Raw genomic sequence first — 57099 nt, 5'->3', positions numbered from 1 at the left:
AACACCGGCGGCCCCGTCCACAGCTCACTGGCCCGGCTCATCGCGTCGGGCCTCGCCGACAACCGTGCCGACCTGGTCAAGGCCACCGGCCTGGCCCGGTCCACGGTGACCCGACACCTCGACACCATGATCGACGCCGGGGTGGTCGTCGAGGGCGGAACGGTCACCCGGCCCGGCCGCGGCCGCCCGCCGCTCCGGCTGGCGCTCAACCCCCGGGCCGGGGTGGTCGCGGTGGCCGACGTCGGCGCCCACAGCGCCCGGCTGGCCCTCGCCGACCTGTCACAGCGCCTCGTCGCGCAGGAGGAGGTCACGCTGGACGTGGCGCGGGGCCCCGAGGCGACGCTCGACCTGCTGACCGAACGGCTGCGCGGCATGCTGGCCGAGTCGGCGGGGGCCGCTTCCCTGGGGTCTGCCTCCGCGGGGTCTGCCTCCGTGGGGGCCGACCGGCTCTCCGCCTGCGTCGTCGGCCTCCCCGGGCCCGTCGACGCGCGCGCCGGAACGCCGGTACGGCCGCCCATCATGCCCGGCTGGGACGGCTTCCCGGTCGGCCGGACGCTGACCGAGCGGTTCGGCTGCCGGACCTTCGTCGACAACGATGTGAACCTCATGGCCCTCGGCGAGGCCCGCGCCCTGCCGGAGGACGAGGCGCCGCTGCTCTTCATCAAGATCGGCACCGGTATCGGCGGCGGCCTCATCTCGGCCTCCGGGGAACTCCACCGGGGCGCGGAGGGCGCCGCGGGCGACATCGGGCATCTGCGGGTGCCCGGCGCCGACGACACCGTGTGCGGCTGCGGGAACATCGGCTGCGTGGAGGCCGTGGCGTCGGCCGCCGCGATGGCGGCCCGGCTCGCCCGGGAGGACTCGGGCCTCGCCGAGCGGGACAGGCCGCGCGGCGCCGCGGACCTGGCGCGGCTCGTCCGCGACGGCCACCCCGGGGCCGTCCGCGTCGTCCGCGAGGGCGCGGTGACGATCGGCGAGGTGGTGGCGCTGCTCGTGCACGTCTACAACCCGGCGCGGATCGTCATCGGCGGGGCGATCGCCGCCGCCAGCGACGATGTGCTGGCCAGGATTCGCGGTGTCGTCTACCGGCGGGCGCTGCCCCTGGCCACCCGTCGGCTGTCGCTGACCCAGAGCGTGCTGGGGATGTCCGCCGGAGTCGTCGGCGGGACCGTGGTCGGGGTGGAACACGTCCTCTCCCCCGAGGGAATCGGCGAGGTACTGGCACGTTCCACCTGACCGCGACCGCTGTTCCGTTACGGCGTCATCCGGTACGGCGTCATCCGGCGCACGCCGCTGGCCGCCACGCGGTCAGCGTGACGGACAGGGTGACGGGGCACGGGTCCGGCAGCTTGCGGACCCGCTCCCGGACATCCCCGGCGTCGTGGTGCCAGGCGTTGGGGCCCATGGCGACCAGCTGGGCCAGCGCCCGGTGGTCGAGCGTCATCGTCCGGGTCAGCCGCTCGGTCCCGGCCAGCGTGAAGTACGGGGCGAGCTGTTCGGTCAGCCTCGACTCCTTGCGGTCGTCCACGCGCAGCAGGCCGAGCGCGTCGACCAGCTCCTGAAGGTGGCCGGGGCTGGCGGTGACGACCAGCAGGGCCCCGCCGGGCGCCAGAATCCGCCGCAGCTCCGGGCCGTTGCGCGGGGCGAACGTGTTCAGCACCAGGGAAGCGGCGCCGTCCTGGAGGGGCAGCGCCTGCCAGGCGTCGGCCACCGCGGCGCTGATCCGCGGATGCGCCTTGGCCGCGCGCCGGGCAGCGAACTTCGAGATGTCGAGCAGGACTCCCGCGGCGTCCGGCAGCGCGTCCATGACCCGCGCGTGGTAATACCCCGTACCACCGCCGATATCGACGACACAGCCGGACACCGCCGGATCGGCCGTACGGCGCGCCAGCTCCACCAGCGCGCCGGAAAGGGGGGCGTAGTGTCCGGCCGCCAGGAATTCGGCACGCGCCTCCACCATTTCCCGGGTGTCCGCACTGTGCTTCGTCGCGCCCGGCAGCAGGTTCACATACCCCTGTTTCGCGATGTCGAAGGTGTGACCCGCGGTGCACAGCAGAGCACGTTCGCGCTGGGTGAGCGCGGCACCGCAATGGGGACAGGCGAGTGCGTGCACGACCCTGTTCAGCATGGATCAAGCCTATCCCCGGGCGGTCAGCCGTTCACCGCGGGAATGACGTCCCTCCCGTAGGCGTCGATCGTCGCCTCCTTCGCGTCGTGCATCGCGTACACCGCGAACTGGTCCACGCCCAGTCCCCGTAGCGTGCGCAGCTTCTCCACATGGGCCTCCGGCGGGCCCAGGAGGCAGAAGCGGTCGACGATGTCGTCCGGGACGAAGGCCGTGTCCGGGTTTCCGGCGCGGCCGTGGTGGCTGTAGTCGTAGCCCTGGCGCCGGGCGATGTACTCGGTGAGGGAGTCGGGGATGGCGCCGGAGTGCTCGCCGTAGCGGGAGACCAGGTCGGCGACGTGGTTGCCGACCATGCCGCCGAACCAGCGGCACTGCTCCCGGGCGTGGGCCAGGTCGTCCCCGATGTACGCGGGCGCGGCGACGCAGATGGTGATCGCGTCCGGGTCGCGGCCCGCGTCGGCCGCGGCGGAGCGGACCGCGTGGACCATCCACTCCGTCAGGAACGGGTCGGCGAGCTGGAGGATGAAGCCGTCGGCCTTCTGACCGGCGAGGGCGAGGGCCTTGGGCCCGTACGCGGCCATCCACACCGGCAGCCGGCCGTCCTTGATCCAGGGGATGCGCATCGGGCTGCCGTCCACCACGGCCTCCCGGCCCTCCGCCAGGTCGCGGATGGCGTCGATGGCATCGCCGACCCGGGCAAGGGTGTTCGGGGAGCGGCCCGCGACCCGCAGGGCGGAGTCGCCGCGGCCGATGCCGCATACGGTGCGGTTGCCGTACATGTCGTTGAGGGTGGCGAAGGTGGAGGCGGTCACCTCCCAGGTGCGGGTGGAGGGGTTGGTGACCATGGGGCCGACGGTCAGCCGCTCGGTGTGTTCCAGGATGCGGCTGTAGATGACGAACGGCTCCTGCCAGAGCACGGCGGAGTCGAACGTCCAGCCGTAGCCGAAGCCGTTGCGCTCGGCGCGGCACATCAGCTCGACGACGTCCGACGCGGGCGGATCGGTCTGCAGTACGAGTCCGAAGTCCATGGGCCGGGCCTCCTAGGTGAGGTACTGACAGGTCGAGCGGCGGACGAACCGGCCGTGCCCGGCGCGACCGGTGTAGGCGCGGCCGTCGATGACCGGGAGGCCGCGCGAGAGCACGGTCTCGACCTGCCCGGTGATCTGCTTGCCCTCGTAGGCCGAGTAGTCGACGTTCATGTGGTGGGTCTCGGCGGAGATGGTCTGCTGGGCGGCCGGGTCGTAGACGACGATGTCGGCGTCCGAGCCGGGCGCGATGGTGCCCTTCTTCGGGTAGAGGCCGAACATCCGGGCCGGGGTGGCGCAGGCGATCTCGATCCAGCGGCGGCGGGTGATGTGGCCGTCCACGACGCCCTGGTGGAGCAGGTCCATGCGGTTCTCGACGCCCGGCATCCCGTTGGGGATCTTGGAGAAGTCGCCGCGGCCCATCTCCTTCTGGCCGGTGAAGCAGAAGGGGCAGTGGTCGGTGGAGACGACCTGGAGGTCGTTGGTCCGCAGCCCCCGCCACAGCGCCGCCTGGTGTTCGCGGGGCCGCAGCGGTGTCGAGCAGACGTACTTGGCGCCCTCGAAGTCCGGTTCGGCGAGGTTGTCGGTGGACAGGAACAGATACTGCGGGCAGGTCTCGCCGAAGACGGGCAGCCCCTTGTCGCGCGCCTGCGTCAGCTCCGCGACGGCCTCCTCGGCCGACACATGGACGACGTACAGCGGCGCCCCGGCGACCCTCGCCAGCTGGATGGCGCGGTGGGTGGCCTCGGACTCCAGCAGCGCCTTGCGGACCTCGCCGTGGTAGCGGGGGTCGGTCCTGCCCTCGGCGAGGGCCTGTTCGACCAGGACGTCGATGGCGATGCCGTTCTCGGCGTGCATCATGATGAGCCCGCCGTTGGCGGCGCCGCGCTGCATGGCGCGCAGGATCTGCCCGTCGTCGCTGTAGAACACGCCCGGGTAGGCCATGAACAGCTTGAACGAGGTCACGCCCTCGTCCACGAGGAGGTCCATCTCCTTCAGGGAGCCCCCGTCGACATCGGAGAGGATCATGTGGAAGCCGTAGTCGATCGCGCAGTTGCCGCCCGCCTTCAGATGCCAGGCGTCCAGGCCCTCCCGCAGGGCGTGCCCCTTGGTCTGGATGGCGAAGTCCACGAGGGTGGTCGTGCCGCCCCAGGCCGCGGCCCGGGTGCCGGTCTCGAAGGTGTCGGCGGCGAAGGTGCCGCCGAACGGCATCTCCATGTGGGTGTGCGGATCGACACCGCCCGGGATGACGTACTTGCCGGTCGCGTCGATCGTACGGTCGGCGGTCCAGCCGCGCGCGACATCGCTGTCGGACGTGGCCAGCGCCACCACCCGCTCGTCCTCGACCAGGACGTCTGCGTGGGTTTCCTCGGCGGCGGTGATGACGAGCCCGCCGCGGATCACGGTACGAGACATCAGCCCGCACTCCTTCCCGACTGGGTAGTTTTCAGGGCGGCTTCGAGGATGTCCGCGCCCTCCTCCGCCTCCGCCACGGTCAGGCTCAGCGGCGGGGCGATACGCAGGACGCTGCTGTTGTGGGCGCCGCCCTTGCCGATGAGCAGCCCGCCCTCGCGGGCGGCCTCCAGCACGGCCGAGGCGGCCTCGGGTGACGGGTCGTCGGTGCCGGGCTCGACCAGTTCGATGCCGATCATCAGTCCGCGGCCGCGTACTTCGGCGACGGCGTCGAGCCCGGCGCAGGCCGCGCGCAGCCGCTCGATGAGCAGTCCGCCGACCCGGCGGGCGTTGCCCTGGAGGTCGTGCTCGACGAGGTGGTTGAGGTTGGCGAGACCGGCGGCCATGGTGACCGGGCTGCCGCCGAAGGTGGAGATGGAGTTGGCGCCCAGGCAGTTCATGACCTCCGCGCGGGCCACGACTCCGCCGATCGACATGCCGTTGCCGATGCCCTTGGCGAAGGTGAGGAGGTCCGGCGGGCCCGCGGCGTCGTGTGCCTGCCAGCCCCAGAAGTGGTCGCCGGTGCGGCCCCAGCCGGTCTGCACCTCGTCGGTGATCCACAGGATGCCGTGCCGGTCCAGCACCTCGCGGAAGGCGGCGAACAGCCCGTCGGGCGGGGAAGTGAAGCCGCCCACGCCCTGGATGGGCTCGGCGATCAGCGCGGCGACGTTGCCGTGCGCCTGGCCGAGGATGTCCTCGAGGTCGGCCACGCACGCCGCGGTGAACGCCTCGTCCGACAGCCCGGCGAACGGCCCCCGGCTCCGCACCCCGCCGTGCACGTACAGCGTCTGCAGCGGGGAGATGCTGGTCGGCGACCAGGAGCGGTTGCCGGTGATGCCGACCGCCGAGAACGACCGGCCGTGGTAGCTGTTGCGCAGCGCCAGGACCTGGTTGGAGCGGCGGTGGGTGGTGGCGAGCAGCAGCGCCGTGTCGTTGGCCTCGGTGCCGGAGGTGGTGAAGAAGACCCGGGCGTCGGGGATGCCGGACAGATGGGCGACGCGCTCGGCGAGGTCGACCATCGGGCGGTCGAGGTAGAGCGTCGAGCTGTGCAGGATGCGGCCCGCCTGCTCGCTGATCGCCTTGGTGACCTCGGGGAGCGCGTGGGCGGTCATGGTGGTGAGGATGCCGCCGAAGAAGTCGAGGTAGCGGTTGCCGTCCGCGTCCCAGACGTGGCGTCCCTCGCCGTGGGTGATCTCGATGGGCCGCTGGTAGTAGAGCGCCAGCCAGTCCGGGAGGACGGCCCGGTGGCGTTCGTAGAGCCGCCCGCCGGTCGTCTGGCCGGACCTCTCGCCGGGCCTCGCGCCGGTGGTCCCGGTCATGGGGTCACCAGCTCGTCGTAGGCGTCGGGGCGGCGGTCCCGGTAGAAGGCCCACTGCTGCCGCACCTCGTCGATGAGGCCGAGGTCGAGGTCGCGGACGAGCAGCTCCTCGTCCTTGTCGCTGGCCACGTCCCCGACGAACTGGCCGCGCGGGTCGACGAAGTAGCTGGTGCCGTAGAAGTCGTTGTCGCCGTACTCCTCGGTGCCGACGCGGTTGATGGCCGCGATGTAGTACGCGTTCGCGACCGCCGACGCGGGCTGCTCCAGCTGCCACAGGTGCGACGACAGGCCGCGGGAGGTGGCGGACGGGTTGTAGACGAGCTGTGCGCCGGCCAGCCCCAGGGCGCGCCAGCCCTCCGGGAAGTGGCGGTCGTAGCAGATGTAGACGCCGACCTTGCCGACGGCGGTGTCGAACACCGGCCAGCCGAGGTTGCCGGGCTTGAAGTAGTACTTCTCCCAGAACCCCTTGAGCTGGGGGATGTGGTGCTTGCGGTACTTGCCGAGGTAGGTGCCGTCGGCGTCGATCACGGCGGCGGTGTTGTAGTAGAAGCCGGACTGCTCGACCTCGTAGACCGGCACGACCATCACCATCCCGGTCTCCCGGGCCAGCTCCGCCATCCGCCGTACCGTCGGCCCGTCCGGGACCGGCTCCGCCCAGCGGTAGTGCTCGGGCTCCTGGACCTGGCAGAAGTACGGGGCGTTGAACACCTCCTGGAAGCCGATCACCTTGGCCCCCTGGGCGGCCGCCCGGCGGGCGTACTCCTCATGCTTCGCGATCATTGATTCGGTGTCGCCGGTCCAGGTGCACTGGACGAGCGCGGCACGTACGACGTTGGCCATGATCAGCTCCTTCACAGCAGTACTCCGGGGGCTCGCCCCCGTCGTCAGCCGGTGTCTACGCACGTAGAATCTCGCTGTGGTGAAGAACGTAGAAGCGCACTCACCACTCTGGCAATACCGCAGCCGTTACTCAACGAAGACGAGTACTTTTCGTGCTATGTCGGACCTGACAAGGATCAGGTGGCGCCGTGTATGCCCGCCACGCGAAGGGCGTGCGCGAGGTCGTGCTGACTGCCCGGGGACACCGCGCCCGCCGCGTCCATGAGCGGGGGCACCAGCGCCCCCGGGTCCTCGGCCGCCGCCTCGGCCACCTCGGCGGGCGTACGGGCCCGCAGGAACGCCGTCAGCATGAGCGCCACCTCCTGGTGCGCGCCGTTCCCGAGCAGCGCAAGCGCCGTCTGCGCCACCTCGGCGACGGGCCGCGCGACGCTCTGCCGCAGCAGCCGCTCCCCGTCCGACTCACGGCCCCCCGCGATCAGCGCCTCCGCGGCGGCGGCGAGCCGCTCGGGCGGCAGGCAGGCCATCTCCCACAGCAGCGTGCCCACGTCGGCGCCGAGCCCCGCCCGTTCCAGCTCGCCCGCCAGCACCGGCAGCCGCCCGGCGGGCCAGACGGCCGTCTCGCACAGCACGGCGTGCGCCTCCCCGCTGCGCCCCTCGGCCCGCAGCCGCCCCAGCCGTGCGACGGCCCCGGCGGCCACCCGCCGGGCTTCGGCCAGCTCCTGCTGCTCACTGACCCGGGCCCGCTCCTCGGCCTCCCGCTCCCGCTTGCGCGCCCCGCCCCGCACCCCGGGGAACCGCGCCCCGCGCGAGGCGGACGGCTGCTGCCCCGCCCCCGCGAACCGCGCCCCGCGCGGCCGAGGCTGCCCGCCCGGGGCACCGTCGCCCGGCGGACCGTCCGGCTGGGAACGCCCGGCCAGCCCCGCGATAGAGGGGTCCTGCAATCCACCCGCCATCCAAGACGCCCGCCCCGAGCCGGACCCCGCCCCGGACGAAGCGCCAGCCCCTACGGAGGCCTCGCCCTCCGTAGCCGACCGCTGCCCCGCCCCGGCCACCGCCTCGGACGAAGCACCCCCGACCCCTACGACAGAGTCCGCGCCCGGCCACCGCGCCGGGTCGGGTACCGAACCGGACTCCGGGCCGGACCACGGGCCGGGTCCCGCCCCGGGCGGGGCACCCACGCGGCCTGCGGCCGAAGCCGCGTCCGCCACCGGCCGCTGCCCGGGCCCGGTTGCCGGTCCCGGCCCCGGGCCGGACCACGGGCCGGGCGGGGTGCCACCGGGCCCCGCACCCGCCACCGGTCGCCGAGGCGCACCGGGCGGGACAGCCACGGGTCCCGTGCTCATCACCGGCCACCGCATCGGCCCGGGTCCCGGGCCGGGCGGGGTGTTCGCGGGCGCCCCGGCGGGTTCCTGGCCCTCCGCCGAGGGGAGGGCTTCCAGGCGAGCCGTGAGTTCTTCGCAACGGGCCGTCGCGCGGTAGTGGTCGTCCTGGGCCCAGGCCAGGGCCGCGTCGAGGGGGTCTCCGTCGGGGGTGGTTTCGGCCCCGGCGCGCTGGGCCGCGTGGACCTCGCGTTCGCGGTCGGCCGCGGCGAGCCGTTCGCGGTGCATCGCGGCCAGGCGGGCGCGGAGCGCCTCGCGGGTGCCGGGGGCCGCGTCGTGGACGGTGATCGAGGCGCGGTACAGGGTGGCCGCGCGGGCCGCGGCCACGTTGGCCGTCTGGGCGCCACGCTGGGCGGAGAGGTCCTGGAGGAGGGCCTGGACTACGTCCCAGGGCGGGACCTCCTGGCCGTCGAGACAGGCCCGGAGCCCGTCGGGGTCGCGTTGCGCGAAGACGGCGTACCAGCCCGCTTCCGGGTCGATCCGCCGCGTCAGCGCACGCAGGTAGCTCGCGAACTCCTCGATCGCCACCGGGAGCTGTCTGCCCGCCATCGCCACCCCCGCATTCGACACCCCCGCATGCTACGGACCTGGTCACCGAAGTGCTACCGGTACATTTCCGGATTCACACACAAGAGGCAACTTTGTGAAGTTCCTGTGAGGAAGTGTCGATCGGGCGATCGGCGGCCCACGCCCCGCGCGGGCCGCCGGTGATCCCGGGGCGGCTCAGCCCGCCGGTCTGACCACCATCGCCGAGCCGCCACCGCGCCGCTCCGTCTCGGCCGCGGCCAGCCACCGGCCGTCGCCGAGCCGCTGGACGCCGGTCGCGGCGCCGATCTCGGGGTTCTGCTTGAAGGCGTGGCCCAGCGCCTCCAGCCGGGCCCGCTCCGGGCTGTTCCACAGCCCGGGCTCCAGCTCCGTCTGGGCGGCGTTGCGCTGGCTGGCGCGCGGTGCGGCGATCGCGTCCACGAGCGGCATGCCCCGGTCGACGTGGTTCAGCAGGGTCTGCAGCACGGTGGTGATGATCGTGGCGCCGCCGGGCGAGCCGAGTGCCAGCACCGGCTTGTGGCCGTCGAGCACGATGGTCGGCGACATGGACGAACGCGGCCGCTTCCCCGGCCCCGGCAGGTTCGGGTCGTGGACGGCGGGGTCGGCGGGCGCGAAGGAGAAGTCGGTCAGCTCGTTGTTGAGCAGGAAACCCCGGCCGGGGACGGTGATGCCGCTGCCGCCGGTCTGCTCGATGGTGAGGGTGTAGGCGACGACGTTGCCCCACTTGTCGGCGACCGTCAGATGCGTGGTGTTCTCGCCCTCGTACGTGGTCGGGGCGGCGTGTCCGCGCGTGTCACAGGAGCCGGGGGCGCCCGGGTTCGCCGGGTCGCCGGGGGCGAGGGGGCTCTTGAGTACCTTGTCGGGCTTGATGAGGCAGGCCCGGGAGTCGGCATACCGCTGCGAGGTGAGCGCCTTGGTCGGTACGTCCTCGGAGGCCGGGTCGCCGACCCAGCGGCCGCGGTCGGCGAAGGCTATCCGGGAGGCCTCGATGTAGCGGTGCAGATAGTCGCGTTCGCTGAGCTTGGAGAGGTCGGTGCGCTCCAGGATGTTGAGCGCCTCGGCGACGCTGGTGCCGCCGGAGGACGAGGGCGCCATCCCGTACACGTCCAGGCCCCGGTAGGAGGTGCGGGTGGGGGCCTGCCGTTTCGCCTCGTAACTCCGCAGGTCCTCGGCCCGCAGATCGCCGGGGCGTACGACGCGCTCCGCCTTCGGGTCGACGGGGGGCTTGCGCACCGTAGAGACGATGTCGCGGCCCAGCTCACCCTTGTAGATCGCGCCGACGCCCTTCTTCGCGAGCAGGGCGTAGGTGCGGGCGAGGTCGGGGTTGCGCAGGGTCGAGCCGACGGCCGGGGGCATTCCGCCGGGCAGGAACAGCTTGGCGGTGGCCGGGAAGTCCTTGAAGCGGGCCTCGTTGTCGGCGGTCTGCTGACGGAAGGTCTTGTCGACGGTGAAGCCGTCGCGGGCCAGCCGTTCGGCGGGCTTCAGCACCCGGGCGAGCGATTCGGTGCCCCAGGCGTGGAGCGCGTCCTGCCAGGTGGCCGGGGTGCCGGGGGTGCCGATGCTGAGGCCGCTGGTGACGGCGTCGTCGAACGGCAGCGGTTTGCCGTCCTTGCCCAGGAAGAGGTTCTTGTCCGCGCTGAGCGGGGCGGTCTCACGGCCGTCGAGCGTGGAGACGGAGTGCCGCTTGGCGTTGTAGTAGACGAAGTATCCGCCGCCGCCGACGCCCGCCGAGTACGGCTCGGTGACCCCGAGCGCGGCCGCCGTCGCCACCGCCGCGTCCACCGCGTTGCCGCCGCGCCGCAGCACGTCGATCCCGGCCGCCGAGGCGTCGGCGTCGACGCTGGAGACCGCGCCGCCGTAACCGGTGGCCACCGGCGTCTTGGCGGGCGTACCGGCGCTGCCCTCCGGTGCGGCGGCGTGCGCACCCGCCGGGGCGACGCCGAGCACGGCGACCATCCCGGCCGCGGCGGCGAGCGCGGGCAGCCGGTGCCGTACGGCTGCCCGGGCCGTGGCTCTCGTTGCTGCGGCTGGTCGTGCGGCGTGCCCCATCCGGACCTCCAAGCGAACGGCAGAGAGCGGAGCCTACCGGCGATGCTCATGCTCACGACAGAGGGCGAGTACCCCTGGAGCGGCCCTGGAGCGGCCCTGGACGGGCCCCCTGACCGATCCCTCGCATACCCCCTGGACTCGCCCCTTGAGTGCCCTTGGGCATTCACTCGAACACCCACCCGTATGGCAGCTACGATGCGCGGCCATGACTGACACCGTGCAGGACCTGATCGCTTCCGGAGCGGCCCTGATCGTGGGGCTGGCGCTCGGCTGGGCCGTGCACTCAGCGAGTACGCGCCGGGGGCGCACCCGCGAGCAGCGCTTCTTCGGTCTCCCCGACGGCTCGGAATGCGTCCTGGTCACCCACCGGGACAGCAGCTCGACCCACTGGTCCATCCCGCGCCATGACGCCCTCGCGCTGCTCGGACTCGCCTCCGTCGTGGAGAACTGCGGGGCGCACGCCGAGGTGGCCCCGCACGACACCGGGCTGCAGGGCTTCGGCGCGCGCACCGAGTTCTGCGTCGGCGACCCGACCGCGCACCGCCGGCTGGCCGCGCACATGGCGAACCTGCTGCCGGGCGTGACCGTGCACCAGGGGGACGAGTCCGGCGCGGACCGGGGCACCCTCACCATCGGCGGCACCGAGTACCGCCCGGAGCCCGGCGCGCTGGAGCACGTACTGGTGGCCCGGCTGACGGCGGGCGACGGCGGCCGTCCCGTCTTCCTGGCCGCCGGGCAGCGCCCGGTCACCCACCGCGCCGCCGTACGCCACCTGGTGCGCAACCGCGCCAAGCTGGCCCGCAAGTACGGGGCGCAGGGCTCGTTCTGTCTGCTGCTGAAGGTGGTCAACTCGCAGGCGTACGGCCCGGATGTGGTCGAACTGGTCGCCGACGTCACCAAGCAGGCCACCACGGCGGGCGGCCGGGCGGCGGCGAAGGTGACGCTCAAGGAGGGGTGAGCCAGGGGCGGTTACCGCGTCGCGCGGCGCACAGGTCCACTCCGCCCGCATCGTTACCCAGGCGTAACTTGCCACCCTATTACCAGTGGTAACCAGCCGAGTTACCGTCAGGTCACTTAGGCCCGCCCCACGGGCCCGCACCGGTGCTCCCCTCCCCCACGGCATCCACCTCTGGAGCGACAGTGACCCCTGCCCGCCGAGCGCTGCGTACCAGCACCGCCGTCGCCCTTTCGGCGACCGTCCTGGCCGGTGCGACCTTCGTCCTCGCCCCCGCCGCCACGGCCGCCCCCGCCACATCCGCGTCCGCGACCGCCGCCGACACCTCCGTACGGTTCGTCGACATCCCCGGCGACGGCGGCGTCACCCTTGCCGCCAACGTCGTCGCCCCGGCGGACACCTCGCGCCGCCACCCCCTCGTCGTGCTGCCCACCAGCTGGTCCCTGCCGCAGGTGGAATACCTCGCGCAGGCCAAGAAGCTCGCCGACTCCGGCTATGTCGTGGTCAGTTACAACACCCGAGGCTTCTGGCAGTCCGGCGGCCGGATCGAGACGGCCGGGCCGCCCGACGTCGCCGACGCGTCCAAAGTCATCGACTGGGCGCTGGCCAACACCGCCGCCGACCCCGGCCACATCGGCATGGCGGGGGTGTCGTACGGCGCCGGGATCAGCCTGCTCGCCGCCGGAGCCGACCCGCGCATAAAGGCGGTCGTCTCGATGAGCGGCTGGGCGGATCTGATCGGGTCCATCTACAGCGGCCGCACCCAGCACGCCCAGGCCGCCGGACTGCTCGGCGGCGCCGGGGCGCTCACCGGCCGCCCCAGCGACGAATTCCAGCAGATCCTGAAGGACTTCCTCGGTTCCCACCTGGACAAGGAAGCGGACATGATCGAGTGGGGCCGCAAGCGCTCGGCGGCCACCTACCTCGACAAGATCAACGCCAATGGCGCGGCCATCATGCTGGGCAACGCCTGGGGCGACTCCATCTTCCCGCCCAACAGCTACGCCGACTTCTACGACAAGCTGACCGGCCCCAAGCGGCTGGAGTTCCGGCCCGGCGATCACGCGACCGCCGAGTTCGGCGGGCTCCTCGGGCTGCCCAACGACACCTGGGAGCACAGCAAACGCTGGCTCGACCGCTACCTCAAGGGCGAGCGCAACGGCATCGACAGCGAGCGGCCGGTGCAGCTGATGTCCCGTACCGGCGGCGGCTACGAGGGCTACTCCAGCTGGTCCACCGTCCCCTCGGAGCGGCGCCGGATCGCGCTCGACAAGGCCGAGACGGTCACCGCGAACCACGACTCGGGCGCCAACGCCGGAACCGTCCTGCTGAGCGGCGCGCTCGACCAGTTCCTCAAGCTCCCGCCGCTCGCCTCGATCCCGCTGCTGCCGCGCACGTACGCCGCCGTCTGGCAGACCGGGGCGTACGCGGCCGAGCAGCGCGTCCGCGGCACGGTGTCCCTGCACACCACCCTCACCAGCGACAAGGCCGACGGCACCGCGGTCGCCTACCTCTACGACGTGGGCCCGCTCGGCGTCGGCAAGCTCGTCAGCAACGCCCCCGTCACCTTCCACGACCGCACCCCGGGCAAGCCGTTCCCCGTCGACCTGGACCTGTTCTCGACGGCGTACGACGTCCCGGCCGGGCACCGGCTCGCGCTGGTGGTGGACACCGTCGACCCGCTCTACATCGAACACAACCCGGCCGGCGCCCACCTGACGTTCTCCTCACCGGACGCCGACCCCTCGTATCTGTCGGTCCCGGTGCGCGACTAGGCACCAGCGCTAGGAACCGCGGGTGTCACCCGGCATCGGCGCGGCCGGGCCGGCCGGGGCCACTCGCACCTTTTCCGTCTTCACGCTGCGCCGCTGCCGCTTCGCCACCCAGTTCGCACACCACGACAGCAGCATGCACATCCCGATGTAGACGGGCGAGATGACCATCACGACGGGGATGAACGGCAGGTCGTAGTCGAGGTTGGACGCGATGAGCTTGCCCGCGTGCAGGAACTCCTCGTAGGTGATGAGGAAGCCGAGCGAGGTGTCCTTCAGGGCCACCACCAGCTGGCTGATGATCGCGGGCAGCATGGCCCGTACTCCCTGGGGCACCAGGACGTACGTCATGACCTGCGTCTTGCGCAGGCCCAGCGAGTACGCGGCCTCCCGCTGCCCGCGGTCCACCGACGCCACGCCCGCGCGGAACACCTCGGCGAGCACTGAGCCGTTGTAGAGGGTCAGCCCGGTGACCAGGGCGGGCAGCGGCTGCACCTTCAGGGCCACGAAGACGAAGAAGATCATCACCAGCACGGGCATCGCGCGGAAGAACTCCACCACCAGCGTGGCCAGCCAGCGCACCGGGCGGTGGTCGGACAGCCGCCCGGCGGCCAGCACCCCGCCCAGCGCCAGCGAGAAGACGGCGGCGAGCCCGAACGCCTTGAGGGTGTTGGCGAGCCCGCGCAGCAGCAGCGTCTGGATGCCCTTGTACTCGAAGGGCATCCACTTCCGGTACGCGAACTGACCCGTGTCGACAAGGAGATAGATCACCCAGGCGAGCACGGCCAGCAGCACCAGCGTGGCGATCAGCCCGTAGAGGCGGTGGCGGCGGACCGTGCGGGGCCCGGGGACGTCGTACAGGACGGTGGTGGCGGTCAACGCGGCACTCCCCAGCGCTTCTCCAGCACGGTGAAGATCGCGCTGATGGTCAGGGTCACGAGCAGATAGCCGACGGCGATCCAGACGAAGGACCAGACGATGCTGTAGCCCATCTCGTTGAGCGGCTTGTAGGTGCCGAGCAGTTCGGTGACGCTGAACGACCCGGCGATGGCGGAGTTCTTGGCGAGCGCGATCAGCGTCGAGCCGACCGGCGGGATGACGGCGCGGAACGCCTGCGGCAGCACCACCGCCCCGAGCGTCTGCTCGAAGGTCATGCCCAGGCTGCGGGCGGCCTCGCCCTGCCCGACCGGCACCGTGTTGATGCCCGAGCGCACCGCCTCGCAGATGAACGCCGAGGTGTAGCAGCCGAGCGCGAGCACCGCGAAGGCCGTGAACGGCAGGATCAGCCCGAAGCGCGGCAGCCCCAGCATCACCGCGAAGAACAGCAGCGTCAGCGGGGTGTTGCGCAGCACCGCCACCCAGGCGGTGCCGAAGGCGCGCAGGCTCGCGACCGGCGCGACCCGGAAGGCGGCCATCAGCACGCCGAGCGCGAGGGCGAGCAGCGAGGCGTAGACGGTCAGCTCGACGGTGCCGAGCAGACCGCGGCCGTAGAGCGAGAAGTTCTGGGTGAGCACGTCCATGGTTTTAGGGCCTCGGCGGTATGAGGGGGTCAGTGGTAGCGGTCGACGGCGGGCGGTTTCGGGGCGGGCACACCGGACAGGCCGAGGGTCGCGTTGTACGCCCGCCGCCAGTCGCCGTCGCGCTCATGGGCCTCGATGGCGTCGTCCAGCGCGAAGCGCAGCGCGTTGTCCCGCTTGGGTACCCCGATGCCGTAGGGCTCCTTGGAGAAGGGCTTGCCGACGACCTTCAGCTCCTTGGGGGCCTTGGCCGCGTAGCCGAGCAGGATCACGTTGTCGGTGGTGACCGCGTCGACCTGGTAGCTGAGCAGGTTGTCGACGCACACCGAGTAGTTGTCGTACGCGACCGCGTGGGCCTTGGGGTAGTCGTGCTGGATGCGCTGGAGCGGGGTGGAACCGGCCGCCGAACAGACCGTCTTGCCCGCCAGGTCGGCCGGGCCATGGATGTCGTGCGTACCGGTGCGCACCAGCAGCGACTGACCGGCCATGTAGTACGGACCGGCGAAGCCGACCAGCCGTTTGCGCAGCGGATTGATGGTGTAGGTGCCGACGTAGTAGTCGATCTGGCCGTTCTGGAGCGCGGTTTCCCGGTTGGCGGAGGCGACGGCCCGGAAGCGGATCGTCCGGGGCGGGAAGCCGAGGGAGGCTGCCATCATCTTCGCGATCTCGATGTCGAAACCGGAGTAGCGGCCGGTGGCCGGGTCCTTCTCGCCCAGATAGGGCTGATCCTCCTTGACCCCGACGGTGAGGTAACCGCGCCGCTTCGCCTTCCGCCAGGTGGGCGAGGAGGGCAGCCGGAAGTTGGTGGCCACCGTGTAGTGCGGCAGCTGCTCGGCCTTGGGGCCCTTGGCGGGCGGGCTGCCCGCCTTGCCGCAGCCGGAGCCGGTGAGGGCCAGGAGCAGCGCGAGGACGGCGGTCAGGGTGCGCCTCATGTGCGCCATGTGCCTCATGCGTGTCATGCGCGTCATGTGTGCGTCCTCGCCCGGCTCAGTGCTTGAGGATCTTGGAGAGGAAGTCCCTGGCCCGGGCGGTCTCCGGTGCCTTGAAGAACTCCTCCGGGCTGCGGTCCTCCACGATGCGGCCGTCGGCCATGAAGACCACGCGGTTCGCGGCGTAGCGGGCGAAGCCCATCTCATGGGTGACGACGGTCATCGTCATGCCGTCCCGGGCGAGCTGCCGCATGACCTCCAGCACCTCGTTGATCATCTCCGGGTCGAGGGCCGAGGTCGGCTCGTCGAAGAGCATCACCTTCGGGTCCATCGCCAGCGCGCGGGCGATCGCCACCCGCTGCTGCTGGCCGCCGGAGAGCTGCGCGGGGTACTTGTCCGCCTGGTCCGCGAGCCCCACCCGGTCCAGCAGTTCCCGGGCCCGCCGCGCGGCCTCCGCCTTGCCGCGTCTGCGGACCTTCATCTGGGCGAGCATCAGGTTGTCCAGCACGGTGCGGTGGGCGAAGAGATTGAACGACTGGAAGACCATCCCCACTTCGGCCCGCAGCCGCGCCAGTTCCTTCCCCTCCTCCGGCAGCGGCCGCCCGTCCACCACGATCGAACCGGACTGGATGGTCTCCAGCCTGTTGATCGTCCGGCACAGCGTCGACTTGCCGGACCCGGACGGCCCGATGACCACCACCACCTCGCCGCGGCCGACGGTGAGGTCGATGTCCTGGAGGACGTGCAGCTCGCCGAAGTACTTGTTGACGTCGCGCAGCTCGATCAGCGGTTCACCCACGGCCATACCGCGCAAACTATCCACACAAAAGCGGCACTTCGGTCAGGACACGCACCGGTGGGCGGATAACGCCCGGAAGGGGCGCCCTGTCCCGCTAGACCTCCGAGACCTCCGCGTACAGCTGGGACAGCTCGGGGGCGCCGTCGGCGGCCCATTGCTGGCCCGCCTCGACCACGTCGACCTCCCGGCCGGAGCCGAGCCGGACCACGGGGCGGCCGTTGGGCCACACCTGCCAGACGGCGCCGGGCACGGTGCGGACGATGACCGTGCCCAGATAGAGCCCGGCGTCGTTACCGAGCCAGGGCAGCTCCTCCGGGTCGTCGCGCCAGCGCGGCACCAGCTGGTCCAGTTCCTCCAGGGACCCGGCCGAGTCGTCGAGCCCGATGCCCGCCTGCTCGGCCCGGGCGCGCAGCAGTTCGCACTCGGAGAGGAGTTGCGCCACGCCCTGGGGGTCCGCCTCCTGGGAGCTCATCAGAGCCGTACCGGAGGCCGCACCGTGCCGCTTGCGCCAGTTGTCCAGGAAGGGGATGTTCATACTGCTCAGCGTCGCACCAAGCGCACGGGCGCACCACAGGGCGCGCGGTGGGCTCCGTGACCCGTTGCTTGTCTTGACGACACCCCGCCGTCTTTCTAAGTTCGCCATGCACCTGTCGAATCGCCGGTCGGGTCGGTTACGAGAGGGGACACATATGCGCGTCGGCAGACCATGGTCGGTGGCCGGGATCGTCGCGGGAGGCGCCGCCCTCGCACTCCTCGCACCGGCCGCACCCTCGGTGGCCGCCCAGGCCTCCACCCCCACGAAGCCGCTCCCTCTGGAGCGGCTTTTCGACAACCGGGCGGTCGGCGACGACACCGCGCCGGGCACGGCCGACTTCGACGGAGCGGGCAACTCCCTCTCCGCGCAGGACCTGCGGGCCGCGGGCTGGACCCCCGGGCGCACCATCGCCCTCGACGCGGCGCGGCTCACCTGGCCGCGGAGCGCGGGGTCCCCGTCCGCCCGGCCTGACAATGTGATCACCGACGGGCAGTCGGTGCGGCTGCGGGGGCGCGGCGACGCGCTCACCTTCCTGGTCGCGAGCAGCTCCCCGGACGGCCCCGGCACCGGGGCGAGCGGCACCGGCCGGGTCCGCTACCGGGACGGGTCCTACGGGACGTACACCCTCGGTGCCCCCGACTGGCGCGCGGGCCCCGCCGCCACCAAGGCGGTCGGCCTCCCCCACCTCAACACCGCCGACGGGCAGCGGCAGGAGGCGGCCCGGCTGTACGCGGTGACGGTGCCGCTGCGCGGCGACCGGCAGGTCGCGTCGGTGACCCTGCCGAAGGACCCGGGCCCGGCGGCCGACCTCCACGTCTTCGCCGCCTCGCTGCGGCAGCCCGCGCGGGGCTGGACCGGCAGCTGGGCGGCGAGCACCGCCGGATACACCAAGGTCGGGCCGTGGACCGACCAGACGCTGCGGCTCGTCGTGCACACCAGCGCGGGCGGGCCGGGCGCCAGGGTGCGGCTGGAGAACACCTTCGCCGCCGCCCCCGTCGGCATCGGCCACGCCACGGTCGCGCTCCAGGCGAACGGCGCGGCGGCGAGCGGCACTCCGGTGCCGCTGACCTTCCGGGGCCGGGCCGGTACGTCGATCCCGGCGGGCGCGCAGGTCTTCAGCGACCCGGTGAAGTTCCCCGTACCGGCCGACGCGAACCTTTTGGTCAGCATTCACCTGCCCGGGCCGGTCGCGGCGGTGCCGGTGCACACCCAGGCCACCCAGCGCTCGTACTTGAGCGCGCCGGGGAGTGGTGACCGTACGGGCGAGGCGGGCTCGGGCGCGTACACCGGCACCCTCACCACGTGGCCGTTCCTCACCGGTGTCGACGTCCGGGGCGGGCCCGGTTCGGTGGTGACCCTCGGGGACTCCATCACCGACGGCACCAAGTCCACGATGGACGCCAACCGGCGCTGGCCCGATGTCCTCGCCCGGCGGCTGCGCGCGCCGTCGGCCGGGTCCGGGGTGCCCGCGTACGGCGTCGTCAACAGCGGCATCTCCGCCAACCGCGTGGTCACGGACGTCTACCCGGGCGACGGGGTCAGCACCGTCACCAGCGGGGTGAGCGCGGGCAGCCGTCTGGAGCGGGACGCCCTGGCCCAGACCTCCGCCCGTACGGTCGTCATCTTCCAGGGCATCAACGACCTGCGCTGGGGCACCTCGGCCGAGTCCGTCGTCGCGGGCCTGAAGGGCCTCGCCGCGCGGGCGCACGCGCGGGGGCTGCGGGTGGTGGGCGGCACGATCACGCCCTGCGAGGGCGAGGCGCTGTGCACCGCGGACGCGGATGCGCGGCGTTCCGTGGTGAACGCCTTCATCCGCGACAGCGGCGGGGTGTTCGACGCGGTCCTGGACTTCGACGCGGTGGTCCGCGACCCGGCGCACCCGGCGCGCATCCTCCCGGCGTACGACAGCGGCGACCACCTGCACCCGGGGGACGCGGGCCTGAAGGCGATGGCAGACGCGATCCCCCTGCGGTCGCTGGCAGCACGCTGACTGTCCCCCACCCCACCCCGAACCCGAGGGCAAGCCCCCGGCCCCCCTGGGGGCTTGCACCCAACCCCCCACCGGGGCTCCGCCCCTGGGCCCCGTGGGGGCAAAGCCCCAATCCCACCGAGGCTCCGCCCCGAACCCGGCTAGCGCCCGCGCCCCAGCCCGGGGGCTCCGCCCCTGGGCCCGGGTCCGGCACGCGCCGAAACCCGGGTGGGGCCCGCGGGCTTCGCGCCCAACGTTCCGCTGGTGGGCTGAGAGGGCATTCCCCCACCCCGCCCCTTCCCGAAACCGGGGGCAAGCCCCCGGGCCCCCTGGGGGCTTCGCCCCCAAACCCCCACCGGGGCTTCGCCCCCAAACCCCCACCGGGGCTCCGCCCCTGGACCCCGACGCGAGCCTCGCGGCCCCGAGTCCCGCACCCAGGGCTCCGTCCCTGGGGCCCGGCGCGGGGGCCCGCCCCTGGGGCCCGGCCACCACCGGGAGGCGCACCCGGCCGCACCGGGGCTGCGCCCCTGGCCCCCGGCACCGCCGGGAGACGCACCCGGTTGTGGGCAATCGTTCCGCAGAGGGGGCACCTCCCAGCGGTAGCTGGGGGAGGAACGGGTGGGCACAACCCGGCCACCGGGCCGCGCCCGCGCACGAAACCTCCGGGGGCACCCCGGGCAGGCGCACCGGCCACCGGGCCGCACCCGCGCACGAAGCCCCCGGGGGCACCCCGGGCAGGCGGACCACCGCAAGGGTTACGGCTGGAGGTCCACCACGACCGGGGCGTGGTCGGAGGCGCCCTTGCCCTTGCGTTCCTCGCGGTCCACGTACGCGTCGCCCACCGCACCGGCGAACGCCTCGTTGCCGTAGACCAAGTCGATCCGCATGCCGCGGTTCTTCGGGAAGCCCAGCTCCCGGTAGTCCCAGTACGTGAAGGGGTGGTCGTACTTCAGGGGGCGGGGGACGACGTCCGACAGGCCACCCTCCCGCAGGGCGGCCAGGGCCTCGCGCTCCTTGTCGGTGACGTGCGTGAGGCCGTCGAAGCGGGTGCGGTCCCAGACGTCGTCGTCGGTCGGGGCCACGTTGAAGTCGCCGAGGACGGCGAAGGGCCGGGGGCCCTTCGCGTCGTCCGCCACGGTCTCCCGCAGCGCGTCCAGCCAGCGCAGCTTGTAGTCGTAGTGCGGGTGGCCGATCTCGCGCCCGTTGGGCACGTACACCGACCAGACGCGGACGGGGCCGCACGTCGCCGCTATGGCGCGCGGCTCCTGGCCGCCGTCGTAGTCGGGGCCGCCGGGGAGGCCGGAGACCACGTCGCCGAGGCCGACCCGGGAGAGGACCGCCACCCCGTTCCACCGGCCGGTGGCGTTGACCGCGGCCTCGTAGCCCAGCTCGCGCAGGGGCTCATACGGGAAGGCCGTCTCGGCGCATTTCGTCTCCTGGACGCACAGCACATCCGTGCCGCTGCTCTCCAGCCAGGCGAGCAGCCGGGGCAGCCGGGCGGTGATCGAATTGACGTTCCAGGTCGCGATGCGCATGGGGGACAACCTACCTCCCGGGTCCGACAGTCCCCCGGAGAACTCAGAGCGTGAGGCTCTCGCCCGGGGTCAGACGGATGTGCTCCGCACCACCCGCCCCCGGCCCGTCCGGGCCCAGCATCCGGCCGTAGACCATCGGCGCCAGATCGGACAGCAGGGCGTCGTGGATGTCGACCGCGCGCCGCGGCGCGACCTCGCGGACGTAGTCGAGGATCTCGGAGAACTTGTTCCAGGGCGCGTGCAGCGGCAGCAGCAGGGTTTCCACGGGGCGGTCCGGCACGGTGAGCGCGTCGCCCGGGTGGAAGACCGCGCCGTCCAGCACATAACCGACATTGGTGATGCGCGGGATGTCGGGGTGGATGACGGCGTGCAGCTGTCCGTGCACCTCGACGTCGAATCCGGCCGCGGTGAACGTGTCGCCCTCGCCGACCGTGTGGACCCGGCCCGGGAACGCCGCCGAGATCTGTGCGGCGACACTGTCGAGGGTCCAGATCCGCGCGGCGGGGTTGGCGTCGAGCGCCGCCCTCAGCCGCTCCTCGTTGAAGTGGTCGAAGTGCTCATGGGTGACGAGGATCGCGTCCGCCCCGGCCGCCGCGTCCTGTTCGCTGATGCCTCCGGGGTCGATGACCAGCCGCTGCCCGTCCTTCTCCAGCCAGACGCAGGCGTGGCCCTTCTTGGTGAGGTTCATGAGGATCATTGTCCTCCCCCACCACCCGCGTCACGCGCCTACTCCTCGGGGCTGGTCTCCTCGCGGATGACCCGCTGGGCGACCGCGAAGGCGGAGTTCGCGGCGGGCACCCCGCAGTAGACGCCGGTGTGCAGCAGCACTTCCTTGATCTCGGTCGGCGTCAGCCCGTTCCGCAGCGCGGCCCGGGTGTGGAAGGCGAGTTCGTCGAGGTGGCCGCGGGCGGCCATGGCGGTGAGGGTGATCACGCTGCGGGTGCGGCGGTCTATGCCGGGCCGGGTCCACACCTCGCCCCACACATAGCGGGTGATGAAGTCCTGGAAATCGCCGGTGAAGTCGTCGACCTGCGCCTCCGCGCGGTCCACATGGGCGTCGCCCAGCACCTCGCGCCGGACCTTCATGCCCTGGTCGTAGCGGTCGGCGCGGCCGTCCAGGGTCGGCTCCGGCGGCCGGGTGTAGCCGATCTCGACGGGCGGCCCGGCGTGCGCGGCGGGGGCGGTACGCGGCGGGGCCGGGGCGGTGATCGGCGGCGGCACCGGCGTCAGCACGGGCTTGACGGACGGGGCGGAGAGCGCGGTGATCCCGGTCGGGTGGTCCGAGGACTGCCACGAGCTGGAGAAGTGGCGTACCAGCAGGTCGGTGACGGCGGCGGGCTGCTCGACGGGTGCCAGATGGGAGGTGCCGGGGACGAGCGCGAGCCGGGCGTCGGGTATGCCCGCGACCAGGACGCGGGCGTCAGCGGCCGGGGTGACCTGGTCCTCGGCCCCGGCCAGGACGAGCGTGGGGATGCCGATGCGGCCCAGCTCGGGGCGGATGTCGAAGGCGGCTAGGGCCTCGCACGCGGCGATGTAGCAGCCGGGGTCGGTCGTACGGACCATCTGGACGGCCCAGTCGACGATGGCGGGCTGGGCGGCGGAGAAGGTGGGGGTGAACCAGCGCTCGGGGGTGGCGCGGGCGATCGGGTCGAGGCCGTTGGTGCGGACCACGACGCCGCGCTGCCGGAAGGAGTCGGCGGTGCCGAAGCGCGGGGAGGCGGAGACGAGAGCGAGGGAGCCCACTCTCAGGGGATGTCGTAGCGCGAGTTCGGCGCCGATGGCCCCGCCGATCGAGCAGCCCGCGTAGCCGAAGCGGTCGATGCCCAGCATGTCGAGGGTGGCCAGCAGCCGGGCGGCGAGTTCCGCCACCGAGGGGGCCGGGTGGGCGGGCGAGCCGCCGTGCCCCGGCAGGTCGAAGCGGAGGACGCGCCAGTGGCGGGACAGCTCGGGTATCTGGCGGTCCCACATATGCCATGTGGTACCGAGGGCCGGACCCAAGATCAGGACGGGAGCCTCCGCAGGCCCGTCTAGCTGGTATTTTAGTGTTTTCCGCTCTACTTCACTCACGCTCACACGCTCCCACGTCTCACAGACGCCCCTATAACGGGGGGATGCTGGATACCGTACTGACCAGGTTAAAGACCTCGCGGGCGGCGTATCGCTTGAGGCATCGGATGATCTCGCGTCGGGTCTTGCCTTCCTGGGTGCGGCGTTCGTAGTACGCCTGGGTGCGTGGGTCGTGGCGCAGCCGGGTGAACACGATACGGTGCAGGGCTGCGTTCGCCTGCCGGTCGCCGCCACGGTTGAGCCGGCGCGAGCTCCGACTGCCTGAGGAGTACTCGACGGGGCTGACTCCGCACAGAGCGGCGAAGGACGCCTCGGTGTTCAGCCGCTCGGGGTTGTCTCCCATGGTGATCAGGAGCGTGACGGCGCTGTCCGGGCCGATGCCCACCGGCACGAGCAGCTGCGGGGCGTGGCGTTCGACGAGCCGGGTCAGGTGCTTTTTCAGCTCATCGATCTGTGCGGTGAGCTGCTCGATGCGCTGGGCCAGCAGGCTCAGAGTGCTGTGAGTGGCTTGGGCCACGGCGTCCTCATCGCCCCCGCCGTCTTCGCCGTCGAGCTGGCCGAGGCGCGCGCAGGTGCGGAACAGCTCGCGGTTGCCCAGACCGGATAGCCGTTCCCTCAGCGCCGGGTCGGCGATGACCAGGACGGCCTTGAGCTGATTGATCGCCTGAGTACGGGCCTTGACCGCGGACTCCTTGGCGAGTTTGAACATCCGGGCGCAGTGCACCGGACCGTCACCCGTTTTGGCGCGGGCTTTGGCGCGACCGCTGAGCACGGCCCGCGCAGCAGCCTGCGCATCGAGCGGGTCCGACTTCCCGAGCAGACGGCGGGCCATGCGGTCGGGCCGGTTCACCTCATACACCTGGACCTGCTGGGCCAGCAGGTAGCGGGACAGGCCCGCTCCGTAGGTGCCCGTGCCCTCCACACCGGCCCGGCGCACCGTCCCCCGCTTGCGGGCCCACACGAGCAGCAGGCGGTAGCCGGCCGCCGTGGCCGGAAAGGACTCGGTGCCCAGAACCTTCCCCAGCGGGGAGACCACAGAGGCGACATGGACCTCGCCGTGCGTGTCGACGCCCAGGACGACCTCGCCCCGAACGGGAGGATCTGTGCTGGAGGAGGTACTGCGCTGTCGGGTCGTCATGGTGGTTCGCCTCCTGCGTGGTGACGTGCTGTGTGGATGGCACCGGCCTGCTCGGGCGGTCTGAACTGTGATGGCGCCTGATCGTCGGCAAGGCCCCTATGGGGACACGCCCTGTGGCTCGGTACCAGCAGGTGCCGTCCCGCAACGACAGTCGACAGGTCCGTGACTGGACATATCGGTCATAAATCTCATGAGTCAGACCACCGTCTGGGACAGCACTGCGCAACCGTCCCATCGATCCCGGCACAACGGCATGATCCGATCACTGCAGGACGGCTTCGTACGAACCGGCGCTCAACCTGACTGGACGGTCTGACAATGAGTCGGCTCTTCGTCCACTCGTGACCGGGATTGACGGACAGTCCAAGTGGGACCGGGCTGCCGACGAGAAACCTTGAGTCTTGGCCTCAACCTGGTGGGGCATGGCGCGCTCGACTCTGTGTCCGGCGCAAGTCCAGCCCCCCGCGAATGCCGCGCCCCGCTCTCGGAGAAGGAAACGAAAAACAGCGTCAAGTGCCTTGTCCGGCCAGGAGGCGTTGCCGCACTCTTTCGTGCAGCACCAACCCGGCTGGCCGGAGAGGCTTGGGAGGATTCCGTGCCACAGCCGTCCACCGAGTTCGACGAGGAGCTGAGGAAGCGGCGTCTGGAGGCCGGACTGAGCCTCACGGCCCGAGCGTTGGCCACGTCGCCCGGAAGCAGGGTGAGCCAAGACGGGCCCGCCCGGGGGGATATTTCCCCAACGATCAGAAAGGGCCTGCACGCGCGTACCGCTGAGCGATGATGTTCACAGAGTGACCGAGCTGATCGGGGGATCTGCCATGCATCTGAGCCGAGTTGCGGTGAGCGGCCTGCGCGCGAGCGCAGAATCTCCGATGAGCTGCACCCTTCCCGGCAGATTCAGTGTGCTGATCGGGGCCAACGGCGCCGGAAAGACCACGCTCACAGACGCGCTCTACCTCGCGCACCCCGGAAGCCGGTTCCCTGTGCTACCGCGGCCGACTTCAGCTGTACTGGCACCACCTGACGCAGGCGTGGAGCGCAGCATCGACATCACCTATGCACTGGGCGAGACCCTCGAAGCGGAAGGGCGGCTTGGCCACGAGCTTCACACCACGGGCCACCGACGCCTCGGAAGCGAGGCTGAATCTTGGAGTGTCTCCCTGCACCGACAACTGGGAACGGTCACCTCCCGACTGGCCAACAAGCACGGAACTGCCCCGAAGCTGGACAAATTCAAACTGATCTACCTGCCCGCCTGGCGTCATCCGCTGGACGAACTGGCTCGACGTGAGGCACGCATCCTGGTCGAGCTGCTGCGAGCCCGACAGCAGGAACTCCACGGCAGTCGCAACCTGGTGGCTCTACGGGCCCGTGCCTCCCGGCTGCTGGAGGACCTTGCCAAAGACAGCCTGATCGACGCCGTAGAAACGCGAATCGGCGAGCACTTGGGCAGGCTGTCCGCCGGTGTGAGTCCACAGTGGCCCTACATCCGTGGCCAAGTCATCGACGACGCCTACCTTGCGCGCGTCCTGGAAGTCATGCTCGCCGTCGTCGAAGGCCGCTCCGAGGCCCGTCCCCTGGAGGTCTCCGGACTGGGGTATGTGAACCTGCTGCACATCGCGGTGACGTTGGCAGCGATACCGGATTCCGCCGAAGCGCCCATCGAAACGAAGGACTCGCTGGACAGGCCCGGAGACGGAGAGCCCCTCTCCGAGGAGGAGCAGGCTCGGCAAGCCTTCGAGAACCTGGTCCAGGCCCAAGCCGAGGCAGCATCGGAGGAAGACTCTTTCTTCTCCACGACGCCCTTCCACGCAACGGTCGTCATCGAGGAGCCCGAAGCGCACCTCCACCCCCAGCTGCAGCACTCGCTGGTCCGCTACCTGCGTAGGACCGTCAAGTCGCGACCTGAGCTACAGGTGATCCTCTCCAGTCATGCGACCGACATCATCACCGCCTGCGACCCGGAGGAACTCGTCGTCGTACGCCGCACGGAGCAGGGAAGCATCAGTCGCTGCGTGAGAGACGTCGTACCACACCAGCATCGCGAGGCCACGCTGCGAATGACCCGACTGCACCTCGACACGAGCCGTTCATTAGCGCTCTTCGCTGAACGCCTACTTCTGGTCGAAGGGGTGACAGAAGGTGCCGTGGTACGAGAGTTCGGCCGGGCCTGGGCTGCAGACGATGTTGCGAAGCAAGCCTTCATTGATGCCCTAAGCATCGTCCCCATGGGCACCAAGGTCGGTCAATGGGCTGTCCGCCTCCTGGCGACACACGGCGCAGAGCTGTGCACGAAGCTGGCCATTCTCCGCGACAGCGACAGCGACCTGCCTTTCGACATCGCACGGGATTCACCCAAGTGGCTCGCCGAGCACGATCCTTCTATCGTCCAAGCCTTTATCAGCCACCCCACACTTGAACCAGCGATCACGCCGGGCAACGAGCATCTCATCGCAGCAGCCCAGCAATCTGTTGACCCTGAGTATCCGCTAGCCGAAGTCACCGTCGAGAGTGTCCGCACCTACTTCGGGAGCCGACGAGCGGGCAAGGACGGAGACGAAGGAGCCAAGGAAGGGCGAGGCGCACGGCGAAAGGCTGAGTTCGCCCTGACGCTCGCCGCCCTGCTGCGCGACGCCACCGACACCGACCGTGGGCAAGCTGACGACCTCACGCCCGTCCGCGTACCCGACCATCTCAGGAATCTCTTCGACTTCCTCTATCCCGCTGCCCCGGAATCCGCCGCCACCGATGCCGCGGCCGACGAGGATGTCACGGAACCGCCTGCCTGGCTTGCGCCGGACAACATCTGGGATGAGATTCCGGACCCCGTCGACTGGGACGACCTTGACGAGCCAGCGTTCTGGCAGGCGCACGAACCCGATCCGGAGGAGGCAGAGTCCGAGCCGGCAATCGCTTTTGGGGAGGAGGCAACACGCTGGGACGATCTACTCCTCGCACGTCCGGCGCGGCAGGACCACACGGTGGACCGTGGGCCTGGAGGCTGGCCCACCGCACGAGTACCGAAACCTGGGCAATGGCCGGGATCACCAAGCAATGCCTAGGCCAAGCGCGGGGATCATCAGCCTGACGCCACGGCAGCTCATGGCAAGCGGCAGTCCGCACGGCCGCGTGTACGTGGAAGCAGCACCTGGCTCGGGAAAGACCACAGTGTCAGCATTGCGGTTCGGACTGCACCGCTTTGCCGCCACCACCGACCGGCGGGCAGTCGTAGCCGTCAGCTTCACACGGTCAGCCACCGAGGAGCTACGAAACCGCGTCATCCGGCACTGGGGCCCGTCATCAGTGGCCTGGCCGCACCGCATCGTGACCCTGGACACCCTGCTGTGCGACCTTCTCTTCCACCTGCTCCAAGAGGGCGTCCTCCAGTGGCCAGGCGGTCACACCGACCTCGAGGTGCTGGACACGTGGCGAACTGCCCTCCCCGCGAAGCCCGGGCGTATGAGGCCCGTTCTGAGCGTGGACAGCGGGCAGGTCGTCATCAGGACCGTTGACGAATCTCAGTCCGCAAGCCACCCCTCCCCCACGGACTTCAGGAAAGCGATCTCTGAGGGCAGATGCACGCACGACAACGTACGGGAGGCCCTGCAAGGAGCGCTTGCAACTGGCGAGGCAAGGAAAGCGCTGACCTCCTACTTCGAGACCACCATACGATCATTGACAGTGGACGAGGTATTCGACGCTAACGACCTGGACAGGGACATCTTCTCGCTGGCCGCGTCAGGGTGCAGGTCACTCACTCTGGTCGGGGACCCGTGGCAAGCCCTCTACCAGTTCAGAGGCGCACGTCCCGCGGCGATGACGACATACATCCGCGAGAACAGCTTCACCACACACCGCCTGGACGAATCATTCCGGTGGGGAAGCGACAGGCAGGCATCACTCACGAGGCAGCTGCGCCGGCAAATGCCCGTGCAACTGACCCCGGGCCTCGCTCAGGACGCCGATGTGGTGATTGCACATAGATGGCAGGCGCTTTGGGACGCCGATCCGCACGTACTCCCCCTTGCTATCAAGCCTGGCGTCGGCCAAGTCCAGGAAGCGATATGCACATTGCTTCTCAACGAGATCACCCAGCATGCGCTCGGCTTACAGGCAGTATTTCTGCACGACGCTTTGGTCACGCTGGGTCTGGAGAAGGAGGATCTAGCAACAACTCTCCACCCCTTGCTGCAGGATGCAGTCTCTCGCCTGAAAGACGGCGCCCTGTCTCGGCAGGTATGGCAGAGCCTTTCAGATGGATTGACCGATCTTATTCCGGTGCTAGCTGCACAGCGCTACGCACGCAACCCCCTCCTCGCACTGACACGTCTACAGCTTCGACTCGGAGATGACCAGCTGGTCCCTGGCCTTACTTGCCACCAGTCCAAAGGTCGAGAGTGGAACACGGTGGCCGTGAAACTGAGCACCGCAGACATCTCGGCCCTGGCGCTCGGCCTCGACCCTGCAGAGGCAGACCATCGCGCCCTCTACGTAGCACTCACGCGTGCGCGCCTCAACACGCTGGCCCTCACATGAAGCGCTCTCGGACAGCGCCGGAGCCCAGGTGACGCAACTGGGGTACAGGTTCCCGGATGCGGTACAAAGGCACTGACAGCGCGCTCCCGGAACGCATGGCTCCCTCCCGGCGAGTGCAATCGCAAAAGCAGGCGCACCCGGTAAGCGGGACAGGAACACGGGCCCGTGAAGCGCCGACCGGATCGTGACGCCAGCGCAGCCGATCTCACGACGAAGCCTGTGCCGCTCGAAAAATCATCGCTGCATGTCATGCCGCATGTCTGTATTCGTTGATGAGGCCGCCGAGGATCCAGGTGCGCAGGACTTTGTGGATGTGGAGGTCATACACCGCGGCGGGTTGTTCGTGAGCGTCGGGTGGGAGCTGGCAGCGGGCCTGATGAGGTCGGTGCTCGTTGTAGTGCCGCCCGTAGGCGGCGAGGACGTGGCGGGCGTGGGCCTCGTTCATGATCAGGACGTGGTCGAGGGCTTCGCGTCGGATGCTGCCGATGATGCGTTCGCAGTGTGCGTTCGTGCGGGGAGCTTGTGGCGCACTTTTGAGGATCTCCATCTCCTCGGACCGGAAGATGGCGTCGAACGCCTAGCCGTACTTGCCGTCGCGGTCGCGCAGCAAGAAACGCAGGTTCGCGATGCGTACGCCCAGGTCGGATGTGAGGTTCCTGGCTTGCTGCACTACCCAGTCCCGTGTCGGGCGGGCGGTGACCCCGGTGATGTGCAGCCGCCGGGTGCCGTGCTCGAGGAACGCCAATGCGTACAACCGCCTGCCGAGGGCGGTGTCGATGTGGAAGAAGTCTGCCACGATGATGCCCTCGGCTTGCGCGGTCAGGAACTCGCGCCAGGTGGGGCCTGAGCGACGCGGCGCGGGGTCGATGTCGGCCGCGTTGAGGATCTCCCAGACCGTCGAAGCTGCGATCCGATACCCGAGTTGGCTCAGTTCACCTTGGATCCGCCTGTGCCCCCACTGCGGATTCTCCCGGGCCAACCGCACAACGAGTGTCTTGATCGCTGTCGGGGTGGGCGGGCGTCCGGTGCGTCGCCGCGCGGTGTAGTCCCACTTCGCGGCGATGAACCGACGATGCCAGGCGAGCAGGGTGCCGGGCGTGACAGGGAAGACCTTGAGCCAGTGGCGTCGGGGTACCAGCGCGGACAGGGCTGCGAACCAGAACCGGTCAGCACGCTCATAGCGGACCGGTCCGGCCAACTGGCGGCGCAGGACCACGTTCTCGTGCCGCAGCACCAGAAGTTCCGCGTCCTTCGCCGTCCCACGACGGAAGAGCACCGATGGAACCGTCAGCAGCTTACGGGTCACCTTATACAGCAAGGACACGATCACGGAGGACATGATCCCAGCGGCCCGACCACACCCAGCTCACCTGCAGCGATGACTTTTCGAACGGCACAGGATTACGGTGATCTCGTGAGCAAGCACGTCATCCGCCCGAGTCCGGGCCTGCCTGGCCTCCTCCGCCTCCAGCCAGGCGTAGAACGAGGAGCGGACCACGCCCAGGACACGGCACAGCAGAGCCACCGGGTGGACGGCCTTCTCCGCAGCGATGAACCGGTAGACCTCGCTCACCGGTCGCTGTCCTTGGCGAAGAAGGCCGCCGCTTTTTTCAAGATCTCGATCGTCTTCTGCTGCTCGGTGTTCTGCCTGCGCAGCCGCTTCGCTCCTCGCGCTCCGCGCTCGTCAGTTCGCCCGACGTTCCCCCGCCTTGGTCGACCCGGTCACGCTTCACCCAGCCACGCAGACTCTCCGGGCTCACGCCCAGATCCCGCGCGACCTCCGTGATCGTCTTGTCGGAGGAGCGGGCCAACGCGATCGCGTCCCGCTTGAACTCCTCCGAATACCGCTTCGAGTACTGACTACCCACCTGGCACTACTTCCTCGCCCCACGGGACGGACGCGACCACAGCCCGTGACACCAGTTCCCCATCCACGACAGCGGGCAGCCGAACACCGACTACACGATCAACGACGCATACCAATCCCACGGCCGTCTTCGGCCGCGCCATCAAGGAGTACCGCTATGCCGCTTGATCAGCAGCGGTGACCTTTCGAGGCTGGCAGGTATAGCCGTGTCTTATCGGATTTCGTATAGGTCGAGCTATACTGATGCCGTAGGATTCGGTAGACCTATCTGGAGACGAGCATGGAGAAGCCAGGGCATGTGCTCGACCGTGACGCGCAGTGGACGGCGCTGGTGCGTTTCCTTGAGCGGGGAGGGCAGCCGCTGCGCATCGGCCTGGTCTCCGGGCGCCGCCGTCACGGCAAGTCCTTCCTGCTGCGTGCCCTGTGCGATGTTGCGGGTGGCCTGTACATCACGGCGGTCCAGGAAGAGGGGACGCGCGCGGCGCAGCACCGCTTCTGCGCCGCCATTGCTCGGCACGCCGGCCTGCCCGAGAGTGCCGTCCGACTCGATGACTGGGAGCAGATCCTCACCACGGCGCTTCAGGTGGTGGCCCGGCGCGCGGAAGCCGGCGGCGCTCCGCTGCTCGTGATCGACGAATTCCCGTACCTGCTCACCCACAGCCCACAGCTGCCTTCGCTGCTCCAGCACCTGTACGACAGCTCGCAGGCCGACCGGGCTCCCGGCGGACGCCTCATTCTGTGCGGGTCGGCGATGTCGGTGATGCACGAGCTGCTCTCGGGCACTAAACCGCTGCGCGGTCGTGCCGTACTGGACATGCGGCTGGGCCCCTTCAGCCACCGGCAGGCCGCCGCGCTGTGGGGCATCGACGACCCGCAGCTGGCCTTCCAACTGCACGCGGTCCTCGGCGGGGCCCCGGGCTACCGGCAGTTGGTCCAAGACGAACCACCGGCCGGTATCGACGGTTTCGGCGACTGGGTCGTGGACAACCTCTTCGACATCGACCTCGGCCTGTTCACCCGTAACGAGACGGAGTACCTGCTCCGTGAGGACCCGCGGATCACCAACCGCGTCGTCTACTACGAGGTCCTCTCCGCCGTCGCGGCCGGAGCCACCACCCCCAGCAAGATCGGCGGACTCATCGGACGCGAACGCACCGCCCTCGCCCACATCCTCGACGTCCTCCTCTCCTCCGGTTACCTGCGTCGCGAGGACGACCTGCTGCGCCAGCGCAAGCCCACCATCACCGTGGCCGATCCGATCATCCGCTTCAACCAGCTGATCACCGTCCCCTACACCGACCTGCTCGAGCGCCGCGAAGGCCAGCAGGTGTGGCAGGCGGCTGCCCCCACCTTCGCCTCGCAGATCCTCGGCCCCCACTTCGAAGAACTCGCCCGCGACTGGGTGCGGCTCTATGCCGCCGACGAAGCCGGCATCACCGCCGGAGCGGTCGGCACCACCGACATCCACGACACCGAGGGACGTGCCAAGCACGAACTCGACGTCGTCGCTCTCACTCCCGGCGACAAGCCGCGCACTCCCAAGGCGCGCATCGCCCTGCTCGGCGAGGCCAAGGCGACCGTCCGACGCCGCGGCGTGGAAGACCTGGAACGCCTGGAGCACATCCGCACCGTTCTGGATTCTCAGGGCCACGCCAGTGCCGATGCCGCTCTGGCCTTGTTCTCCCAGCACGGCTTCACCGCGCCGCTCCGCGAGGCGGCCGTTCGCCGCGACGACGTCCACTTGATCGACCTTGCCGAGTTGTATGGGCGCAACGACCATCAGCTAGGATCACATGATGCGCTCCGGCATGGCGCTTGACGGCTACGGCTGTGGGTCAAGGGGTCGCAGGTTCAAATCCTGTCGTCCCGACCAGCGTTTTCGCAGGTCGAAGGCCGTTTCCGCAGGTAGCAGGAACGTGCGCCGTTCAGAAATGCGTCGCTGCAGCTCATAGGGCATCTAGTGGACTTCGCAGGTACGCTGGGATCATGGTTGGGTGATCATCTCACTGGTGTATCAGGTGACGCGGAAGCTGCTCTCCCTTCCGACGGTGCTGTTACGCAAGCAGGCAGGCAAGGACGCTGAACTGCTGGTGCTTGGGCATGAGAACGCGGTGCTGCGCAGGCAACTCGCGAGGCGGGTTCGGTACGAGTGGGCGGACCGGCTGTGGTTCACAGCATTGTCCTCGCTGATACCCCGGCGTCGCTGGTCCAAGGTCTTCCCGGTCACACCGAGCACGCTGCTGACCTGGCACCGCAGGCTCGTCGCCCTGTGCCGCTCGAAAAGTCATCGCTGCATGTCATGCCGCATATCTGTACTCGTTGATGACGCCGCCGAGGATCCGGGTGCGCAGGACTTTGCTGGTGCTGAGGGCATGCGCCGCGGCGGGTTGTTCGTGGGCGTCGGGTGGTAGCTGGTTGCGGGTTTGGTGGGGTCGGTGTTCGTTGTAGTGCCGCTCGTAGGCCGCGAGGACGTGGCGGGCGTGGGCCTCGTTCATGATGAGGACGTGGTCAAGGGCTTCGCGCCGGATGCTGCCGATGATGCGTTCGCAGTGCGCGTTCATACGGGGAGCGTGTGGCGCACTTTGAGGATCTCCATCTCCTCAGCTTGGAAGACAGCGTCGAATGCCTCCCCGTACTTGCCATCGCGGTCGCGTAACAAGAAGCGCAGGGTCTCGATGCGCATGCCCAGGTCGGCGGTGAGATTCCGCGCCTGCTGCACCGCCCAGTCCCGGGTCGGGTGGGCGGTGACCCCAGTGATGTGCAGCCGCCGGGTGTCGTGCTCAAGGAACACCAGCGCGTACAACCGCCTGCCGAGTGCGGTGTCAATGTGAAAGAAGTCTGCCGCGATGATGCCCTCGGCTTGCGCGGTCAGGAACTCGCGCCAGGTGGGGCCTGAGCGACGTGGCGCGGGGTCGACGCCGGCCGCGTTGAGGATCTCCCACACCGTCGAGGCGGCGATCCGATACCCGAGTCGGGCCAGCTCCCCTTGGACCCGCCGGTGCCCCCACGTCGGATTCTCCCTCGCCAGCCGCACGACGAGCTTCTTGATCGCTGCCGGGGTGGGTGGGCGACCGGTGCCCCGGCGCGCGGTGTAATCCCATTTCACGGCGATGAACCTGCGGTGCCAGGCAAGCAGGGTGCCAGGGGTGACAGGGAAGATCTTGAGCCAGTGGCGCCGGGGTATCAGCCCGGACAGGGCTGCGAACCAGAACCGGTCAGCACGCTCATAGCGGACCGGTCCGGCCAACTGGCGGCGCAGGACCACGTTCTCGTGCCGCAGCACCAGAAGTTCCGCGTCCTTCGCCGTCCCACGACGGAAGAGCACCGATGGAACCGTCAGCAGCTTACGGGTCACCTTATACAGCAAGGACACGATCACGGAGGACATGATCCCAGCGGACTGACCGCATCCCGCTCACCTGCGGCGATGACTTTTCGAGCGGCACAGGGAGCGAGTGCGGCCAGGTCGATCGACGACGGGCGGACAAGCGCACGAGGCTCCTGGCAGCACGGTGGATCTCGGGACACCGTCTACCAGGAGCCTCTTCGTTTCGTCGGCCCGTCCAAGTCCTGGACAACCACGCCAGGTTGGAAAAGCCTCAATATCGCCCTACAGCGCTCGAAAAATTAGAGAACAGAATCAATGGCGACGTGCGGTCATGGTGAGAAGTACGTTGCCATGGTTCTGCCGGATGTCGGCGAATCCAGCCCCGGTAATCTCGTCGGCCAGTTCCTCGAAGGATTGAATTGGCGCCCAGTCACGGATCAGGAGGGCGAGGAGCGAGGATTGCTGCGCCGCGATCGACCTACTAGTGGGGTCCTGGTCCTGGCCAGGTAGAACGGGGCACACGAGCAGCCCGCCGGGTCGCAAGCGTGCGAACGCGTTGTCAAGAGCGGCTCGGCGGCTCGCGGCGGGGAAGAAGAACTGACTCCAGAAGACGATATCGACGGGCTTGTCGTGCTGATAGGTCGTGGCGTCGGCTTCGACGAACTGCACGCGGTCTGCCACACCGAGCCGCTCCGCGCGGGCGCGTGCGGTGTCGAGAAGGTCCGGGGCAACATCGACCCCGACAGCAGTCATGTCCGGGTACGCCACAAGGGTGCCGAGCAGCATGCCAGCGACACCGCAACCTAGTTCGAGCCAGCTACCTCCAGCCTTGACGGCCTGTTCCAACTCTGGAATCTCGGTCACGGCGGCTCGGGTCAGGGCGCGACCGAATTCGGTGGTCGTCGCCAGGGTGACGGAATCGGCCATGGCGCTTCGGCTACCGGCGTCCAGCTCCCAGTAGGAGGGCGGCGAGCCGAGTATCTGAGCCAGCGTTTGGCGACGGGCGGCTGCTCCGGCAAGGGCGTTCATCAGCGAGACGTCGACCCCGCCGCGCGTCAGTCCCATCCAGTCCGCTGTGAGACGGTAAGCCCCCTTCGGTACGGGTTCCAGCGCGCCTAGTGCGACGAGCGCGGTGCAGACGTCTTCCACGCGCTCCTCGGAGGTGCCGAGGGCGTCGGCCAGGTCCAGTGCTGTGGTCGGTTCAGCACAACGAGTCAGCAAGCCCGTTTGCAGCGCGACATGGACCAACGTCGCTTGCTCAGCCGCTGTCGCGAGCTCCCCGACGCGTCCGAGAACTGCCTCGGGCCCTCCAGTGTCGATCGCTTCCGAGGCATCCGAATCGTGCACGTTCTTCTCCCATGTGTCGTGTTGGCCCGCGGAAGAGTAACGATCACTGACTGACACGCGTTCCCGCCCGACCTGCTGGTGGCGTATTGGTGAGCCTTTTCCATCTGATGCGCGTGGGGCCGGAGGAGCCCGGGGCGGCTCTCCGGAGAAGCGGCGCGGAAGTCCGCGCCGGATTCGGGCAACCGCGTACGGGCAGGTCGCTGACCAGCGCGGACGCCAGGTTGAGAAGGCCCGCGTCCACGTGCCGAACGCAGCTGCCCAACGGCCTGTGACCGTCCAGGTCAGCGTTGCCTCCCGCCCAGCGGATTCGTCTCTCGACGGGGCGTCCTAGCCTGCGCGTATCACTTGCGGCTGTGCCCGGATCTTGAGCGGATCCAGATCAGCGACGAGGCCATCGCCACTTTGCCGATCATCCGGCATCGCTTCCACGGGGACTGGAACTACACCCTCCCCCCCGCAGACCAGCGACCGCGTCCGGACCGTCCCCGGCACAACCGGCCGCCAGTCGGCGGCTCTCGCTCCCTCATGCCCGATGAGCTGCAGCACCCTGAGCTGACCGGGATGACACGCCAGCAGCTCAGCGACCTGATCAACACCTTGATCCCGGGGCTGGAAGAGTCCCGCGAGCAAGCCCGCCACGCAGCCCGGGGCGGACCACGCCGCGTCGTCCGCGGCACAGGCCCCAATCCCAGCCTCACGCCCGCCGACCAGATCCTGGTTACCGTCCTCTACCTGCGAAAGCACAGCCTTCAGGAGCTTCTCGGACAACTCTTCAATACCACCGCCATAACCATCAGCCGTGCTGTCAAAGACGTCCGCCCGCTCCTGGAAGCCCACGGGGTCCACATCCCCGCCTCGTCAGCCCGGTTCCGCACGCCAGCCGACATCACCAGATTCCTCGACCCGGACAATCCCAAGATCAAATCAGCGTGTTGATTCCCGGCAAACCCTTAGTCCGCTGCCCGGGCCGTTTCCAGGGCTTCGGCGGTCAGTTTGCCGAGTGGGCCGACGGCGTCGGCCACGCCCAGGCAGGTGCTGTCGCGGAAGACACCGAGTTCGTAGTGCACGGACTCGGTGTCGACGGAGCGGACCGTGAGCCCGATCTCGTAGTCGCCCGGGTAGGTCACCTCACCGAGATACTGGATCTGGTACGACCAAGGGGGTAGATCTGGCACCGAGCCCGCACCACTCGTCCCCATCGAGTGCAAGGTGAACGTGGCGACGGCCTCGTCGTACCAAGTGGCCAGTGCGATGAAGTTGACGTGCTGGTTGGAGTCGACGTCACCGATCCGGGAACGCAGCGGGGCCCAATACAGGTAGTGGGCACGTTGCAGGCGCTCTGGGCGTGGACGGGCAGCTGCCGACGATCCTGTCTCCGGTAGCTGCATCTCGGCGAGATCGGCGATCAACTCGTCGGGAAGCTGGAGCGGCCCCGTGTTGTCGGCCAGCACGACAGTGGCGTCGCCACTCCCCACATGCTTGCCGCCGACCACGATCGCCTGTTCGAAGGTGAATGAGGAGCGCCCGACCCGGCGAACGCCGGTGTGCACCTGCACGCGGGTACCGGTCGGTCCAGCCTGAGCGAGCCGCTTGACCCGTTGGCCGACGAGCAGTATCTGGTACGGGCCGAACCCGCCCGTACCGGTGAGGCGTTCGAAGCGGCGCAATGGCAGCCGAATCCGGGCGTCTTCCAGCCAGCGGGCCATGCCGATCGTGCTTGCCCAGCCGTCTTGGCCAAGATCGGCCTGCCGCACCCGGACGTCGACCTGGACACCGAAATTCTGATCGTCAGCAGAGCTCATGCATGATGACCTTAGAGCAAGGTCAACTACCCCACCAGGTCGGACAGTACGTGCCACGCTACCAGCTCCAGACGACCTGCGGCACTGAAGCCGGTGAGCGAAGCGGACAAGGCCGGATCACCGACCAACGGTCTCGGGACTCGCTCGGCCGGCTCGTCGAGCGCCCCAAAGCTCACGCAGCCTGAACCACCTCAACTGGTCCACAGGTCTTGGCCATTCCTCAGGTCCCGGCGGGAGCGATGAAACCCACATTGAACCGACCCCCACTGCCACCCGTTACGGATAACGCAAGCACCCGCACAACCACTGGAGAGAACCCACGCACGACCGGCGAGCCCGAGGCGTCTCCCGGCAAGCACCCTGACCGGCCCGCGATCCGGGCTATGGCCTGGTCGAGCATCGCTCGCTAGCGGACAGGGCCACGCTTTGGCTCACGGCCTCCGCACGATCTTCAGGAGTTCGCGCAACTCCCGATGATCACATGGTGGCCGTACCTGTTCCCAGCCGGGTCCACCAAAAGATCGCGAAACCGAACACGAGGACCGGACGCCTCTTCAGTGACTTCCTGTGTGCATGCCGTAGCCAACTATGCGGAATTCGTTGTCGTTTGATTGGTGAGACGACGCCCCGACCCTTGTCAACCCTGAAAATGAAGCGGAGGGCGAATGCAAAAACTACGTCGTGGAATAATGACCCGCCCTTGGAGAACGGCAGCCGTCGCATCCACGGTGGCCGTTGCGATCGCGGTACCGGTGGCCGTGGCTCAGGCATCCCCCGAGCCGCCGCCGGAGGTCAGCGCCAAGGGCGCGTACCTGCTCGACACCGGTTCCGACAAGGAACTGATGGCCAAGGCCGCCGACACCAGGCGCCCGATGGCGAGCACCACCAAGATCATGACCGCTCTCGTGGTGCTCGAAACCAAGGGCCTGAACCTGAACCAGCAGGTCACGGTCAAGCAGGAGTACCGCGATTACGTGGCCAAGGCGGGAGCCAGCACGGCCGACCTGCAGACCGGTGACAAGCTCACCGTCAACCAGCTGCTGTACGGCATGCTGCTCCCGTCCGGCGCCGACGCGGCGATGGCCCTGGCCGACACCTTCGGCACCGGTGCCACCACGGACGAGCGCACCAAGTCGTTCGTCTCCAAGATGAACACGAAGGCGCAGAACCTGGGGCTCAAGAACACCAAGTTCGACGCCTTCGACGGCCTCGCAGCGGGCAGTGACAACTACACGACCCCGAGCGACCTGGCGCGCATCGCCGAGCGCGCGATGGAGAACAAGACGTTCGACACCGTCGTGGGATCGGAGTCGACCAAGCAGGAAGCACCAGCGGCCAACGGCCGTACCCGGTACTACTCTTGGGACAACACCAACCGGCTCCTGGGGTCTTACAAGGGCGCGATCGGCGTGAAAACGGGAACCACCACCTCTGCCGGCCCCTGTCTGGTCTTCGCGGCCAAGCGCGGTGACCGTACGGTGGTGGGTGTCCTTCTGAACGACGAGAAGGACCGTTACCCGGACGCGGCGAAGATGCTGGACTGGACCTTCGACACCGAGACCCAGGTGAAGTGGCGTCAGCTACCCAAGGATGTCCAGCGGGACTGATCCCGCGGACCATCAGGGCCCAACGTCACGGTGCCCGGCCGGACCCGTTCCGGCCGGGCACCGTGCTCTCATGGAGTGGTGACCCAGAACCCGACATCGCATCAGGTGGTGGTCGGCAACAGGTCCTCTCCGGGTGACGGGCGCAGGCCGTCGGTGCGGTATGCGACCCTGCCCCCTGGGGGACGATCCAGCCGATGAGCCACCCGATCCGAGGAGGCCCGACATAAGCGGTCCCGTGACCCGCGCGCGCACTGGCTGCTGCTCTCGCTGAGCCTGCCCGTCATTTTCGGCCTGCTGATGTTCCAGGGCTGGACCACCCACGAGGTCGACGCGGCGAAGACGCGGCCCGCCTGCACCAGCCCCGTGCCGAAGGACATCGTCGGCGGCGGCCCGGTGGTGCAGATCAACAACGGGCTACCCGCCACCAGCGAGGCGATGATCCGGTGGTCAATGGTCACGCGGATGAGCCGGTGTCTGGCACGGCCACGGGCCGTCGGCCGACACTGAATGCCCCCGACGCCTCCAGGATGAGCCACCCGCGCTCCGCCAGACGCCGGGCCTTCGACCGCAGCCCCTCGACCTTCGCCGGCGTCGCCCCCAGGCCCAGCTCCACCGCGATCTCCTTGACCCGAAGCGGCCCGTGACCCGCAGCTCGCTGCCGTTCCAGCACGCCCACAATCCGCTGATAGCCCGGCGCCAGAACCGTCACCGGCAGCCCGTCCCGCCAAGGCGGCACCGTCGAGCCCGGCACCGGCGCGAGCGCCGCCGCCGCTTCCTCCTCCGCCTCGGTCCCGGTCACGGCAGTAGTCCCGGCCGCAGAGACTGCCAGGGCCTCGACCAGCTCCTCCCGCGCGATCACACGCCGGTCCAACTCGATCTCCGCAGCCTCCAACACCTCAGCCAACCGCGCGACTTCTTCCCGCAGACCCTCCACCCGCACGCGGGCAGCTGCCTCCCGCTCCTCCAGAATTCCCAGCACCGACGTCACCGCGCACCCCTCGACCATGAAGCGGACACAAGACGTCGGCATGCCTCCCTCAACCAGTGCGCAACCATTCCTGACCAGCAGAAATCAAGCGATCACGTCCGGTTGAGATACGGCTTCCCAGGCCACCGCGGAGTTGGCCTCCACCAGCGCGGGGTTGTTCAGCAGATCCAGACCGAGGGTGTCGCCGGCGGCCTTGTAGCGCAGCCGGCCTCACCGGAACCGAAGGTCTTCAGGTTCACACTTGCGGTGCCTCGTCACTTAGTGACAAGGTATCGCTTAATGACAGAGGGAGGGGGCGGAGCGCCATGACGACGAAAAGGGGCGGTGGAGGGGGATGAGCGAGCAGCGGCGTGCGCGGCTGCGGCTGGAGATCTCCCGGGAGGCGGCGCGCCTGTTCTGGGAGCAGGGGGTGGCCGCTACGAGCGGCGATCAGATCGCGGGGGCGGTGGGCCTGTCCACGCGCACCATCTGGCGGCACTTCCGCAGCAAGGAGAGCTGCGCGGAACCGGTCATCATGCAGGGTGTCGTCACCCTGGTGACGTTGATGCGCAGCTGGCCCCGGCACAGTTCCCTCGACGACCACCTGGCGACGGAACTGACCAGGATCAGTCACGAGGCGCCGCCCGTCGACGAGATGCTCGCGATGAAGATGATTCGGCTCGCCGACACCGAGCCGGCGCTCCGCACCGTGTGGCTGATGGCCTACGACCAGGTGGAACGCGAGATGTGCATGATCATCGGTGACCGTCTTGAGCGCCCGGCCGGTGATCTGGAGGGGCGCATGTACGCCGCGGCGGCCGCCGCGGTCGTGCGGGTCCTGGACGAGCACATCGGCGCCGCCGCCCTCGCCGGCGCCGACCTCACGCAGTTCACCGACATGACGGCCGTCGCCCGGCGCATCGCCCACGCGATCCGCACAGCCACCGGTGGAGTCGTCGGCGACCCCATCGCCTGAACGGAACTGCGCTGAAATGCACGGCGCCGAACTGAGCTGAGCTGAAACCAGAAGGAGTATCCGTATGTCCGCCATTCCGCGCGAGGTGGCGCACCTCGCTGTCGAGGACTTCTTCAGCGCGCCCGTCCGTACCGGGGCCTCGATCTCGCCCGACGGCACCAGGATCGCCTACCTGGCGCCGTGGCGGGAACGACTGAACGTCTGGGTGGAGAGCGTCGATTCGGATGAGGAGGCGCGCTGTGTCACCGCCGACGACAACCGCAGCGTGCACACCTACCACTGGACCGACGATCCGCGGTGGCTGCTCTACGAACAGGACGGCGACGGAGATGAGAACTGGCACCTCTACCGGGTCGACTTGGAGAACCCGGATGCCGAGGCGGTCGATCTCACCCCCTTCCCCGGTGCCAAGATCATAGGCTTCGAACCGCAGGTCAGGCGGCCGGGCAAGGCGATCCTGAGTCTGAACCGCAGGAAGCTCACGGAGTTCGACCTCTTCGAGCTCGACATCGCCACCGGTGACCTCACGATGCTGGCCGAGAACCCCGGCCAGGTCGCCGGGTGGCTGTGCACGCCTGACGGGGAGCTGTACGCCCATACCTGGACGGTTGACGGTGACATCGAGCTGGCGCGGTGGGAGGCCGGGACGGGGACACTGTGCCCGGTCACCACGTTCGACGGCGCCGACTACCCGCTGGGCGTCCAGCCGTTCCAGCTCACCCCGGACGGTACCGGTGCGTGGATCGGCTCCAACCGGGACAGCGACCTGACCCGGCTGGCGAGGCTCGACCTGGTCACGGGCGAGGAGACCCCGGTCGACAGCCACCCGTTTTTCGACCTCGACACACGTTCCACCGTTTCCCCGTCGCTGCCGTCGCCGCTCATCCGCGACCGGCGGACCGGAGAGCTGCTCGGGGTGCGCTACCTCGGCGAGCGGCAGGTGATCCACCCGCTGGACCCGCGCTTCGGCGCGGTGCTGGAGAACCTGGAGAAGCTGTCCGACGGCGACCTGTCCACCCTGTCGTCCGACGTGAGCGGGCAGCGGTGGGTGGTCGCCTTCACCCATGACCGCGACCCAGGTGTCACCTATTACTACGACCACTCCACGGGCGAGAGCCGACTGCTGTTCAGGCCGTATCCGCATCTGGACCCCGAGGTCCTCGCCCCCATGACACCGGTCACGGTCCTCGCACGCGACGGACTGGCCCTCCCCTCGTACCTGACCCTGCCCACGAGGGCCGAGCCGGCCGGGCTGCCGCTGGTGCTGCTGGTGCACGGCGGACCGTGGTACCGCGATGGCTGGGGGTTCTACCCCGTGGTGCAGTTGCTGGCAAACCGCGGCTACGCCGTGCTGCAGGTCAACTTCCGCGGCTCGACCGGCTACGGCAAGGCGTTCGTCAAGGCCGGCATCGGGGAGCTGGCCGGGAAGATGCACGACGACCTCATCGACGCCGTCGACTGGGCCGTCCGGAAGGGGTACGCGGACCGGGACCGCGTCGCGATCTTCGGCGGCTCCTACGGCGGCTACGCCAGCCTGGTCGGCGTCACCTTCACCCCCGACGTCTTCGCCGCCGCCGTCGACCTCTGCGGCATCTCCAACCTCGTCGCCTTCCTGCGCACCGTACCGGAGTTCGTGAAGCCGCACCTGATCAACAACTGGTACCTCCACGCCGGCGATCCAAGCGACCCGGAACAGGAGGCGAACCTGTGGGCCCGCTCGCCGATCAGCCGGGTGGACGAGATCCGCACACCGCTGATGGTGGTCCAGGGCGGCAACGACCCCCGCGTCGTCAAGGCCGAGTCCGACCAAATGGTCGAGGCGCTGCGCGCCCGTGGCGTCGAGGTCGAGTACCTGGTCAAGGACAACGAGGGCCATGGCTTCGTGAACCCGGACAACACCATCGACATGTTCCGCACCGCTGACCGCTTCCTCGCCCGCCACCTGGGCGGACAGCAGCCCGCCGGATCGGTCTGCCCCGGCCACACCCCCTGAGAAAGACAGCCTGCCCCCACGCCACGACTCCGGGCCGGACGACCTCCAGGACGAGAAGGGACAACACGAGGATGACCATGAGCCGAGGTCACGTCGTTCGAACGCTGGGCGCGTGCGAGCGAACCATCGACTTCTACATGCACCGCAACCCGCTCCAGTTCTCCCTGGTCGCCGAGGTGGATCGGCACGTATCGGCGACCACGCTGGCGTCGGCGCTGGCGGCGCTGCAGGATCGACATCCGTTGCTCGGGGTCGCGGTTGATCACGGCGCGCCCGAGGCCGTGTTCCGGGTTTCCGAAGGCGCGATCCCCATTGAGGTAGCCGCCCACGGCACTCCGTGGCAATCCGTCGTCGCCGTCGAACAGACGCGGCCGATACCCCCGACGCCAGGGCCCCTGGCACGGGCCACGCTCATCCCACGGGAGTCGGGGTGCGCCGTCGTGCTCACGTTCGCCCACCAGATCGCCGATGGCGTCGGCGGCCTGCGGGCCCTGCTGGACCTGGTGGCGGCCCTGGACGGTGAGGAGCTGCCGCCGGGCACCGTCCCACAAGCGCAGGAGGAACTCCTCGCCCACGTCAGCGGGGCGGCGGACACCGGCGACGCGACGACCAGCGCGCCCGCGGAGGAGGACGCGCGCATGAACGCCGTCGGCGAGCTCACGCCTTTCTCCGGGCGCACCCCGCACGTCGACGCTCTCGCCCTGGATCAGGGACTGACCACGCGGCTTGTCCGCCGGTGTCGTCTTGAGCGCACTTCCGTGCATGCCGCGCTCTGCGCCGCCGCCACGGTGGTACTCCACCGACGAGGGCGCGAGTTCGTGCGGGTCCTGAGCCCGGTGGACCTGCGCCGTGCGGTCGATCTGCCCGACGAAGTGGTGGTCCGGTTCGCGGGCGCCCGGACGGGGAGCGACGCGCACGACGCGCACGACTTCTGGACGCTTGCTCGTCACTCCCGCGCCTCGCTCTCCCGTCAGCGCACACCGAACGCGCTCAAGGCCGGTTCCGCGGCTCTCGCGGAACACGCCCCATCGAGCGGCGACGACGCCGAGGCGATGATGTCCGCCGCCACCGCGGCCGACATCCAGATCACCAACCTCGGGGTCGCGCACCCGAGTCGGCGGAGCGGGAACGCGCTCACCGCGCTGTGGGGCCCGGCGCAGATCACCCAGTTGCGAGGCGAACACGTTCTGGGTGTCGTCACCGTCGGCGGGCGGCTCCGGATGACGGAGCTGACTCACACCCCCGTCGCCGGACTCGTCCCGGAGATGGGCGCCGTACTGGCCGAAGCCTGCGCCGAGCCACCTCGCGCATGAGTGTGTCCACCCGCTCGGCTTCCGCGCGCTGATCACGCCCGCTGACACTCCCTTCACGGCGGCTCAAGCGCGACACCCTCCCCGTCGGCGTGGCCGCGTCGACGGAGCCGCTTTCGAAACACGGGAACGATCAATGGCCTGGAGCACCCGCGAGATCGCCGAGATCGCAGGCACGACCCTGCGGGCGGTACGCCATTACCACGAGGTCGGTCTGCTCGAGGAGCCAGAGCGACGCGCCAACGGCTACAAGCAGTACGGCGTCGCTCACCTCATCCGGGTGCTGCGCATCAAACGCCTGACCGACCTCGGGTTCTCCCTGTCCCAGATCGCCGCAATGGGCGACTCCGACGACCAACCCGAGGAAGCCCTGCTCGCTCTCGACACCGAACTCGCCGCCACCATCGAACGACTCCGACAGGCTCGCATCGAACTCGGCCTCATCCTGCGCCAAGCCGCGACGACCGACCTGCCTTCCGAGTTCGCCCCGGCCGCCGCAGAAGCGCAACTGTCCGACGTCGACCGCTCATTCATCGTCGTCATGACCCGAATCCTCGGCCCACAGGGTTTGCGGGCCTACTCCGAGCTGCTGCGAAGCCGTCCCACCTATCCCTTGGCATCGGAGTTCGCCGCCCTGCCCGCCGACGCCGACGAACAGACCCGCCAGGATCTGGCCGAGCGCACTGCCCCTTACGTCCGCGCGCTCCACGCGGAGCACCCCGGGCTGCGGAACGCCCACGCCGACGCCCCGGGCGGCGCGCACTTCGCCGCGCAGACGATCGGCAAGGCTATCGAGGACCTCTACAACCCCGCCCAGCTCGACGTCCTCCGCCGCCTGCAACCGCTTCTCCGCGCAGCACCGGACCCACCCCACCCGGCCCGCGCGGAGGGCATCGATCGGCACGGCGTAGATCCCCTACACATAGCGTTGTGCACATATGCAACGCCTGGTACCCGCGTATGAGATGAGTCAGATGGCCACGGGCCATAGCGGGGAAGCGCAGGAAGCGCGGCAACCACCGTGCCAAGCCGACCAGCCTGGTACGCGTCCCACATCTGTTCAACGTGCTGAGCCGTTGGCCTGGGATTCGGAAGCTGAGCATCAGCCTCCGGTCCGAACCGTAGCCGCGAGAGGCGCCGCGGGCTCATCAGTGCATCACGTACCACCGGCACATGTGCCCTCGCGCGTTTTCGGTGACGCACCAACGTTGTACCCATCGGCTGACAGCGCCGCATGAAGGCGCCCGCGGCCAGGCCCCTGGCTCTGGACTCCCAGGCGCTGTCGCTGCTCCTGCGCAACGACCGCCAGACGGCTACCCGGATGCTGTCGCACGCGAGGCGAGCCACGTCTGCACGAGGTGGGCCGGCCGCTCCCAGTCCCTATCCCTCATCACACCGTGGCCGAAGCCGTGCGCATGGTGGTAGTCGGCCCCCACAGGTACGCCAGGCAGCGTACTTCCTCGGCCAGACTCAGCGCGTCGAACTCGCCCGCGCGATGAGGGACACCCCCGAGGGTCTGATCAGCATCAACGCCGTCAATACCAGCCCCCTGCGTCTGCGCGCCTTCACCCCAGCCGTCCACGGCTTCCTCGACACCGTCCGCGAGGGGTATCCGACCACACCGCTGGCTGGTCATCTCCCCTCCGCTGCTCGGTCCAGGAGGCCCCCGGCTTTCTCGCCCCCGACCTCGACGGCGGGACCCTGCGTGTCAAGGCCGCGGGTGATCCGGCTGAGCGCGCCGCCGGGCGCCTGCCCCTCACCGTCGTCCGCGGCACACTCGCGCGGGCCGTCGGACATCGGGCGTCCGACGACCCGCACCTGCACGACGGGCGACTCGCTGACCAGGGACCTCACCGAGATGTGACTCAGCTCACGGCGCGCGAGGTGGCTTCCTGCGTCACTTACCGCCAGAATGACATTCAGTGACACACGGACCCGCCCCCCAGACGAACCCGGAAGAGCTGATCACCATGCAGACCACCAGGCCCCAGGAGCCGGCGACCGACGTGCAGACGGCAGGCCAACGGAAGAAGAAGTCGGCGCTCGAGCAGGCGGGCGGCACCAAGGGAGTCATCTTCTCGGCGCTGCCGGCCGTGGTGTTCGTCATCGCCAACAACGTCGGCGGACTCAAGGTGGGCATCCTCGCCGCCCTCCTCGTCGCCTTGGGCATCGCGGTGGAGCGGCTGACGCACAAGGAGTCGCTCCAGCCCGCGCTCGGCGGCGTGTTCGGCGTGGCGATCGCCGCCGGCATCTCCTGGTACACGGGATCCGCCAAGGACTTCTTCCTCATCGGCATCTGGGCGAGCCTGGCCGGCGCCGTCGCCTTCGTCCTCTCCGTGGTGCTGCGCTGGCCCCTGGCCGGCCTGATCTGGAACTCGGCGACCGGCAAGGGCACCGTCTGGCGGGCGGACAAGCGCTCGCGGCTCTACTACGACATCGCCACCCTGGTGCTGGCTACCATCTTCGGCGCCCGGTTCGCCGTCCAGCAGTACCTCTACCAGGCCGACAAGGTCGGCTCGCTGGGCTTCGCCAAGATCGCCATGGGCTACCCGCTCCTCGCCGTCGGCTTCCTGGCCGTCGCCTGGGCCGCCCGGGCTTCCGACAAGCGGCTGAAGGCCGTAGGACTGCTGCCCGCCAAGCGCACCTGACGACGGCTTCCACTCCTCGTCCGTGCCGGACGGGCCCCCACGGCCCGTCCGGCCCACGCGTCCGCACCGCGGAGCAGCCACGGCCGATTCCATGCAGGTGAGCAATCGCGTCGGACCTGGGATGAGCGAGCAACGACTCTGCCGGACCCCCTGTTCGCCCTGTTCGCCCTGTTCGCCGGGTGTGGCACAGGCCGGGGTGGCAGGTCGCTCCACCGGCGCCGGATCGGATGCCACCCCGATCCCTCGGCGCATCGCCGTCAGGTAGCGCTCGGTGCCCCATGAGTACGCCATCTGCTGCCCTTGATTGGAAGACTCAGTGACTACCGACGGTTCACCCGCGACGAAGCCGGAAGCGACGACGATGCCGCCCCGGCAGGTACTTCAGGCGGTTTCCGGACTGGTGGCCGGTTTGTTCGTCGCCATCCTCGCCGGAACCGTGGTGGCCAACGCACTGCCCCGGATCACCGCCGAGCTGGGGGCGAGCCAATCCTCGTACACCTGGGTGATCATCGCGGAGCTGCTGGCCATGACGGCCACCGTTCCCTTGTGGGGCAAGCTGTCCGACCTCTACAGCAAGAAGCTGCTCCTCCAGATATCGCTGGGCCTGTTCGTGGTCGGCTCGCTCGTGGCCGGGTTCTCCCAAGGTGTCGGCATGCTGATCTTCAGCCGGGTGGTGCAGGGCCTGGGGGCAGGCGGACTCACGGCACTGACGCAGGTCGTGATGGCGGCCGTCATCCCTCCACGGAAGCTGGGCAGGTACTCCGGCGTCTTCGGCGCCGTCTACTCCGGCGCCACCGTGGCCGGCCCGCTGATCGGCGGCCTCCTGGTGGACACCTCCTGGCTCGGCTGGCGGTGGTGCTTCTTCATCGGCGTGCCCTTCGCTCTCCTTGCCATCGCGCTGCTGCAGCGCACACTGCACCTTCCGCACGTCCGCCGCGATGTGAAGATCGACTGGCTCGGTGCCTTCCTGATCGTCGCCGGTGTCAGCGCGCTGCTCATCTGGGTCTCGATGGCGGGCAGCACGTTCGACTGGTTCTCCTGGCAGACGGCCGCCCTGGTCGGTGGCGGCACGCTGCTGCTGGCGGCGGCCGTCCGGGTCGAGTCCCGGGCCGCCGAGCCGATCATCCCGCTGAGCATCTTCCGTAACCGCACCGTGGCGCTGACCAGCCTGGCCTCCCTGCTGGCCGGTGTCGGCCTCTTCGGCGGCACCGTCTTCCTCTCGCAGTTCTTCCAGGTGGCCATGGGCAAGTCGCCCACGACCGCCGGTCTGATGAGCCTGCCGCTGATCCTGGGATCGCTCACCGCCTCCACGTTCGCCGGACACCGGATCAGCGCGACCGGCAGGTGGAAGCGGTACCTCGTGGCCGGCACCGTCCTCATGACCGCCGGCCTCGCCCTGCTGTCCACCATCGGATCCCACACGCCCTTCGTTCTGCTGAGCGTCTACATGGCCGTCCTGGGGACCGGCGTCGGCATGCTGATGCAGAACCTGGTCCTCGCCGCGCAGAACGACGTGCCCGCCGACACTCTGGGCAGCGCCACCTCCGTCCTGTCCTTCTCGCGCAGCATGGGCGGGACCGTGGGCACCAGCGTCCTCGGGGCGGTCCTCGCCCACCGCGTCGCCACCGAACTGTCCGCCGGCCGAGCGGCGGGAGGTGACACGCCGGGAGGTGGAGCCGGGCACGGTGTCCCCGACGTGATGACCCTGCCCGCCCCCTTGCGTGCGCTCGTGGAGAACGCCTACGGCATCGCCACCGCCGAACTCTTCCTCTGGGCCACCCCGTTCGCCCTGCTGGCGCTGATCGCCGTCCTGTTCATCGAGGAGAAGCCGCTCAAGACGACCACCAGCACGGAGCGACTCGCCGAGGAGAGCGCCATCGCCACCGGCTGCCGCGCCCTCCCGGCCCCCGCCGACACACCCCGTGCCGACGTCGCCGAGGGGTCGACCAGGGGCAGTGGAGGGTGCCCAGGCACCACCCGCTTGCTTGGTCGGCGACCGTCGCGACGCGCGTCGGGTCGCCCGTGATCGCGACGAGGTCGACCAGCGAGCCGGAGCCGCAGTGTCGAGTGTCGGGTCGACGCAGTGCGGAGCGAGAGCGGTGAGGCACTGTGCGAGGCCGGGGCCGTAGGTGGTGGGAACGGCGCCGAGAGAGGTGGGGAGTGGTTGCGTTCACTGTCCCTATCACGGTGGCACCTTGTGCTACAGCGATCTCGACTGCCGCGCTCCCCACGCCTCCCGCGACGCCCTCGACGCCCTCGACGCCCTCGACGAGAAGGGTGCGCCCCGCAGGTCGAGGTCGCGCAGTCCGTTTAGGCCGCGACACACGAGGATGCGGTGGCCGGCGCCACGGTGACGACGTGCAGCCGCTCAAGTTCTGCGGCGAGCCGGGCAGGCCCGTACTTGATCTGCCGCCGCAGCGCTTCCACCAGGTCGGCGATGCCCTCGCTGGTGCGCGTAGGGCTGGCAGACGGTCGGGAGGAGTGGTCGAGCAGGCCGTCCTCGCCGTGTGTCCGCCATCGGGCATACCACTTCGCCAGGCAGCGACGCGAGATCCCGGCTTCCGCCGCGATGTGCGCGATGGGGCGTCCAGCGTCGACGCGTAGCCACAACCGGAGACGCCCTTCCGGGGTGAGGGGCGCGTTCGCGTGCACAATCATGACCCCACCGCGTGCCGCAGCTCATGCTGCGGCACGCGGGCCTCCGTTCGTATCGAGCAGGATCATCGAGCAGCTCCGAATGGGACGGGCACGACGCGATCGGGCATCCAGACCTTGGACGTGCCCGCCTGGGATCAGGCCCCGGACAGCGCCTCCGTCGGGGGCAGCCGGGACGCCCGTACGGCGGGGTACAGGCCGGCCAGGGCCCCGATGGCAAGGGTGGCGAGCAGGCCGCCCGCCATCGCCCAGACCGGGACGACTGCCGGCCAGCCCTGCCCGACGGCGTACGCCGTGGTGACGCCCACCCCGATGACGACTCCGGCGATCCCGCCGAGTCCTGCCAACAACTGGGATTCCGCGAGGAATTGGGTGCGGATGTCGCCTCGCCGTGCGCCGAGGGCGCGGCGCAGGCCGATCTCGGCGCGCCGTTCCAGGACGGAGATGACCATGGTGTTGGCCACGCCGACCCCGCCGACAAGGAGCGCAACGCCGCCGAGGCCGAGCATCAGGCCCGTAAAGGCTTTGTCGGTGGCGCCCTTGGCGGCGAGGGCGTCCGAGGGGCGGCTGATGGTCACTTCGGTGGGAGCCTCGGGGTTGACGGTGGCGGCGAGGACGTCACGTACGGACGTGACCGCGCTGTCTGCGGTGCGGACGTAGATTGTCGTGGGGTGTCCGTCGAAGCCCAGGTACCGCTTGGCGGCGTCCCAGCCGACGAGCGCGCTGTCGTTCAGCTCGGGTGCCAGGAGCGCCTCGTCGAGGATGCCGACCACGCTGAACCACTGACCGCCGAGCCAGACCCGGATGTCCGGGCCGACTTCCCCGATACCCAGGCGGTCGGCGGCGCCGCTGCCGAGTACGACGGCCGGGTACTTGGCGGTGGCGGCGTTGAGCCAGTTGCCGCGGGCGAGAGAGCCGCCGACGGTGTCCAGGAGGTCGAGGCGGGCGGCCTTGACGTTGATGCTGCCGGTCTCGGCGGCCGGGATGTGGTCGTTGCGATAGACGTACGCCGTCACCTTGCCGGTGCCGGTTGCGGACTCGACCGGGGCGATCCGGCCCGCCATGTCGATGGAACGCTCGGGGAGTTTGGCCTCGCCGCCGGTGAAGGTTCGGCCGGGGGACGCGGTGAGGAGGTTGGTGCCCAGGCGGTCGAGAGTGCGCTGCAGTTCGGCGTGGCTGGAGGTGGAGATGCCCACCACGCCGATCATCGCCGCGATGCCGATGGCGATGCCGAGCGCGGAGAGGAAGACCCGCAGCGGGCGGGCGCGCAGCCCGGAGGCGCCGACGCGTACGACGTCGCGGGTGCTCATGCGGGAGACCTTCAGCACGCGGACACCGCCTGAACGTCGCCCTGGGCGTTCTGGGCGGAGTCGTGCACGATGCGCCCGTCGCGAACGTGGACCTGGCGGGGCAGCGAGGCCGCGATCTCCCGGTCATGGGTGATGATCACGACGGTGGTGCCGTCGGCGTTCAGGGCGCGCAGCAGGTTCATCACGGTGGTGCCGGAGTGGGAGTCCAGGGCGCCGGTCGGCTCGTCCGCGAGGAGCAGGCCCGGCCCGCCGACCAGGGCGCGGGCGATCGCGACGCGCTGCTTCTCCCCGCCGGACAGCTCGTGCGGCCGGTGGTACACCCGGTGGCCCAGGCCGACCCGCTCCAGGGCGGTGCGGGCCGCGCGGCGGCGTTCCGCGAGCGGGATGCCCGCGTACAGCAGGCCCTCGGCGACGTTGTCGAGGGCCCATACGCCCGCGGTGAGGTGGAAGTGCTGGAAGATGAAGCCGATGCTGAGCGCGCGCAGCGCGGACAGCTCCCGGTCGCCCAGGCCGGCGATGTCGTGGCCGTCGACGGTGACGGTGCCGCTGCTGGGCCGGTCCAGGCTGCCGATCATGTTGAGCAGGGTCGACTTGCCCGACCCGGAGGGCCCGACGATGGCGACCAGCTCGCCGCGGCGGATGTCGAGCGAGACGCCGTCGAGGGCGGTGACGCCGCCGGCGTACGAGCGGGTGATGTGGTCGAGGCGTATGACGTTGTGGTTCATCGCGGCACCCCGACCTTGTCGCCCGCCTTCAGGCTGGCGCCGGTGATCTCGACCCGGCCGTTCGCGAACATGCCGGTCTCCACCGCGACCGTGCTGCTGACGGAGCTTTTGACGACCTGGACGCCGTAGCCGCCCTCCGACAGCGCGAGGAGCGCGGAGATGGGCACGGTCAGCACGTTCTTCTTCTCCGCGGAGGTGATCTCCACATCGACGGGCGCGCCGTCGTAGCTGCCGAGCTTGCCCCTGTCCTTCTTGTCGATCTGGACGGTGACCTTGATGACGGTCTTGCCGTCGCCTTCTCCCGGAGCGCCGTCCCCGCCTTCAGTGCTGGCGACCTTGCCGACGGAGGTGATGGTCCCGGCCGCGTGTGCACCGTCGGGCAGGACGACGGTGACCTTGTCGCCACGGCGGACGAGTTTCTGCTTCTTCGCGTCGAGGTCGATGGCGACAAGCTGGCTGGTGCCGGTGTACGTCAGCACGGGTGAGCCGGGCTGGAGTTTCTGGCCCTTCTTCACCTCCTGGCCGGTGACGCGTATCTCACCGTCGGCAACGACCAGGTCCGCGGGCTTGACCGTGCCCGTCTGTGGCACTCCGAGGTGCTTCTGCCAGCGCTTGACGGCCGCCGCGGTCTGGTCGGAGTACTCCTCGTCGGCGGTGAAGCCGGTGTAGCCGAGGGCGGCCAGGGCCCGTTCCACCTCGGCGACGTCGGGGCCTTTCGTGCCGGCGCGCAGTTCGCGGTAGAGAGGTGTGTCGCCGTAGATGAGGGGGATGGGCCGCCCGTCGGCCTTGAGCGCGTTCTGGCCCTGCTTGATGGTGGCACCGAGCTTCGGCAGCCAGGTCACGGTGCCCGACGCGCCGCTGGTCAGGGGCTGCTTGTCGCCGTAGCCGAGGCTGCCGGTGACGGTGTCCTGCTGGGCGAGGTCGGAGCGGGTCACCAGTGCGGTCGCCGGCGGCAGACCGCTGCCCTTTTCGGACTTCTCGCCGTTGCCGCCGCCGAAGCCGTACGCCGCCACGCCGGCCCCGCTGAGGACGACCGCGAGGGCGATCAGTGCGGCGGTGGTGCGGGCGCGGCGGCGACGCGGTGGGGCGTACTGCGGGCCGTCTGGTGACCTGCCCGCCGAGGCCCCTGACGGATCCTTTGCCAGGTCCGTTTGAGGGGGAAACTGGTGCGTCCGGGTCGTCTCATCGTCGGTGGATTCGGGTGTGCGCGTCATGTCGGTCTCGCCCGTCACCGCTGGGCTGCGGGGTTGACGGCCTTGCACTTCTCGGCGGCCGCCTGCAGCTTGTCCATGTTGCTCGCGTCCTGGTCGAGCGGTATGCCGCCTGTCTCCGGGTCGGGATCCGGGGCGTTATAGCCGTTGGCCCGCAGGCACTTGACGTATTTGCGCGCCTGCTCAAGCTGCTTTGCGTCAGGTTTCGGTGCCTTCTGCATGTCCTGCGCGGTGGGCGCGAACTGCTTGCACGCCGCGAGCGCGGCCTGCACCTCCTCGGGCGACGCGGTCTGCTTGGGCGCGTCCTCGCCGGCCTTCCCGCTCCCCGGCGCCACACCCCGCTCGGCCAGGCAGGCGTTGTACTTCTTGGTCTTCTCCGCGGGCGTGAGCTGCTGCCCGCCCCCCTTCTTGTCGCCGCCGGCCGACGCGACGTCGTCGTTCCCGCCGGTGCCGCCCCCGCAGGCGGCCAGGCTCAGGCTCAGCAGCGGTATGGCTGCCAGCAGCCCCCAGTTGGTGCGCGAAATGGTACGCATGCGCTCGGCAGTCCCTTCTATGCCGGGTCTCTCCCGGCATCGGGGACCAGTAGAGGCGGGGCCCGGTATCCCCTCCGTAACCGCAGGCGGTTACGTCCTGGTTATCCCGGCCTCTGGCACTCTGGGGATCATGAGAGTGCTGATCGCCGAGGACGAGCGGATGCTGGCCGACGCCGTCGCCGAGGGGCTGCGTGAGGAGGCGTTCGCCGTCGACGTCGTGCACGACGGGGATTCCGCTCTGGAACGCCTTACCGTGAACGACTACGACGTGCTCCTCCTGGACCGCGATCTGCCCGTCGTACACGGCGACGAGGTGTGCCGGGCCGTCGTCGAATCCGGCGGCCGCACCCGCATCCTCATGGTCACCGCCGCCTCCGATGTGCCCTCCCGCATCGAGGGCCTCGCCATCGGAGCCGACGACTACCTCACCAAACCCTTCGCCTTCGAGGAGCTCGTCGCCCGCGTCCACGCCCTGGCCCGCCGCGCCCAGCCCGCGGGCCCGCCCACCTACGAACGGGCCGGCCTGCGCGTGGAGACGGCCCGCCGCGAGGTCTACCGCGACGGCCACTACGTATCCCTCGCACGCAAGGAATTCGCCGTCCTGCTGGAACTACTGCGGGCGGACGGCGCGGTCGTCTCGGCCGAGGAACTCCTGGAGCGGGCCTGGGACGAGCACATCGATCCGTTCACCAACGTCGTCCGCGTGACCGTGATGAAACTGCGCAAGAAACTCGGGCCGCCGCCGGTCATCCAGACCGTCCCGGGCTCGGGGTACCAGATCCCATGAGGCTCACCTCGCGGCTGCCGCGTCTCCCCATCCGCGTCCGGCTCACGCTCCTGTACGGCGCCCTGTTCACGGCCTGCGGCGTGATCCTGCTCGGCGTGACCTATCTGCTGCTCGACGCGGGACTGACCGACCGGTTCGACGGCGTGGCCCTGCAGATCACCAAGGAGGGCGGGATCGCCCCGGTACCCGAAGCGTCCACCCACAACCTCCCGTCGGAACCCGCCGCCGGACTGGCCGGCAGTCCCGAGCTACGCGAACTCCAGGACCGCTACCGGGCCGCGACCCTGCAGTCTCTGCTCCGCCAAGGCGCCCTCGCCCTGGGCGTGCTCACCGTCGTCGCCACGCTGTTCGGCTACCTGATGGCCGGCCGCGTGCTGCGTCCCCTCAACCGCATCTCCCAGACCGCGCGCCGCATCACCTCCCGCGGCGACCTCAGTGAGCGGCTGGCCTTCACCGGCCCCCGCGACGAGGTCACCGAGCTCGCCGACACCTTCGACTCGATGATGGGGCGCCTGGAGAAGTCCTTCCAGGACCAGCAGCGCTTCATCGCGGACGCCTCCCACGAACTGCGCACGCCCCTCGCCATCAACCGGACCCTCATCGAGGTGGCCCTGCGCCGCAAGACCGCAACCGAAGACACCAAACGCCTCGGCACCTCACTACTCGCCGTCAACGAACGCAACGAAAGACTGATCAACGGCCTCCTCGCGCTGGCCAAGGGCGAGACAGAGGTCGCCAACCGGACACCCGTCGACCTCGCCGAACTCGCCCGTCACACCGCCGAGTTGCACCAGTCACAGGCAGCCGAAGCAGGTATCGGCCTCCGGCTCGACACCAGGCCCGCCGCCACCTCGGGCAACGCCGTGATGCTGGAGCGCATCATCCACAACCTGCTCGAGAACGCCATCCGCTACAACGAACCGAACGGCTGGGTCCGCCTCACCACCCGCACCACCCCGCACGGCGCCGCAACCCTCACGGTCGAGAACACCGGCCCCGTGGTCGCCCGCCAGGACATCGAGGCGCTGTTCCAGCCCTTCCGCCGCCTGGGAGCGGACCGCATCGACTCCGAGCGGGGCTCGGGCCTCGGCCTGGCGATCGTACGAGCCATCGCGCGCTCCCACGACGGCGATGTGACCGCGGCCCCCCGGGAACGCGGCGGGCTCATGGTCACCACCACCCTCCCACGGTGAGAGGCCCCTGCGCGAAGGGCTCTTCCTCCGGTGCCTCGGGTGCACCCCCGACGAGCTCAAGTGCTTTGCACTGCGCCGGAGTCGGGTGCGCCGGGAGGTACAGGTACCAGACACCACGCCATCAACCTCATGAGATGGCACACCCTAGGGTTCGCTCTCGGTCGTCAGGACGGCCGACGATGAGGGAGCGCCCCGCGGGCCTTGGTAGTCCGTACGGCCATGCCGACGAGGGAGAGCGCCCCGGGGCCGGGTGACGCCCACGTCGTGGTCGGTCCCGTACTACCCACCCGCGGGCTTCCCGGCGACGGGCCGGTCGGACGGCAGGCCGGCCCGCAGCTTCGCGGCCCCCGTGGTGTGGACCCCGCCCCCGCCATGGACACCGGAGCCGTCGAGCAAGACCCGTCGTGAGGACCAGCTCCGTCGTATTCACTGGCTGGTCATTGGCGTCACTAAATGCCATCCTTTCACCTGCAGTCGGGAGCAAGGAGTAAGGGGATGGCCGGTACGGCACCGACCAAGGGACGTGGCGGCATGAGTGATCAGCGGCGCCACCGCCTGCGTCTGGATGTCTCACGGGAAGCATCCCGGCTCTTCTGGGCGCAGGGCGTCGACGCGACCAGCGGAGACCAGATCGCCGAGGCCGTGGGCCTGTCGACGCGCACCATCTGGCGCCACTTCCGCAGCAAGGAGAGCTGCGCCGAGCCCATCGTGATGCGGGGCGTGGAGTGGGAGATGGCCACGCTGCGCAGCTGGCCTCCGCAGCTCTCGCTGGAGGTGCACTTCGCCGCGGAGAGCAACAAGTTCGGTCGTGAGGCCAGTGACGTGGAGCGGATGGACACCGAGCTCGCGATCAAGATGATCCGGCTGGCCGACACGGAGCCGGCCATCCGTACGGCCTGGCTGATGGCATGCGACCAAGTAGAGCGCGAGATGGCCGAGATCATCGCGGGGCGACTCGGACTTCCGGCCGAGGACCTCGACATACGCGTGCACGCCGCTGCGGCCTCGGCCGCGCTGCGGGTCCTCAATGAGCACATCGGCGCCGCCATCCTGGAGGGCACCGATCCCCGGGACTTCGCCGACGCGCCCGCCCGGATCGCACGAGCGGTACGCACGGCCACCGGTGGAGCCGTGGGAGATCCCGTCACCACCTGAGCGACCACGACACGCCGCGGACGGTACGACGGGTCGGGATACCTGCCCTGGCAGCAGGAGCCCTGACGACGGCGCTACGCCCTGTCCGGTGACTCGACGACGCGAGCCGGTCTCGCCGGTCCTTTTGGAGGACCGGCGAGACCGGCTCGTGGTACTGGTACCGCTCGGTGACGAGGATCAGCGCTGCTCGCCGGCCGGGGCACCTCCCACCCACGGGCCTGCGGCCCAAGCGGCAGTAGATGGACCGGGGCGGTTGGTGAGACATCGGGAAGCCGGGCCGCCCCGGCGCAGCGCGCCAGGGCGGCCGACTGTTCTGCGCCTTGGGAAGTGGTCAGCGCACCCAGACGGTGTACTCGGCGCGACCACCCGGACCGTCGCACCACACCTCGTCATACCCGTTGTGCTGGGCGTTCGACAGCTCCTCAGCCTCGCACTGCCCCTTCGAGTCATACGTCATACCACCAGCCACGTGCCAGCCGCTGCCGGGCGGGGGGCTGGCGACAGCACTGGTGGCGGTCAGCGGGATTGCGATCGCTGCGGCACCGACGACGAGGCCGGCGGTGATGCGGGAACGCCACGACTTCATGAATTCTCCTTCTGCGCGCTGCACTGTTCATCAGGTAGGGCACCCGGGATCCGGTGCGTGGTGCCTCTGCGGCTTGCAACGCGCCTTGATCGGCATGCTGCCCCCGCGCCCGAGTGACACTAACTGCCATCATGGCACTTAGTGACGTCACTGGCTACCCCTGGAGGAGTGATCTGAGTCATAGCAGCCGCAGCGGGTGCGGCCTTCGACCCGGGCGTAGGCGCGGTGGCGGATCTCCAGATGCTGCATGGAGCCTTCGCCGTAGGGGTGTCGGTGAGGAATACCTGATGGCGCACGCCCTCGTCGAGGCCGAACAGGGAGAGCTGAACCTCGGGGTGCAGTCGCCCGCGGCGGACGACGATCCGGGTGCCGTCGGGATATCCGGTCAGGTCACCCATGCCGGTCAGCTCGGCGACCTCGGCTGAACCGCGCAGGGTGCCGTCCTGTTCCAGGGCCGGGTGCCAGACCCGCCGGGGCAGGGCCCGGATCGCGCGGCGGACTGGTTCGGTGACGGGATGCCCTAGTACTGCAACGGTGCTTGTTCTGATTGCTGGGCAGTTTTCAGGGGCTGTGGCCACGCCGTTTGTAGTGACTGAGGCGAGCTTGGTGTTGG

At 69.7% G+C, this 57099-nt stretch carries 47 protein-coding genes and 5 pseudogenes (1 of these 52 only partly in view); 20 read left to right on the top strand and 32 right to left on the bottom strand.

The window, feature by feature from the left end; all coding sequences use genetic code 11:
- Positions 1-1236 carry the 3' portion of an ROK family transcriptional regulator gene (locus ABZ370_RS26980; protein ID WP_358625651.1) on the top strand. Its footprint begins 81 nt before the window's first position, so the window shows 1236 of its 1317 coding nt (coding positions 82-1317); its start codon lies off the left edge, out of view; the stop codon is at positions 1234-1236.
- 40 nt (positions 1237-1276) lie between these two features.
- Here the strand turns inward: ABZ370_RS26980 and ABZ370_RS26975 are convergent, their stop codons facing one another.
- The 7 genes from ABZ370_RS26975 to ggt form a co-directional block, all read right to left on the bottom strand.
- Complete coding sequence (locus ABZ370_RS26975; RefSeq protein ID WP_358625649.1) at positions 1277-2128, bottom strand: putative RNA methyltransferase; 852 nt, start codon at positions 2126-2128, stop codon at positions 1277-1279.
- A 23-nt stretch (positions 2129-2151) separates the two neighbouring features.
- Positions 2152-3153 carry a TIGR03842 family LLM class F420-dependent oxidoreductase gene (locus tag ABZ370_RS26970; protein ID WP_358625647.1) on the bottom strand — a complete coding sequence of 334 codons (1002 nt, stop codon included), beginning with the start codon at positions 3151-3153 and terminating at the stop codon, positions 2152-2154.
- 12 nt (positions 3154-3165) lie between these two features.
- Positions 3166-4569: a dihydropyrimidinase gene (hydA, locus tag ABZ370_RS26965; protein WP_358625871.1), complete on the bottom strand. Its 1404-nt coding sequence runs from the start codon at positions 4567-4569 to the stop codon at positions 3166-3168.
- Positions 4566-5921 (bottom strand): aspartate aminotransferase family protein, encoded by a 1356-nt coding sequence (locus ABZ370_RS26960; RefSeq protein WP_358625646.1) that lies wholly within the window; start codon positions 5919-5921, stop codon positions 4566-4568. The genes hydA and ABZ370_RS26960 overlap by 4 nt, the downstream gene beginning before the upstream one ends.
- Entirely contained in the window at positions 5918-6760 is an 843-nt protein-coding gene (locus ABZ370_RS26955) for a nitrilase-related carbon-nitrogen hydrolase (RefSeq protein ID WP_358625644.1), read from the bottom strand. The genes ABZ370_RS26960 and ABZ370_RS26955 overlap by 4 nt, the downstream gene beginning before the upstream one ends.
- Positions 6761-6936: 176 nt before the next feature.
- The gene (locus tag ABZ370_RS26950; protein WP_358625642.1) at positions 6937-8709 is read right to left on the bottom strand and encodes a hypothetical protein; all 1773 of its coding nucleotides are present in this window, start codon (positions 8707-8709) and stop codon (positions 6937-6939) included.
- 153 nt (positions 8710-8862) lie between these two features.
- Positions 8863-10641, bottom strand: coding sequence for a gamma-glutamyltransferase (gene ggt / locus ABZ370_RS26945; RefSeq protein WP_358625869.1), 1779 nt, complete (start codon positions 10639-10641; stop codon positions 8863-8865).
- A gap of 298 nt (positions 10642-10939) precedes the next feature.
- Between ggt and ABZ370_RS26940 the strand changes: the two genes are divergently transcribed.
- Complete coding sequence (locus ABZ370_RS26940; protein ID WP_358625640.1) at positions 10940-11692, top strand: hypothetical protein; 753 nt, start codon at positions 10940-10942, stop codon at positions 11690-11692.
- 182 nt (positions 11693-11874) lie between these two features.
- The gene (locus tag ABZ370_RS26935) at positions 11875-13464 is read left to right on the top strand and encodes a CocE/NonD family hydrolase (RefSeq protein WP_358625638.1); all 1590 of its coding nucleotides are present in this window, start codon (positions 11875-11877) and stop codon (positions 13462-13464) included.
- 9 nt (positions 13465-13473) lie between these two features.
- On the opposite strand, the gene ABZ370_RS26930 is transcribed toward ABZ370_RS26935, so the two are convergent.
- The 5 genes from ABZ370_RS26930 to ABZ370_RS26910 all read right to left on the bottom strand — a co-directional run bounded on the left by ABZ370_RS26930 (position 13474) and on the right by ABZ370_RS26910 (position 17241).
- Positions 13474-14340: an amino acid ABC transporter permease gene (locus ABZ370_RS26930; RefSeq protein ID WP_358625636.1), complete on the bottom strand. Its 867-nt coding sequence runs from the start codon at positions 14338-14340 to the stop codon at positions 13474-13476.
- The gene (locus ABZ370_RS26925; RefSeq protein WP_358625634.1) at positions 14337-14981 is read right to left on the bottom strand and encodes an amino acid ABC transporter permease; all 645 of its coding nucleotides are present in this window, start codon (positions 14979-14981) and stop codon (positions 14337-14339) included. Before ABZ370_RS26925 ends, ABZ370_RS26930 begins: the two co-directional genes overlap by 4 nt.
- A 29-nt stretch (positions 14982-15010) precedes the next feature.
- Positions 15011-15928, bottom strand: a complete 918-nt coding sequence (locus ABZ370_RS26920) for a glutamate ABC transporter substrate-binding protein (RefSeq protein WP_358625867.1) — start codon at positions 15926-15928, stop codon at positions 15011-15013.
- Between the two features lie 37 nt (positions 15929-15965).
- On the bottom strand, positions 15966-16712 hold the full coding sequence (locus ABZ370_RS26915) for an amino acid ABC transporter ATP-binding protein (RefSeq protein WP_358625632.1): 747 nt from the start codon (positions 16710-16712) through the stop codon (positions 15966-15968).
- An 88-nt stretch (positions 16713-16800) separates the two neighbouring features.
- On the bottom strand, positions 16801-17241 hold the full coding sequence (locus tag ABZ370_RS26910; protein WP_358625630.1) for a DUF6278 family protein: 441 nt from the start codon (positions 17239-17241) through the stop codon (positions 16801-16803).
- A 154-nt stretch (positions 17242-17395) separates the two neighbouring features.
- Here ABZ370_RS26910 and ABZ370_RS26905 point away from each other — a divergent pair, with 154 nt between their 5' ends.
- Positions 17396-19231, top strand: coding sequence for an SGNH/GDSL hydrolase family protein (locus tag ABZ370_RS26905; RefSeq protein WP_358625628.1), 1836 nt, complete (start codon positions 17396-17398; stop codon positions 19229-19231).
- Between the two features lie 734 nt (positions 19232-19965).
- On the opposite strand, the gene ABZ370_RS26900 is transcribed toward ABZ370_RS26905, so the two are convergent.
- From ABZ370_RS26900 to ABZ370_RS26885, 4 genes are all read right to left on the bottom strand, one after another.
- Positions 19966-20745, bottom strand: a complete 780-nt coding sequence (locus tag ABZ370_RS26900; protein WP_358625626.1) for an exodeoxyribonuclease III — start codon at positions 20743-20745, stop codon at positions 19966-19968.
- A gap of 43 nt (positions 20746-20788) precedes the next feature.
- On the bottom strand, positions 20789-21433 hold the full coding sequence (locus tag ABZ370_RS26895; RefSeq protein ID WP_358625624.1) for an MBL fold metallo-hydrolase: 645 nt from the start codon (positions 21431-21433) through the stop codon (positions 20789-20791).
- 38 nt (positions 21434-21471) lie between these two features.
- Positions 21472-22713: a 4-carboxymuconolactone decarboxylase gene (gene pcaC / locus ABZ370_RS26890; RefSeq protein WP_358625622.1), complete on the bottom strand. Its 1242-nt coding sequence runs from the start codon at positions 22711-22713 to the stop codon at positions 21472-21474.
- 130 nt (positions 22714-22843) lie between these two features.
- On the bottom strand, positions 22844-23950 hold the full coding sequence (locus tag ABZ370_RS26885; protein WP_358625620.1) for an IS110 family transposase: 1107 nt from the start codon (positions 23948-23950) through the stop codon (positions 22844-22846).
- Positions 23951-24741: 791 nt separating this feature from the next.
- On the opposite strand from ABZ370_RS26885, the gene ABZ370_RS26880 reads away from it, so the two are divergent.
- A complete protein-coding gene (locus ABZ370_RS26880) occupies positions 24742-27012 on the top strand; it encodes an AAA family ATPase (RefSeq protein WP_358625618.1) in 2271 nt (756 codons plus the stop codon).
- Positions 27005-28486 carry a UvrD-helicase domain-containing protein gene (locus tag ABZ370_RS26875; RefSeq protein ID WP_358625616.1) on the top strand — a complete coding sequence of 494 codons (1482 nt, stop codon included), beginning with the start codon at positions 27005-27007 and terminating at the stop codon, positions 28484-28486. The genes ABZ370_RS26880 and ABZ370_RS26875 overlap by 8 nt, the downstream gene beginning before the upstream one ends.
- Before the next feature lie 247 nt (positions 28487-28733).
- Here ABZ370_RS26875 and ABZ370_RS26870 read toward each other — a convergent pair.
- The 3 genes and pseudogenes from ABZ370_RS26870 to ABZ370_RS26860 form a co-directional block, all read right to left on the bottom strand.
- A pseudogene (locus ABZ370_RS26870) lies at positions 28734-29816 on the bottom strand (integrase core domain-containing protein).
- 36 nt (positions 29817-29852) lie between these two features.
- A complete protein-coding gene (locus ABZ370_RS26865; protein ID WP_358625614.1) occupies positions 29853-30059 on the bottom strand; it encodes a hypothetical protein in 207 nt (68 codons plus the stop codon).
- A 37-nt stretch (positions 30060-30096) separates the two neighbouring features.
- Positions 30097-30354, bottom strand: coding sequence for a transposase (locus tag ABZ370_RS26860; protein WP_358625612.1), 258 nt, complete (start codon positions 30352-30354; stop codon positions 30097-30099).
- 279 nt (positions 30355-30633) lie between these two features.
- Between ABZ370_RS26860 and ABZ370_RS26855 the strand changes: the two genes are divergently transcribed.
- A complete protein-coding gene (locus tag ABZ370_RS26855) occupies positions 30634-32172 on the top strand; it encodes an ATP-binding protein (protein WP_358625610.1) in 1539 nt (512 codons plus the stop codon).
- Between the two features lie 478 nt (positions 32173-32650).
- Here the strand turns inward: ABZ370_RS26855 and ABZ370_RS26850 are convergent.
- Both ABZ370_RS26850 and ABZ370_RS26845 read right to left on the bottom strand, forming a co-directional pair.
- Positions 32651-33732 (bottom strand): annotated as a pseudogene (locus tag ABZ370_RS26850) (integrase core domain-containing protein).
- A gap of 261 nt (positions 33733-33993) precedes the next feature.
- Positions 33994-35028, bottom strand: a complete 1035-nt coding sequence (locus tag ABZ370_RS26845) for a class I SAM-dependent methyltransferase (protein WP_358625608.1) — start codon at positions 35026-35028, stop codon at positions 33994-33996.
- Between the two features lie 525 nt (positions 35029-35553).
- Here ABZ370_RS26845 and ABZ370_RS26840 point away from each other — a divergent pair.
- Positions 35554-35964 carry a transposase family protein gene (locus ABZ370_RS26840; protein ID WP_358625607.1) on the top strand — a complete coding sequence of 137 codons (411 nt, stop codon included), beginning with the start codon at positions 35554-35556 and terminating at the stop codon, positions 35962-35964.
- Between the two features lie 14 nt (positions 35965-35978).
- On the opposite strand, the gene ABZ370_RS26835 is transcribed toward ABZ370_RS26840, so the two are convergent.
- Positions 35979-36830, bottom strand: coding sequence for a hypothetical protein (locus ABZ370_RS26835; protein ID WP_358625605.1), 852 nt, complete (start codon positions 36828-36830; stop codon positions 35979-35981).
- 665 nt (positions 36831-37495) lie between these two features.
- Between ABZ370_RS26835 and ABZ370_RS26830 the strand changes: the two genes are divergently transcribed.
- Positions 37496-38437 (top strand): serine hydrolase, encoded by a 942-nt coding sequence (locus tag ABZ370_RS26830; protein WP_358625603.1) that lies wholly within the window; start codon positions 37496-37498, stop codon positions 38435-38437.
- Positions 38438-38538: 101 nt separating this feature from the next.
- Here the strand turns inward: ABZ370_RS26830 and ABZ370_RS26825 are convergent, their stop codons facing one another.
- The 3 genes and pseudogenes from ABZ370_RS26825 to ABZ370_RS26815 form a co-directional block, all read right to left on the bottom strand.
- The gene (locus tag ABZ370_RS26825; protein ID WP_358625601.1) at positions 38539-38895 is read right to left on the bottom strand and encodes a hypothetical protein; all 357 of its coding nucleotides are present in this window, start codon (positions 38893-38895) and stop codon (positions 38539-38541) included.
- Entirely contained in the window at positions 38892-39467 is a 576-nt protein-coding gene (locus ABZ370_RS26820) for a hypothetical protein (RefSeq protein WP_358625599.1), read from the bottom strand. Before ABZ370_RS26820 ends, ABZ370_RS26825 begins: the two co-directional genes overlap by 4 nt.
- Positions 39468-39539: 72 nt before the next feature.
- Positions 39540-39623, bottom strand: a pseudogene (locus tag ABZ370_RS26815) (chitinase); the annotation flags it as partial.
- A 136-nt stretch (positions 39624-39759) separates the two neighbouring features.
- On the opposite strand from ABZ370_RS26815, the gene ABZ370_RS26810 reads away from it, so the two are divergent.
- From ABZ370_RS26810 to ABZ370_RS26780, 7 genes and pseudogenes are all read left to right on the top strand, one after another.
- Positions 39760-40380 (top strand): helix-turn-helix domain-containing protein, encoded by a 621-nt coding sequence (locus tag ABZ370_RS26810; protein WP_358625597.1) that lies wholly within the window; start codon positions 39760-39762, stop codon positions 40378-40380.
- 64 nt (positions 40381-40444) lie between these two features.
- On the top strand, positions 40445-42373 hold the full coding sequence (locus tag ABZ370_RS26805) for a S9 family peptidase (protein ID WP_358625595.1): 1929 nt from the start codon (positions 40445-40447) through the stop codon (positions 42371-42373).
- Between the two features lie 77 nt (positions 42374-42450).
- Positions 42451-43686, top strand: a complete 1236-nt coding sequence (locus ABZ370_RS26800) for a peptide synthetase (protein ID WP_358625593.1) — start codon at positions 42451-42453, stop codon at positions 43684-43686.
- Positions 43687-43819: 133 nt separating this feature from the next.
- The gene (locus tag ABZ370_RS26795; protein WP_358625591.1) at positions 43820-44647 is read left to right on the top strand and encodes a MerR family transcriptional regulator; all 828 of its coding nucleotides are present in this window, start codon (positions 43820-43822) and stop codon (positions 44645-44647) included.
- Between the two features lie 522 nt (positions 44648-45169).
- Positions 45170-45609: pseudogene (locus tag ABZ370_RS26790) on the top strand (hypothetical protein); the annotation flags it as partial.
- Between the two features lie 44 nt (positions 45610-45653).
- The gene (locus ABZ370_RS26785) at positions 45654-46331 is read left to right on the top strand and encodes a DUF3159 domain-containing protein (protein ID WP_358625865.1); all 678 of its coding nucleotides are present in this window, start codon (positions 45654-45656) and stop codon (positions 46329-46331) included.
- A 361-nt stretch (positions 46332-46692) separates the two neighbouring features.
- The gene (locus ABZ370_RS26780) at positions 46693-48357 is read left to right on the top strand and encodes an MFS transporter (RefSeq protein ID WP_358625864.1); all 1665 of its coding nucleotides are present in this window, start codon (positions 46693-46695) and stop codon (positions 48355-48357) included.
- On the opposite strand, the pseudogene ABZ370_RS26775 reads toward ABZ370_RS26780, so the two are convergent.
- The 6 genes and pseudogenes from ABZ370_RS26775 to ABZ370_RS26750 all read right to left on the bottom strand — a co-directional run.
- Positions 48311-48583 (bottom strand): annotated as a pseudogene (locus ABZ370_RS26775) (NADP-dependent oxidoreductase); the annotation flags it as partial. The gene ABZ370_RS26780 and the pseudogene ABZ370_RS26775 sit on opposite strands and share 47 nt — an antisense overlap.
- Positions 48584-48641: 58 nt before the next feature.
- The gene (locus ABZ370_RS26770; protein WP_358625589.1) at positions 48642-48989 is read right to left on the bottom strand and encodes a leucine zipper domain-containing protein; all 348 of its coding nucleotides are present in this window, start codon (positions 48987-48989) and stop codon (positions 48642-48644) included.
- Positions 48990-49123: 134 nt separating this feature from the next.
- Positions 49124-50296: an ABC transporter permease gene (locus tag ABZ370_RS26765; protein WP_358625587.1), complete on the bottom strand. Its 1173-nt coding sequence runs from the start codon at positions 50294-50296 to the stop codon at positions 49124-49126.
- 11 nt (positions 50297-50307) lie between these two features.
- The gene (locus ABZ370_RS26760) at positions 50308-51021 is read right to left on the bottom strand and encodes an ABC transporter ATP-binding protein (protein ID WP_358625585.1); all 714 of its coding nucleotides are present in this window, start codon (positions 51019-51021) and stop codon (positions 50308-50310) included.
- Entirely contained in the window at positions 51018-52235 is a 1218-nt protein-coding gene (locus ABZ370_RS26755) for a peptidoglycan-binding protein (RefSeq protein WP_358625583.1), read from the bottom strand. The genes ABZ370_RS26760 and ABZ370_RS26755 overlap by 4 nt, the downstream gene beginning before the upstream one ends.
- A 14-nt stretch (positions 52236-52249) precedes the next feature.
- On the bottom strand, positions 52250-52765 hold the full coding sequence (locus ABZ370_RS26750; protein ID WP_358625581.1) for a hypothetical protein: 516 nt from the start codon (positions 52763-52765) through the stop codon (positions 52250-52252).
- Positions 52766-52895: 130 nt separating this feature from the next.
- Here ABZ370_RS26750 and ABZ370_RS26745 point away from each other — a divergent pair, with 130 nt between their 5' ends.
- The 3 genes from ABZ370_RS26745 (at position 52896) to ABZ370_RS26735 (ending at position 55900) form a co-directional block, all read left to right on the top strand.
- Entirely contained in the window at positions 52896-53552 is a 657-nt protein-coding gene (locus ABZ370_RS26745) for a response regulator transcription factor (RefSeq protein WP_358625579.1), read from the top strand.
- Complete coding sequence (locus tag ABZ370_RS26740; protein ID WP_358625577.1) at positions 53549-54745, top strand: ATP-binding protein; 1197 nt, start codon at positions 53549-53551, stop codon at positions 54743-54745. Before ABZ370_RS26745 ends, ABZ370_RS26740 begins: the two co-directional genes overlap by 4 nt.
- A gap of 531 nt (positions 54746-55276) precedes the next feature.
- Positions 55277-55900, top strand: coding sequence for a helix-turn-helix domain-containing protein (locus ABZ370_RS26735; protein ID WP_358625575.1), 624 nt, complete (start codon positions 55277-55279; stop codon positions 55898-55900).
- A 331-nt stretch (positions 55901-56231) separates the two neighbouring features.
- Here the strand turns inward: ABZ370_RS26735 and ABZ370_RS26730 are convergent, their stop codons facing one another.
- The gene (locus ABZ370_RS26730) at positions 56232-56486 is read right to left on the bottom strand and encodes a hypothetical protein (RefSeq protein ID WP_044570451.1); all 255 of its coding nucleotides are present in this window, start codon (positions 56484-56486) and stop codon (positions 56232-56234) included.
- 287 nt (positions 56487-56773) lie between these two features.
- On the opposite strand from ABZ370_RS26730, the gene ABZ370_RS26725 reads away from it, so the two are divergent.
- Positions 56774-56911, top strand: a complete 138-nt coding sequence (locus ABZ370_RS26725; RefSeq protein WP_358625573.1) for a hypothetical protein — start codon at positions 56774-56776, stop codon at positions 56909-56911.
- The last annotated feature ends 188 nt before the right edge of the window (positions 56912-57099 follow it).

It is taken from the genome of Streptomyces sp. NPDC005962 (genome assembly GCF_040629205.1).
Lineage (GTDB): Bacteria > Actinomycetota > Actinomycetes > Streptomycetales > Streptomycetaceae > Streptomyces.
The sequence above is the reverse complement of the archived record's forward strand: the minus strand, read 5'-3'. Positions and strand labels throughout refer to the sequence as shown.

Bases quoted from the DNA above. Each gene is read 5' to 3' on its own strand.
- ABZ370_RS26800 (WP_358625593.1), top strand. From the start codon at position 42,451: ATGAGCCGAGGTCACGTCGTTCGAACGCTGGGCGCGTGCGAGCGAACC.
- ABZ370_RS26855 (WP_358625610.1), top strand. From the start codon at position 30,634: ATGGAGAAGCCAGGGCATGTGCTCGACCGTGACGCGCAGTGGACGGCG.
- ABZ370_RS26820 (WP_358625599.1), bottom strand. From the start codon at position 39,467: ATGCCGACGTCTTGTGTCCGCTTCATGGTCGAGGGGTGCGCGGTGACG.
- ABZ370_RS26785 (WP_358625865.1), top strand. From the start codon at position 45,654: ATGCAGACCACCAGGCCCCAGGAGCCGGCGACCGACGTGCAGACGGCA.
- ABZ370_RS26905 (WP_358625628.1), top strand. From the start codon at position 17,396: ATGCGCGTCGGCAGACCATGGTCGGTGGCCGGGATCGTCGCGGGAGGC.
- ABZ370_RS26840 (WP_358625607.1), top strand. From the start codon at position 35,554: ATGCCCGATGAGCTGCAGCACCCTGAGCTGACCGGGATGACACGCCAG.
- ABZ370_RS26805 (WP_358625595.1), top strand. From the start codon at position 40,445: ATGTCCGCCATTCCGCGCGAGGTGGCGCACCTCGCTGTCGAGGACTTC.
- ABZ370_RS26725 (WP_358625573.1), top strand. From the start codon at position 56,774: ATGGCGCACGCCCTCGTCGAGGCCGAACAGGGAGAGCTGAACCTCGGG.
- ABZ370_RS26920 (WP_358625867.1), bottom strand. From the start codon at position 15,928: ATGAGGCACATGGCGCACATGAGGCGCACCCTGACCGCCGTCCTCGCG.
- ABZ370_RS26765 (WP_358625587.1), bottom strand. From the start codon at position 50,296: ATGAGCACCCGCGACGTCGTACGCGTCGGCGCCTCCGGGCTGCGCGCC.
- ABZ370_RS26975 (WP_358625649.1), bottom strand. From the start codon at position 2,128: ATGCTGAACAGGGTCGTGCACGCACTCGCCTGTCCCCATTGCGGTGCC.
- ABZ370_RS26735 (WP_358625575.1), top strand. From the start codon at position 55,277: ATGAGTGATCAGCGGCGCCACCGCCTGCGTCTGGATGTCTCACGGGAA.
- ABZ370_RS26740 (WP_358625577.1), top strand. From the start codon at position 53,549: ATGAGGCTCACCTCGCGGCTGCCGCGTCTCCCCATCCGCGTCCGGCTC.
- ABZ370_RS26835 (WP_358625605.1), bottom strand. From the start codon at position 36,830: ATGAGCTCTGCTGACGATCAGAATTTCGGTGTCCAGGTCGACGTCCGG.
- ABZ370_RS26915 (WP_358625632.1), bottom strand. From the start codon at position 16,712: ATGGCCGTGGGTGAACCGCTGATCGAGCTGCGCGACGTCAACAAGTAC.
- ABZ370_RS26755 (WP_358625583.1), bottom strand. From the start codon at position 52,235: ATGACGCGCACACCCGAATCCACCGACGATGAGACGACCCGGACGCAC.
- ABZ370_RS26750 (WP_358625581.1), bottom strand. From the start codon at position 52,765: ATGCGTACCATTTCGCGCACCAACTGGGGGCTGCTGGCAGCCATACCG.
- ABZ370_RS26900 (WP_358625626.1), bottom strand. From the start codon at position 20,745: ATGCGCATCGCGACCTGGAACGTCAATTCGATCACCGCCCGGCTGCCC.
- ABZ370_RS26925 (WP_358625634.1), bottom strand. From the start codon at position 14,981: ATGGACGTGCTCACCCAGAACTTCTCGCTCTACGGCCGCGGTCTGCTC.
- ABZ370_RS26910 (WP_358625630.1), bottom strand. From the start codon at position 17,241: ATGAACATCCCCTTCCTGGACAACTGGCGCAAGCGGCACGGTGCGGCC.
- ggt (WP_358625869.1), bottom strand. From the start codon at position 10,641: ATGGTCGCCGTGCTCGGCGTCGCCCCGGCGGGTGCGCACGCCGCCGCA.
- ABZ370_RS26770 (WP_358625589.1), bottom strand. From the start codon at position 48,989: ATGATTGTGCACGCGAACGCGCCCCTCACCCCGGAAGGGCGTCTCCGG.
- ABZ370_RS26955 (WP_358625644.1), bottom strand. From the start codon at position 6,760: ATGGCCAACGTCGTACGTGCCGCGCTCGTCCAGTGCACCTGGACCGGC.
- ABZ370_RS26940 (WP_358625640.1), top strand. From the start codon at position 10,940: ATGACTGACACCGTGCAGGACCTGATCGCTTCCGGAGCGGCCCTGATC.
- ABZ370_RS26885 (WP_358625620.1), bottom strand. From the start codon at position 23,950: ATGACGACCCGACAGCGCAGTACCTCCTCCAGCACAGATCCTCCCGTT.
- ABZ370_RS26760 (WP_358625585.1), bottom strand. From the start codon at position 51,021: ATGAACCACAACGTCATACGCCTCGACCACATCACCCGCTCGTACGCC.
- pcaC (WP_358625622.1), bottom strand. From the start codon at position 22,713: ATGTGGGACCGCCAGATACCCGAGCTGTCCCGCCACTGGCGCGTCCTC.
- ABZ370_RS26960 (WP_358625646.1), bottom strand. From the start codon at position 5,921: ATGACCGGGACCACCGGCGCGAGGCCCGGCGAGAGGTCCGGCCAGACG.
- ABZ370_RS26895 (WP_358625624.1), bottom strand. From the start codon at position 21,433: ATGAACCTCACCAAGAAGGGCCACGCCTGCGTCTGGCTGGAGAAGGAC.
- ABZ370_RS26730 (WP_044570451.1), bottom strand. From the start codon at position 56,486: ATGAAGTCGTGGCGTTCCCGCATCACCGCCGGCCTCGTCGTCGGTGCC.
- ABZ370_RS26795 (WP_358625591.1), top strand. From the start codon at position 43,820: ATGGCCTGGAGCACCCGCGAGATCGCCGAGATCGCAGGCACGACCCTG.
- ABZ370_RS26970 (WP_358625647.1), bottom strand. From the start codon at position 3,153: ATGGACTTCGGACTCGTACTGCAGACCGATCCGCCCGCGTCGGACGTC.
- ABZ370_RS26810 (WP_358625597.1), top strand. From the start codon at position 39,760: ATGAGCGAGCAGCGGCGTGCGCGGCTGCGGCTGGAGATCTCCCGGGAG.
- ABZ370_RS26780 (WP_358625864.1), top strand. From the start codon at position 46,693: ATGCCGCCCCGGCAGGTACTTCAGGCGGTTTCCGGACTGGTGGCCGGT.
- ABZ370_RS26875 (WP_358625616.1), top strand. From the start codon at position 27,005: ATGCCTAGGCCAAGCGCGGGGATCATCAGCCTGACGCCACGGCAGCTC.
- ABZ370_RS26830 (WP_358625603.1), top strand. From the start codon at position 37,496: ATGCAAAAACTACGTCGTGGAATAATGACCCGCCCTTGGAGAACGGCA.
- ABZ370_RS26745 (WP_358625579.1), top strand. From the start codon at position 52,896: ATGAGAGTGCTGATCGCCGAGGACGAGCGGATGCTGGCCGACGCCGTC.